The organism is Paenibacillus albicereus, from assembly GCF_012676905.1.
GTDB lineage: Bacteria > Bacillota > Bacilli > Paenibacillales > Paenibacillaceae > Paenibacillus_O > Paenibacillus_O albicereus.
In genome coordinates, this window is the sequence record NZ_CP051428.1 from 1,450,001 (window position 1) to 1,506,145 (window position 56,145).

The following is a 56,145-nucleotide window of genomic DNA, read 5'->3' on the forward strand; positions in this document are numbered from 1 at the left end:
CCGAAGGTCATGATCTCCGGCTGCCAAGAAAAGCCTCTAGCCAGGCGAAGGTGCCCGTACCGCAAACCGACACAGGTAGGCGAGCAGAGCATGCTAAGGCGCGCGGAGTAACTCTCGTTAAGGAACTCGGCAACATGACCCCGTAACTTCGGGAGAAGGGGTGCCTCGGTAGGGTGAATAGCCCGAGGGGGCCGCAGTGAAAAGGCCCAAGCGACTGTTTAGCAAAAACACAGGTCTGTGCGAAGCCGTAAGGCGAAGTATACGGGCTGACGCCTGCCCGGTGCTGGAAGGTTAAGGGGAGCGGTTAGGGGCAACCCGAAGCTGTGAACCGAAGCCCCAGTAAACGGCGGCCGTAACTATAACGGTCCTAAGGTAGCGAAATTCCTTGTCAGGTAAATTCTGACCCGCACGAATGGCGTAACGACTTGGGCGCTGTCTCAACGAGAGATCCGGTGAAATTTTACTACCTGTGAAGATGCAGGTTACCCGCGACAAGACGGAAAGACCCCATGGAGCTTTACTGCAGCTTGATATTGGACTTTGGTACGATCTGTACAGGATAGGTGGGAGCCTAGGAATCCGGAGCGCCAGCTTCGGGGGAGGCGCCGTTGGGATACCACCCTGATCGTATCGGAGTTCTAACCTGGCACCGTGAAACCGGTGCAGGGACCGTGTCAGGCGGGCAGTTTGACTGGGGCGGTCGCCTCCTAAAATGTAACGGAGGCGCCCAAAGGTTCCCTCAGAATGGTTGGAAATCATTCGCAGCGTGCAAAGGCATAAGGGAGCTTGACTGCGAGACCTACAAGTCGAGCAGGGACGAAAGTCGGGCTTAGTGATCCGGTGGTACCGAATGGAAGGGCCATCGCTCAACGGATAAAAGCTACCCTGGGGATAACAGGCTTATCTCCCCCAAGAGTCCACATCGACGGGGAGGTTTGGCACCTCGATGTCGGCTCATCGCATCCTGGGGCTGAAGTAGGTCCCAAGGGTTGGGCTGTTCGCCCATTAAAGCGGTACGCGAGCTGGGTTCAGAACGTCGTGAGACAGTTCGGTCCCTATCTGTCGTGGGCGCAGGAAATTTGAGAGGAGCTGTCCTTAGTACGAGAGGACCGGGATGGACGTACCGCTGGTGTACCAGTTGTTCCGCCAGGAGCACCGCTGGGTAGCTACGTACGGACGGGATAAGCGCTGAAAGCATCTAAGCGCGAAGCCCCCCTCAAGATGAGATTTCCCAGTATGTAAGACCCCTGGTAGACGACCAGGTTGATAGGCTCGAGGTGGAAGCGCGGCAACGTGTGCAGCTGACGAGTACTAATCGGTCGAGGGCTTATCCTATTCAAGCAAGACACAGCCGGTCAGCACGGCATTTCGTTCGATCCAGTTTTCAGGGCGCAAGTCCTGAAGCAACCCATCGCTTTATATTCCCTGATAGCTCAGTTGGTAGAGCACTCGACTGTTAATCGAGTTGTCACAGGTTCGAGTCCTGTTCGGGGAGCCATCTGGAGAGCTGTCCGAGTGGTCGAAGGAGCACGATTGGAAATCGTGTATACGTTAATCGCGTATCGAGAGTTCGAATCTCTCGCTCTCCGCCAGATATGGCCCGTTGGTCAAGGGGTTAAGACACCTCCCTTTCACGGAGGTAACAGGGGTTCGAATCCCCTACGGGTCACCATTTTTCTTTCAATGGCTTGATATTGGTTATCGTTCTAAGGTATATTAATACAAGCTGTTGCAATTGTTTTGGAAGCTTAGCTCAGCTGGGAGAGCATCTGCCTTACAAGCAGAGGGTCGGGGGTTCGATCCCCTCAGCTTCCACCATGAACTACCGCGGGGTGGAGCAGTCCGGTAGCTCGTCGGGCTCATAACCCGAAGGTCACAGGTTCAAATCCTGTCCCCGCAACCAATACGGAGCTGTGGTGTAGAGGCCTAACATGCCTGCCTGTCACGCAGGAGACCGCGGGTTCGAATCCCGTCAGCTCCGCCATTTTTTTATCAAATGTCAGGCTCGGTAGCTCAGTTGGTAGAGCAAAGGACTGAAAATCCTTGTGTCGGCGGTTCGATTCCGTCCCGAGCCACCATTTTGAAAATTGAATATGCCGCTGTAGCTCAACTGGTAGAGCAACTGACTTGTAATCAGTAGGTTGGGGGTTCAAGTCCTCTCGGCGGCACCAGCTTTTCCATGGAGGATTAGCGAAGTGGCCAAACGCAGCAGACTGTAAATCTGTTCTCTGACGAGTTCGGTGGTTCGAATCCATCATCCTCCACCAGTTTTAGGGGCATAGTTTAAAGGTAGAACAGCGGTCTCCAAAACCGTTAGTGTGGGTTCAATTCCTGCTGCCCCTGCCACCATGGCGATCGTGGCGAAGTGGTTAACGCACCGGATTGTGGTTCCGGCATTCGGGGGTTCAATTCCCCTCGATCGCCCCATCTTGTTATTGGGGATTAGCCAAGCGGTAAGGCAACGGACTTTGACTCCGTCATTCTCAGGTTCGATCCCTGAATCCCCAGCCATTTGCGGAAGTGGCTCAGCGGTAGAGCATCGCCTTGCCAAGGCGAGGGTCGCGGGTTCGATTCCCGTCTTCCGCTCCATTTGATTGAGGCGCCATAGCCAAGTGGTAAGGCAAAGCTCTGCAAAAGCTTTACCCCCAGTTCGAGTCTGGGTGGCGCCTCCATTTCTTTGCTTGACGTGTGCCCTTAGCTCAGCTGGATAGAGCATTTGACTACGAATCAAAAGGTCAGGAGTTCGAATCTCTTAGGGCACGCCACAAGCGGAATTTTTTTATTTTACGAGCAATTGCAAGTCTCAATATGCTGGTGTGGCGGAATGGCAGACGCGGCGGACTCAAAATCCGCTTCCGGAGACGGAGTGGGGGTTCGAGTCCCTTCACCAGCATCGCGTAAAAAACCCTTAGGAATATTTTCCTAAGGGTTTTTTGTGCTTTTCGTAGGATATCTTCGACAAGACCGAGAGAATTAAAATTATGAAATAAAAGTTAAATATGAAATATTAATATGAAATTTATATTCAGATGATAAGGAGCTGATGTTGAAGGAATAGGATGAGGGGGGTACTGCGATGAGGACAAGTTCAATCATTCGTACTAAAGGGGGAATGAGAATGAGAGCAAGAACCAAATTCGGGTATTCCGTTTTTATCGCGATTCTTATCGTATCGTTGCTGCAACAGGCATGGACCTTCCATGCGTATGCTGCTACTCCGGCACCGCAATATGGACGGGTCGTAGACTCCAGGCAGGTTGAGCTGGTTCCGGGAGCTACCTATGTGTGGCAGGACATCGAGGATGAACGAGGCAAACAGAAAGTCCATGCGGTATCGTTCCTCCCGGGTACGAACGGCCTCGAGCTGCGGGCGGGGCTGAAGGACGGCAACGTCTACGGCATGAAAGGGGTAACGGAAATGGCTGCCCATGCGGACCAGCCGGGGAATCGCGTCATTGCAGGGATCAACGGGGATTTTTACGAGATATCCGGATTCGCGAGGGGAGTTCCGAACGGGCTGTTTGTCGATGAAGGGCGCATCCTCAATAGCGGCATCTCTTCGTATGCTTTCGGACTGACGGCAGACGGCCTCTCGCTATATGGCATGCCGAAGCTGACGAAAACGATTGAGATCATGGGCAGCTCGCATGCTCTCACCAGCATCAATCGTCAACGCGATCTGAATCAGCTCGTCTTATACACTTCGGATTACTCCGCATCGACGCATACCTCGCCGGATGGAGACGAATATGTGCTTGCGGTGAAGGAAGGAGAGGTGAAGAGCGGTCAAAAAATGACGCTCCAGGTCGCCGAGATCAGATCGAACAAGGGCGATACGACGTTGAAGGAAGGAACGGTTGTTTTATCTGCTTCCGGTACGGCGAAAGCTGCGGTCAGCGGATTGAAGGTCGGCGACGAAATAGCCGCTTCATTCCTCTTGGACGAGCCTTGGCGGGAGGCGAAGCTGATTATCGGCGGAATGGGACCGCTCGTCAAGGATGGCGTAGTTCAGGCAGGAGTCGGCCCGGCAGGCGTACATCCTCGTACCGCGATCGGCACCAAAGCCGACGGGAGCGTCGTTCTGTTCGAGGTCGACGGGAGAGCGCCTGGGTTCAGCGAAGGCGTCGAGACCGAAGAGCTGGGCGAAATGATGAAGGATATGGGCATCGTGCAGGCGATGAATTTGGACGGAGGCGGCTCCTCGACATTCATTGCCCGCATGCCGGGCTCCTCTCGGTCGCTCATGCTGAATCGCGGCTCGGACGGCTTTGAGCGCAAGACCGGGAACGGTCTGCTGCTCGTCAGCACGGCGCCTGAATCCGGGGCAGCGGCCTCTCTAGCGATACAGCCTTCGACCGAGCGGATTTTGGCCGGCTCGTCGTTTTCTTTCACGGCGGCAGGCGTGGATCGCAACGGACATCCTGCTCCGCTGCCGGGCGAGCCGGTCTGGAGCGTCGAAGACGGGATCGGCACGATAGGCGGCGATGGAAGCTTCCGCTCCGGGACGAGCGCGGGCAGCGGCGTTATCCATGCGGTGGCCGGACAGGCAAGCGGGGCGGCTCGGATCGAGGTGGTGGACGTCATTACCAGCCTGGAGTTTTCAGACAAGGCAAGGACGTTCTCCAGCGGCGCGAGAGAAAAACTGGACGTTTGCGTATTGAGGGACGGACAAGTCATTCAGGCGGATAATCGGAGCTTGCAGTGGCGAGTCGAAGGCGATATCGGCACGATCGATGCGGACGGCGTCTTTGCGGCAACGGAAGAAACGGGCATTCATGGCAAAATCGTCGTCAGCTACAGCGGAATCGAAGCGTCGATGGACGTCAGCGTCGGCGTTCCGCCTGCTTTGCTGGAGACGTTCGAGCAGGGGCTGTCGGCTTATCAGGCATCAGGGGCTGCTTTCAACTCGGTCCACATATCGGACACGGCCGATCCGGACTTCGTTCGCAACGGACAAAAAGCGCTGAAGCTGGACTACGATTTCACCGGCAAAACGGGAACGTCCGGAGCTTATCTCAGCGCCGTATCCCAAGAAGCCCGCATCCAGATTCCAGGCTATCCCGAGAAGATCAGCATGTGGGTGTACGGCGACGGAAAGAAGCACTGGCTGCGCGGGCAAATAAGAGACGGCAACAACGCTGCGGTGGCGATCGACTTCACCGACCAGGTGGTCGGCGTCGACTGGACAGGCTGGCGCTATGTCGAGGCAGCGGTGCCGAAGGGGAAGGCGCTGCCGCTCACGATGGACATGCCGGTCCGCTATATGGAGACGAAAAATACGAATAAAACGGCAGGCACGCTCTACATCGATGAGATCAGAGCGGTCTATGGCCCCCTGGAGGAAGATCACGAGCCACCGGTGCTCAAAAAAGCTTCGCCGGCCCCGAATGAGCGGGTGACGACGGCTACGCCGATGATCGCGGTGACGGCGGAAGATGCCGGCTACGATCCGGTCCAGCACCCGGGCACGACGCAAATCGATCCGGCTTCGATCCGAGTCTATCTCGACGACCGTCAGGTCGAGCATGGCTTGTACCCTCCGAAAGGGGAGATTTCCTACAAGCCGCGGGAGCCGCTGGCCGAAGGAAGGCATAAGGTCAAGGTAGCGGTAAGGGATCTGGCCGGCAACCAGACGATCCAGACCTGGTATTTCAGCGTCAATCTGGGCTCGCCGTATTATGACTATGAGACTCCGAGCGAACTTCATCCCGGAGGGACGTACGAGGTTGAAATCCGAGCGATAAAAGCATCCAAGCTGAAGGAAGGGCATATTGCGTTCCGCTTCGATCCGAAAGCGGCGAGGAACGTGGAGGTGAGGCTGGGGGATCGGGTCACGGATCAGCAGGTGGAAACGGTGATGGATGAGGCGCAAGGCGAAATTCGCCTGAACTTCAACCAGCTGCATGAGGCGGATTTGTCGGACGAAGAACCGATCGCCTCGATCCAGTACACCGTCGACAGCGGTTATGTCGGCCCCCATACGCTGGAGGAAGCGAAGGGAGAGCTGTCGAGGCCGTTCGCCATCCGCTTCGATTCCGGCTCTGTGCAGTCGACGGAAGGAGAAGGCAAGACGATCGAGTTCGCCGGACCGGATATCGAGGCGGTCGTGCGTCCGGAGCTTTCTTTGAGCTGGAAGCCGCATGAAATCGCGCTCGGAGAACCGGCAGCATTCACTGTCCTGCGGCAAGGGGTCGGCGTGTCGGGGGCTAAGCTGCTTTTGAATGGCATCGAAGTAAGCGACGGCTCCGCAGGAGAGAGCGGCATCATCCGGAGCGCCGAAGCTGCGGCCAAGGCAGGAGCCTACACGCTGCAGGCGGTGTCGGGAACGTCGTACAGCGCGCTGCTGCGCTACACGGTGGCTGCTCCGGCAGGCTCTGCAGCCCCGCAGAACGTCAACGTTGCGGTCGGCACGGACGCATCGACGGAGCGGCTGTTCGCCTGGCAGACTTCGCCCGAGACGAGCGTCACGGTCGTCGAGCTGGCGAAGCGGGAGGCATTCGCGGGCTTCGGGAACGGCGAGGTCCAACGGATCGAAGGAACGTCGAGCCTGTATACGACGGACAACGACGGCACGCTGCGCCTTCATCGGGCGAAGTCCATCGGCCTGGAGCCGGATACCGAATATGTGTACCGGGTCGGCGACGGGAGCTCTGCCTGGAGCTCCGAAGGGTCGTTCCGCACGAGCGCGGATGATGGAGGGCGGACCCGCCTGCTGTTCTTCGGCGATTCGCAGGCAGGCGATCAGGCGGGCTTCAAGCTTTGGGGAGATACGTTGAAGCGGGCGCTGGCGGATGTTCCGGATGCCGATCTGATCCTTCATGCAGGCGACATGGTGGACAAAGGCTTTGAGCAGGAGCAGTGGAACTGGTGGTTCAGCGAAGCCGGACAAGCGCTCCGCTCGTCGACGCTCGTGCCGGTCATCGGCAACCACGAGGTCATGGGCACCAATGGAAGCGGCGATTTCCGGGCGCAATTCTATACGCCGGGCAACGGTTCCTCGGCGGCTCCGGGAACGAGCTACTCCTTCGACATCAACAACACCCATGTCGTCGTGCTCGATACCGAGCAGGCTGACGAAGGCCTGAAGGCGCAAGCGGAATGGCTTGACCGCGACCTGGCCGCATCCGAAGCGAGATGGACCATCCTCGTGTTCCATCAAGGTCCTTACGGCAGCATTTATTCAAACGAGAAGGTCCAGCAGCTGTGGGTGCCTGTCATCGATAAGCATAAGGTCGATCTCGTGCTGAATGGCCATGACCATATCTACATGAGAAGCTATCCGATGAAGGAAGGGCAGATCGCTGCGGAAGAGGCCGGCACCCGCTACGTCATCGGAGGCTCTTCCGGACCGAAGTTCTACGCGTTGACGGAGCGGTTCTGGCAGGAGAAGATCTTCGATGGAGACGAGCAGATCTATACGTCGATTGAGATCGGCGAGAAGGAGATTCAGCTGACGGCAAAGAAGCTGGACGGCAGCATCGTCGATTCGCTGCGCATCCCTGGCCGCGAGGCGGAGAAGCCGGCTTCCCTGCGGCTGACCGGCAAGCTGCAGCTCAAGCCCGGAGATACGGATACGGTCGTAACCGAAGCGGTGTATGCGTCTGGCCGTGTCGAAGCGGTGCGGGAGAACGTTGCTTATACCAGCTCGGAGCAACGGGTCGCGACGGTGGACCGCGACGGCACCGTCACCGCCCATCAGGTCGGCCGCGCGATCATCCAGGCGGAGCTCGGAGACCTCAAGGCCAGCTACGAGCTGGAAGTCACGGAAAAAGAGCCGATGCTTGCGTCGATCCGACTGCAAGGACCGAAAAAGCTGGCGCCGGGAGAAGGCGCCGCGCTGGTCACCGAGGCGGTATACAGCGACGGTTCCCGTCATCTGCTGCAGGGAGCTGCCTACGGGACGGCGGATGAGTCCGTGGCGATCGTCCAAGACGGCTATCTGAAGGCGGTCGGAGAAGGCAGGACGGTCGTGACGGCCGTCTACGGAGAGTGGAAGGACGGCTACGAGCTGGAGGTCGCGAAGCCGGCAGCTCCTTCTCCGGATCCTTCGCCGACGCCGAGTCCGACACCGGACCCTACGCCGAGTCCGACACCGGACCCTACGCCGAGTCCGACACCGGACCCTACGCCGAGTCCGACACCGGACCCTACGCCAAGTCCGACGCCTAGCATCCCGGCATCGCCGGCGCCGGACCCAGGCGGTGTCCAGCCGACGCCAGGACCGGCTCCATCTGAGGATGAGCTAGTGCTGACGGAAGAGCAGCTGAGCGGCGGCGGGCAGGATGGAGCCGTAGTCGTGAGCGTCTCGGACTGGCCGAGCCGGATTGTCGTTCCGAGTCGAGCTGTCGAGCTGCTCGATGGACGGGCGCTGCGGATTGAATCGGATCGAATCCGAGTCACCATTCCGGCGGAAACGCTGCGCAAGCTATGGAGCCGGCTCTCCGGCGATGGATCTGATGCCGCAGGCGAGAGCATCGTTCTGAAGTCCCTTCCGCAGGATGCGGAGAAGCTGCTGGCTGCAGCGTCCTCCCGCTACGGCGCAATCTTGTCCGCTACGAGCGAGCTGAGGCAGTGGTCGCTGGAGCTGGCAGGGCCGGAGGGCAGGACGATCGCGTCCTTGGAAGGGCCGATCGGGCTGGAGCTGCTCCAGGACAAGTCTGATCCGCATCGTACGGGCTTCTACCGGCTGCTTCCAGACGGCACGCTCCGCTTCGAGAAGGCTGCGGGCGGCGCCTGGGTTGCCGCTGAAATCAAGGAGGCCGGTCTTTATGGAGCGCTGTCGTTCGACCGAGCCTATGCCGACGTGCCGACCGGCCACTGGGCAAGCGATGCCATCCAGTCGCTGACGGCGAGGCTGATCGTGCAAGGCGACGGCCGCGGCGCGTTCGAGCCGGGACGCAACGTCACGCGCGCCGAGTTCGCGGCCATGCTGGTCCGGGCCCTCCGGCTGGAGGGGGCCGAGGGCGATGCCGGGTATTCGGACGTTCCGGCGGACAGCCGGCATGCCGCCGAACTCGCGCAAGCCCGCCATGCCGGCCTGGCGCAAGGTTCGGGCACGGGGCGCTTCGAGCCGGATCGTTCGATCCAGCGGCAGGAAATGGCCGCGATGCTGATTCGAGCGTACGCGCTTCGAGCCGAGCAGGCTCTCCCGGACGGGGCAGCGGGCACGGCCTTCCGCGATGCGGCACGCATGGCGGCTTGGGCCAAGCAGGCGATCGGCCAGGCGCAAGCTCTCGGCCTGATCGAGGGAGCCGGAAACGGCCGGTTCCTGCCGGACGCGAGCGGAACTCGGGCGGAAGCCGCGAGGATGATCCAGCGCCTTTTGGCCTTGCTGGAGACGGGCGCGGCGGATTAAGCCTGCTCAAATGCGGAACGGCTGGTCGAATTGCATTCAAGAGCATCGAAATGCTGAAAAGAGGGCGTCCGCGGGACGCCCTCTTTCGCGATGCCGATCGGTCCGGGACGCTACCGGACAGCAGGTGGAGGTAGCCCCCGACTTGAGTCCAGGTCAAGAAACGTTCCGAGGTCCGTTTTGGGAAAAGCGCATCTGACCTAGAATAAAGACATGAAGCAAACGACCAATGGTCCGGAAGGCGGTGACAATCAACGATGAAAAAGAACTCGACGGTAGGCTTGATCTTGATTGCGGCAGGTGTTCTGGTCGCGATGAAATTCCTGGGGCTTGGACATTTAATCAACTGGGTCGTCTCGCTGCTGTTCCCTCTGATCCTGATCGGCCTCGGCTACATCGGATGGCGCAACGGCAACAAGCTGATCGGCGGCATTCTCGCCTTTATCGGCGTCATTATCCTGCTCGGCAAGCTGTCTGGCCTGTTCCTGCTGCTGCTGGCGGTCGGCCTGATCGCTTGGGGCGTATCGAAGCTTAAAGAAGGACGTACCTACTGATCGCGCTGTCGCATAAGCGCCTGCTAAGGAGGATATAGGATGAGCATCATCAGACGAGTTCGAGACATCACGCTCGCGACCTTGAACGAGCATCTTGAAAAAGCCGAGGATCCGGTCAAGCTGATCGACCAATTCCTCTGGGCGACGCGGGAGGAGATCATTCAGTCCGAACGGCTGCACGCCCAGTACTCGGCACATGGACAGCATCTGAAAATGCAATGGCTCCAGGCGGAGCAGCAGAGGGAGAAGAGAGAGCAGCAAGCGGTGACGGCACTGAAAGCCGGCGAAGAGCAGCTGGCGCGCATCGCCCTTCACGAAAAGGCATCCGCGGAGGAGCGCTCGGCTCAGTACCGCGACCTGTACGAGCAGAGCCGGCTCAACATGGAGGATCTGGAAAAGACGCTGCAGGAGATGCGCAGCGAGTACCAGATCGTCTACGACAAACGGGAGTATTACTCGGCCCGCATGGAATCGCTCAAGCTGCAGCAGCGCATGAATTCGCGCTACAGCGCGGCAGGCGCCGGGGGCAAGCCGGAAGGCATGTTCCGCCGTCTGGACGACCGCATCAGCGGCTTGGAGCATGAGGCCCGCAGCCTGCGAGACCTCAGGCAAGGCGGCCCGGACTTCGCGGCTGCCGAGCGCGGAGCCGTCAATCCCAAGGTCGAGCTTGAGCTCGAGCAGCTCAAACGAAAGCTAGGACAAGGAGGCTGACCGACATGAAGCAACTTTACCGGTCCAGACAGAAGAAGATCATGACCGGGCTCAGCGGCGGATTGTCCGACTACTTCAACGTCGATGTCAATCTGCTCCGCATCCTCATCATCATCCTGGCGATCTGCACGAGCGGGGCCGCGATTCTGGTCTATATCCTGGCGGCGCTTGTCATTCCGAAGGAGCCTCCTTATGACTCCTACCCGCCCGGAGGTTACGGTCCATACGGCGGCTACGGCGGCCCGCAGCGTCCGGAGCAAGGCTACGGCTTCGATCCGCGCCGGCGCCAGGACGGCCCTTACGGCGGCCCTTACCGCAACCCGCCGCAATACGGTGCCGGTTCTCACGACCCGGCTTGGAAGGAAGCCTCGGAGCCTTCCGCGTCCGAGCTGGACAAAATGATGGACGATCTGGAGAAAAAGGCGCTCCGCAAGGAGCTGGACGATTTGAAAGCCAAACTCGCGAAGTACGAGAAGGGAGAATGACAACATGGGTATTTTCAAACGGATGAAGGATATTACGAAGGCGTCGATGCATGAGGTGCTGGACAAGATGGAAGATCCGGTCATCATGCTCAACCAATACCTGCGCGACATGGAGCAGGAGATCCACCAGGCGGAGGTTACCGTCGCCAAGCAGATGGCGGGCGAGCGCCGCATGCAGCAGCGCCACGAAGAAGCGCAGCGCAGCGCGGCGGACCGCGACAGCAAGGCCGAGGCGGCCCTGCGCTCGGGACAGGAGGATCTGGCCCGGACGATGCTGGAGGAGAAGCTGTACTTCGACGAGAAGACGGAGGAATTCAGCCGTCTCCACGCGGAAGCCAAAGCTCAGGCGGACGAGCTGAAGCACCAGCTGTACGGCATGAAGGATGAGTTCTACCAGCTGCGCAACAAGCGCAACGAGCTGGCGGCGCGCGCTCAGATGGCGAAGGCCAAAAAGCAGATGTCCCAGACGTCCTCGGTCGGTCATATCGATTCGGGCAGCGCCTCGCGCGGCTTCGGCCGCATGGAGGAGAAGATCCTCCGCCTGGAGGCGGAAGCCGACGTGCTCCGCACCCCGTACGGACCGGGAACGGGCGGATATCGCTCCGAAGCGAAGCCGGAGAACCAGCTCAAGGTCGAGGAGCAGCTCCGTCTGCTCAAGAACAAGCTGAATCCGACGCCAGCTGCGGATGAGGAGACGTCGAAGGATTCCTAGGAATAAAACGGGAAGGGCGCCGTATAGGCCGGCCGCTCGCCTGCAGCAGCCCCAAACCGGACAGCTGAAGCTGACGGTTCGGGGCTTTGTTCTGCTGTGGGGACTCGTGCGCTTGCGGGAGCTTGTTCCAACGCCTCGGGAAGCGTTAAAGTAGAGAAAGAGAGGGGGAGCTGAAGTGTCCGCCAAGAAGCCTCCGGAAAGAGAGCGGGAACCGAACCGCCGCAACAGAATGGAAATCCTGCTATGGCTGCTCATTTTGCTCGGATTGCTGCTGATCTTGCTGCAAGGTCTCGGGTATGTGGAATTTTTCGCGCTGCAGGGTAAAGCGGCTCTGTACGGATTGACGATCATCGCGGTCGCGATGGCGGCATCGGCGCTCAAGAGCTCGGTACAGACGAGCAGGCTGAAGGAGGCGCTGCGCAAGCTCAATCAGCAGCAGGGCGCGCGCCGCAAGACGATTACGATTCCGACGGCGAAGAAGGAAGGCGAGCTGCCGGAGGAAGAGGAGCAGGAGCGCGAGCGCGAGGAATGGCAGGAGCAGGTGAAGTTCACCGCCGTCATCGAAGAGCGCCAGCGGCTCTCGCGGGAGCTGCATGACGCGGTGAGCCAGCAGCTGTTCGCCATATCCATGACGGCTACCGCCGTCAGCCGGACGATCGAGAAGGATTGGGAGAGAGCGCGCCGGCAAGTGCAGCTGATCGAGGAGATGGCAGCGGTCGCGCAGTCCGAGATGAGGGCGCTGCTGCTGCATTTGCGGCCGGTGCATCTCGACGGCAAGGATCTCGCGCAGGCGCTGGAGAGGCTCGTCTCGGAGCTGCAGGCCAAGGTGCCGATGGAGATCAGCATCCAGGTGGACCGGACGCTGCTGTTCCATCCGAACGCGGAGGACCATCTGTTCCGGATCGCGCAGGAGGCTCTTTCCAACACGCTGCGGCATGCCAAGGCGAGCAAGATGGACATATCGCTGAGGCGGGACGGATCGCTCGCCAAGCTGAGCTTCACCGACAACGGGATTGGATTCGATCTGGAAGAGAAGAAGCAGGCCTCCTACGGTCTGCTGACGATGGAAGAGCGCATCCACGAGCTGGGCGGACGGATCGCCGTCAATACGGCTCCGGGCGAAGGCACGGCGATCGAGATGTGGGTGCCGCTCGAGGACGGAAAGGGGATAGGGGCATGAGCGGGATATTGAGCGGCGAAGACCAGGAGACACCGGCAATCCGGGTGCTGCTGGTCGACGATCATGAGATGGTGCGGATCGGCCTCGCGGCCGTGCTGGACACCGAGGACGGGATCGAGGTCGTCGGCGAGGCGGGCAACGGCAAGGAGGGAATTCGGCTGGCGCTGGCGTACAAGCCGGACGTCGTGCTGATGGATCTCGTGATGGAGGAGCTGGACGGCGTCGAGACGACTCGGCAGATCATGGAGCAGCTCCCGGATACGAGAGTCATCGTGCTGACGAGCTATCTCGACGATAGCAAGCTGTATCCCGTCATCGAGGCGGGAGCGTTCAGCTATCTGCTGAAGACGTCCCGGGCCGGCGAGATCGCGGACGCGATCCGGGCTGCGTCCCGAGGGCAGTCCGTGCTGGAGTCGCAGGTCGCGGCCAAGATGATGAACCGCTTCCGGCAGCCGAAGCCGGCCGCGCAAAAAGCTCCGCACGAGGAGCTTACGGAGCGGGAGATGGACGTGCTCAAGCTGGTCGCCCAAGGGCTGTCCAACCAGGATATCGCGGACCGGCTGTTCATCAGCATCAAGACGGTCAAGTTCCATGTGACGAACGTGCTGAACAAGCTGGGCGTCGAGGATCGCACGCAAGCCGCGATCTACGCGCACAAGCATGATTTGGAGCTCGAATAGCGGGCTCTCAGACGCTCTCGTGCAGCCTCCAGCCTTGGGGAGGCAGGAAGCTGCCCGGCGCTCCGTACTCGTTGTACTGCGTATACGGCAGCGTGAGCGCATCGGAAAGCAGCGAGCGCGCAGGCAGCTCCAGCAGTCCGGTAAGGATGCTCTCGGCGCAAGGAAGCAGTCCTTCGGCGCTGTAGAGCGCGCGGAGCACGGAGTCGGGGCGCTCGTCGAGCAGTCGGTTCAAGGTGATCGTGTCGATCTGGAGCCTGCCTTGCCCGGAAGTTCCCGAAGGGAAAAATCCGGCGGCTGCCGCGGCTGGATGAGCGGCCAAGCGGGCCAGCTCGGCTTCCACCTCGGAGCTGAGCGTCGCGCTGCAGCGGAAGCTCAGCAGCATCAGCGAGTTCCAGCCGCTCTCGAGCCGGCGCACGGCATCCCCGAGCCCGGGCACGTCCAGGACGCTTCGGCCGTTTTCCAGATGCCGGCGGCGTTCCCGCAAGCGGCGTACGGCCAGCAGCTGGGCGGCGACCGCTTCCGTCCAGGAGGCCGCCTCCGACAGCGCGCTTCTCATCTGTCCTCCTGCCTCTCCGTAAAGGAGGCTCCAGGACGGGATGCCTGCGGAGGCGGACGATTCGGGACGGACGGCGGCGGGCTGGACGGGAGAAGTCCTTTCGATCGAGCGGCGCGGGAAAATCCGATGCAACGGTTGGAGCAAGGGAAGCGTCCTCCTTCGGCATGCAGGATAAGTTGCTTTCCTTTACCCGAATCCAGCGCGATGCCAAACAGCCTGCTCCGCTCCGAAGAGAGCGAAGCAGGCTGGCCTTGCCGGGCCGCGAGGGATGCGGTGATGCCGGGCCTCCGTCAGATGAGGAGCAGCAGGAACGCCAGAGCGGCCAGGCTGACGCCGATGGCCGGACCCCAGCCGAAGCCGTAGCCGTACGGCGGATAGCCGCCCGGATGCCCGAATCCCGGAGCGGCTTCCTGGGCACCGCCGGGGCCGTAAGGATAGCCGGGGCGGAACGGAAACGCCTGGGTATGGGCTTCGGGCTCCTTGTCGGCCGCCTTGACGGCCTTGCCTTTTTTGCCCTTGTTCTTGCTTGCGGGCTTGGCGGCGGAGATGCCGGCGGACGCGAAGCGCCGGTCATGATAGTCCTCGCCGCCGTTCAGGAAAACGTGGCCGTCGCGGCAGGCCGTGAGCGTGCCGACATGGCGCGTGCCGTCCTTGAGAATCATGCAGACGGGCATGCCGCAGAATTGCTTGATGTGGTCTTCGTGAAGTGGTCGAATCGGTTCCATGCTGCCATTCATCCTTTCGGTCCGATGTGCGGGATGGGATGATGCAGTATATTCACCTACGGGCGGATGCGCATGGTCAAACACCCAATTCGGGCTATCCAAAAGGAGCGGATCGAATGCAAGCGAGGGAAGCGGACCGGAAGCGGCGGGCCAGACAAGCGTTCGGGCTGGGAGCGGCGGCGCTGCTGCTCGCGGTGCTGGCTATCGTCTCGTCGTCGCGCGAGGCGGGAGCGCCGGGATGGGGAGCGCGGGACAAGCCGGCGCGGTCGAGCCAGCTCCAGTCGGCCTCGATGGGCGATCTGGGCCGGCTATGGCAATGGGCCGAGGCGGACTTCAGCGGCGGCGCGGCGGGCGGAAGCTGGGGACTTCGCTGGCTCGTCCCGGGGCTGACCAAGGAGCAGGCGGAGCGGCTGCCGGGTGAGCTGGCAGGCGGGGATGGCAGTCTTCCTCCCCTGACGGATGAATCGGGGACGGAATCGGGCATTCTATGGAAAGCGGAGCGGACGGACGAATCGGGCCATTGGCTCCTCTCCGGATTGCACGGCGGGGACGGGGAGTCGGCGCCCGTGGAAGCCGTCATCCGGCTGCAATCGGCGGAGCTTGCCTCGAAGGCTGTGCTCGAGCAGGCGCAGGAACGGGTGCTCGGCGCGCTGCGGGCCGTCGGCGCGGACGACGCTTCCGCGCTTCTCTCGATCCAGGCAAGCGGAAGCGGGCTGCGGGGAGACAGCGCGGAGCGCATCCTGGCCGCGGCCGAGGCGCGGCGGCTGGATCGCTACGAGGATGACGTGATGATCCTGTCGACCTACGCCTCCGGCCGCTTGGACGGAGCGGTCGGGCTGGCGGAGGGAGGACGGTCGGAGCGGGCGAACCTGCAGCTGGCGGCGACCAAGCCCGGCAAGGAGGGCGGCGGCGGAACCCTTACGATCGGCGTTCCGCTGCTGACGGGCGAGGCGGGCGTTCCATGAGCCGCCGCAGCGCCTTCTCTCGACGGCTGCCGAACGTGAAGGGCCCATGAAGATTGGGTGAGATCAATAGCCGCGCCCGCACCGATATGTTACACTACATACCATATCGACCCGATCCAACCAAATTCATGACGAAAGAATGAGGAACATGAACTACTCTAACAAACAGGAACTGACAGCCGCCGAAGGCGCGGTCTACTATCTGTTCGGAGCCACTGGCGACCTGGCGCGGAGGAAGCTGTTCCCGGCGCTTTTTTCCCTATATAAAGAAGGCAAGCTGGCGGAGGACTTCGCGGTCGTCGGCCTTGCCCGCCGTCCGCGCGACAACGGGCAGTTCCGCCAGGACGTCTACGAGTCGATCCAGGAGTTCTGCCGCTACAAGGCGATCGACCAGGAGCTTTGGAGCCGGTTCGCGGATCATTTCGTCTACATGTCGCTGGACATCCACAACGTGGACGGCTTCCGCGAGCTGAACCGGCTGTCCGGCGAGCTCGACCAGAAGTTCGGCATCAACGGCAACCGCCTCTTTTATCTCGCGCTGGCGCCGGAGCTGTTCGGTCCGGTCTCGTTCAACCTGCGGGACGGCGGGCTGCTGGAGTCCGCCGGCTGGCACAAGCTCGTCATCGAAAAGCCGTTCGGCTACGATCTGGAGTCGGCGCGCGAGCTGAACGGCCAGCTGAGCCAGGTGTTCAAGGAGGAAGAGGTGTACCGGATCGACCACTATCTCGGCAAGGAGATGGTGCAGAACATCCAGGTGCTGCGCTTCGCGAACCAGCTGTTCGAGCCGCTCTGGAACAAGAACCATATCGCCAACGTCCAGATCACGCTGTCCGAGACGGTCGGCGTCGAGGAGAGGGGCGGTTATTACGATCATTCCGGAGCGCTGCGGGACATGGGCCAGAACCATATCCTGCAGATGATTACGATGATTGCGATGGAGCCGCCGGGGAGGCTCCATCCGGAGAGCCTGCGCGACGAAAAGGTCAAGGTGCTCCGTTCCCTCCGACAGCTCGGCAGCAGCGAAGAGGTGCGCGAGCGCGTCGTGCGCGGCCAATACCGCGCGGGCAGCAGCAAGGGCAAGGAGCTCCCCGGCTACCGTCAGGAGGACAAGGTCGATCCCGAGTCGTCGACGGAGACGTATTTCGCGGCCAAGGTATACGTGGATAATTTCCGCTGGGCCGGCGTGCCGTTCTACATCCGCACCGGCAAGCGCCTGCCGGTCAAAACGACGGAGGTCGTCATCGAGTTCAAGAACGTGCCGGACAACGTGCTGTTCGCCAAGCGGCATGAACTCGGCCCGAACCTGCTCGTCATCCGCGTCAATCCGATGGAGGGCATCTACCTCAAGATCAACGCCAAGCGCCCGGGCTCCGACAACGAGGTGCAGCCGGTCGCGATGGAGTTCTGCCAAAGCTGCCAGATCGGCATCAACACCCCGGAAGCCTACGAGCTGCTTCTCTACGATGCCGCCCGCGGGGACTCCACCTACTTCACCCGCTGGGACGAAGTGGCGGCTGCCTGGACGTTCGTGGACCGCATCGCGGCCGCCTGGCGGGAAAACGACGGCGATCTCCGCTCCTATGCGGCCGGCTCCTGGGGGCCGGAGGAAGCGGATCGCCTGCTGCAGCAGGACGGCTTCTTCTGGTGGCCCGTCAACGGCCAAGCCGAGGACAACGTCGTCTGGATCAGCGGCGGCGGCAGCTGATCGGCTGATTTCCCATCCATTCACCCTTCCAATCCTGTTCGGGCATCCGGACAGGATTGGAGGCGTTTAAGACCTGCATTTTGCGATCGCGAAAGGAGACTCCTATGTTCAAGGTCTACGACATCTCCATGACGGTGCAGCCCGGCATGGCCGTATGGGGCAACGCTCCCGCCAAGCAGCCGGAGCTGCGTACGCTGAATCCGCATCCTCCGGACAAGAACGGCGTGTACGAGACCGAGCTGCGGCTCGGCGTCCACACCGGCACGCATCTCGACGCCCCGCTGCACATGCTGGCGGACGGCGATACGATCGAGACGATCAGCCTGCAGGAGCTGGTCGGCAGCGCGCGGGTCGTCGACTTGACGCATGTGCGGGACGGCATCGGGCGCGCCGACCTGGAGCCGCTCGGCCTCGTCCGCGGCGACTGGGTGCTGTTCAAGACGATCAACTCCGAGACCGATACGTTCGAGGACGATTTTATCTACTTGCGCGAAGATGGCGCTCGGTATTTAATTGAAGTAGGGGTTCGAGGCATCGGCACGGATGCGCTCGGCATCGAGCGCTCGCAGCCGGAATATCCGACGCATCGGCTGCTGTTCCGCAACCGCATCCTGATCGTGGAGGGCCTCCGGCTCAAGGAAGTCGCCGCCGGAACCTACTTCATGGTCATCGCTCCGCTCAAGCTGAGCGGGATCGAGGCCGCGCCCGCGCGGGCGCTGCTGATCGGTTCATGACAAAGGAGAACAAGCCGATGCCGCTGCCGATCTGAGTTCTTCGGCGATCCGCCCACGGAGAACGACGCATAGTCGGAGCCTGACGATAAATTGTACGAAGCAAGGAGAAGTCCATGACGAAGCAACTGAACGAAGAGATTCAACACGAAGTCGACAAGAGGCGCACGTTCGCCATCATTTCCCACCCCGATGCCGGCAAGACGACGCTGACCGAAAAGCTGCTGCTGTTCGGCGGCGCGATCCGTGAAGCCGGGTCCGTCAAGGCCCGCAAAGCGAGCAAGCATGCGACCTCCGACTGGATGGAGATCGAGAAGCAGCGCGGCATCTCGGTCACGTCCTCGGTGATGCAGTTCGACTACAACGGGCATCGCGTCAACATCCTGGATACGCCGGGCCACCAGGACTTCAGCGAGGACACGTACCGCACGCTGACGGCCGCGGACAGCGCGGTCATGCTGATCGACGTCGCCAAGGGCGTCGAGGCGCAGACGATCAAGCTGTTCCAAGTCTGCCGCCGGCGCGGCATTCCGATCTTCACGTTCATCAACAAGCTCGACCGCGAAGGCCAGAGCCCGTTCGACCTGATGGAGGAGCTCGAGCGCGTGCTCGGCATCCGCAGCGTGCCGATGAACTGGCCGATCGGCATGGGCCGCGAGCTGTGCGGCGTCTATGACCGCATGAAAAACCAGGTCGAGCTGTTCCAAGGCAACGACCACTCGACGATCGAGGTGCGCAAGGTCGGCGACTTCCGCGATCCGGTCATCCGCGAGATGGCGGGCGACTATCTGGCCGACCAGCTGGAGCAGGATCTGGAGCTGCTCGATGTCGCGGGCGATCCGTTCGACTTCGAAAAGGTGCGGGCCGGCGAGCTGACGCCGGTATTCTTCGGCAGCGCGGTGAACAACTTCGGCGTGCAGACGTTCCTCGAGAACTTCCTGCAGCTCGCCCCCAAGCCGGCGTCGCGCAACAGCACGAGCGGACCGGTGGAGCCGACGAACGAGAAGTTCAGCGGATACGTGTTCAAGATCCAGGCCAACATGAATCCGGCGCACCGCGACCGGATCGCCTTCCTGCGCATCGTCTCCGGCCGCTTCGAGCGCGGCATGAGCGTCAAGCATGTGCGCATGGGCAAGGACATCAAGCTCGCCCAGCCGCAGCAGTTCCTCGCCCAGGACCGAGACATCGTCGAGGCCGCCTATCCGGGCGACATCATCGGCCTGTTCGATCCCGGCATCTTCCGGATCGGCGATTCGCTGGCGATGTCCAAGGATCTGGAGTTCGACGAGCTGCCGACGTTCTCGCCGGAAATTTTCGCCAAGGTATCCATCAAGAACGCGCTCAAGAAGAAGCAGTACGAGAAAGGCCTCGACCAGCTGACCGAAGAAGGCACGATCCAGGTGTTCACGACGGCAGGCGGCTTCGAGGACACGATTCTCGGCGTCGTCGGGCAGCTGCAGTTCGAGGTGTTCGAATACCGCATGAAAGGCGAATATGGCGTCGACGTCATCCTGCAGCGGATGACGTTCCAGTTCGCCCGCTGGATCGTCGACGATAACATCGATCCGTCCAAGTACCGCATCAACTCGACGCTCGTGAAGGACAAGAAGGGCAACTATGTCGCTCTCTTCGAGAACGAGTACGCGATGCGCACGGCCATGGACAAAAATCCGACCTCGAAATTTCTCGAGACCGCTCCTTGATGGAGCGGTTTTTTTCTTTTGCAGCGTGTCGCGATTTCGCATTGACAGCTGAAAGCGCTTCGCGTTAGAATGAACGCGCGTACATTTTGGGTCTATGAATCAGCAAGCAACGGAAAGATGGGTTGGCGATGAGAAAGCAAGTAGCAGACAAGGCGGGCGTCTCCGAGGCGACGGTATCGAGGGTATTCAGCGGCTCGGAGGCGGTGAAGCCGAAAACCCGCGACCGGGTGCTGCAGGCGGCGAGCGAGCTGGGCTACGTGCCGAGCGAGCTGGCGCGGCAGTTCGCCAAGCGCCGCAGCGGCAACATCGGCGTCGTGCTGCCGTACCTGCCGAAGGTGCAGCTGTTCTCGACGTACTACTTCTCGGAAATTCTCGGCGGCATCAGTGAGGCGGCTCGGGAGCATGGGGCCGATCTGCTGCTGCTGCAGCGAAGTCCGGACGAGCGGCGGGAGTACGAGCTGCTGTTCCGGCAGCGCAAGGTCGGCGGCCTGATCGTGCTCGGCGCCCGCGACGGCGAGGAGGAGCGGGAGGCGCTGCTGGAGCTGGAGCGGAACGGACATCCCTATGCGCTCGTCAACCAGCGGATGGATGGGCTCGAGCGGCGGACGGTGGAAGCGGATCACCTTGAAGGGAGCCGGCTGGCGACGGCGCATCTGCTGGAGCAGGGCTGGAGCCGTCCGGCGTTCATCGGCGGGCCGCCGGACTACTCCAACAGCCGGGATCGGCTGCTCGGCTACCGCGATGCGATGAGCGCTGTCGGCGCGGATCGGATCGAGCCGCTCGTCGGCAACTACAGCCGCAAGAGCGGGCTGGAGATGGCCGCCGCTGCGGCACGGCTCATCCGCGGCGGAGAAGCGGACGCGCTGGCGGCGGCGAACGATCGCATGGCGATCGGCCTGCTGCAGGGGCTGCGGCAGCTCGGGCTGGAAGCCGGCCGGGACTATGGCCTGGCCGGCTACGACGATTCCGACGGCGCGCGGCTGACGCAGCCGGCGCTGACGAGCGTTTCGGCGAGCTTTGACGAGATGGGGCGGCTGGCGGCGCAACTGGCCCTCGGCGAGCTGAAGCGGCCGCCCGGCAAGCTGCCCCCGCGCCTCGTCGAGCGGGAGTCGAGCAGGAGGCGGGGCGTCTAGCAGGAACGAGGCGAGGCGGAGGCTGTCGCAAGCAGGGGGAGACGGACCAATTCAAGCGAAACGGGGAGAGGCAGATGGCGCAAGCGGAAAAGAAGAACATGCTTCGGATCGGCATGATCGGCTACAAGTTCATGGGCAAGGCGCACAGCAACGCCTATCGGGCGCTGCCGATGTTTTTCGGCGGCGCTCCGCTGCAGCCGGAGATGGCCGTGCTATGCGGGCGGGACGCCTCGGCGGCGGAGACGGCGCGCGCCCAGCTCGGCTGGCGCGAGCTGGAGACGGATTGGCGCAAGCTGGTCGAGCGCGACGATCTCGATCTGATCGACATCAACGCGCCGAGCGACGCGCATCTGGAGATCGCGGTCGCGGCGGCGAAGGCGGGCAAGCATCTGTTCTGCGAGAAGCCGCTGGCGCTCACGCTGGCGGATGCCCGCACGATGCTGGAGGCGGCCGAGCAAGCCGGAGTCAAGCATATGACCGGCTTCAACTACCGCTTCTCGCCGGCGGTGAAGCTGGCGAAAAAGCTGGTCGATGAGGGCCGGCTCGGCCGCATCTATCATTTTCGCGCGTGGTTCCTGCAGGACTGGATCGTCGATCCGGACTTCCCGCTCGTCTGGCGGCTGCAGAAGGAGATCGCCGGCTCGGGCTCGCACGGCGATCTCGGCGCGCATCTGATCGACCTGGCCCGCCATCTGGTCGGCGAATTCGACGAGGTGGTCGGCATGAGCGAGACGTTCGTCAAGGAGCGTCCGCTGCCGACGGAAATGTCCGGCCTGAGCGCGAGAGGCAGCGCGGCCGAGGACGCGCCGCGCGGCCCGGTCACGGTCGACGACGCGACGCTGTTCCTGGCCCGCTTCGCCGGCGGGGCGCTCGGCAGCTTCGAGGCGACGCGCTTCGCGCCGGGCCATCGCAGCACGAACTCGTTCGAGATCAACGGCAGCAAGGGCAGCGTCCGCTTCGATTTCGAGCGGATGAACGAGCTGGAGGTGTACTTCGCCGACGATGCGGAGGACGTGCAGGGCTTCCGGCGGGTGCTGTGCACCGACGCGGCCCACGCCTATGCGGACGCCTGGTGGCCGGCCGGGCATACGATCGGGTTCGAGCATACATTCACGCATGAGATGCTGGAGCTGCTGACGGCGGTCGCGGAAGACCGCCAGCCGAGTCCGAGCTTCGTGGACGGCGTCAAGTGCCAGGAGGTGCTCGAGGCGGTGGAGCGCTCCGTCGAGGAGCGGCGCTGGGTGAAGCTGACGGAGCTGACGGAGGGCTGAGCAAGCCGGGGGAGGAAGGGCATTGTCCGCAGGAGGGAAGGCGGCGGATGTCGAGGAGCTGGATACGCTTGAAATGAGGGAGAGGGGCTGGCTACAGGTGAAACAGGCATTGATCGTGCAAGGCGGCTGGGACGGACATCAGCCGAAGGAGGTATCGGAGCTGCTCGCCGGCGTGCTGCGGGCGGAAGGCTTCGACGTGACGGAATCGGATACGCTCGACAGCTTCAAGGATGCGGAGCGGATGGCGTCGCTCGATCTGATCGTGCCGCTCTGGACGATGGGCACGATCGAGCAGGAGCAGCTGAGGCCGCTCCTCGACACGGTGCAGGCCGGCTGCGGGCTGGCCGGCTGCCATGGCGGGATGTCCGACGCGTTCCGCCAGGAGGTCGACTATCAGTACATGGTCGGCGGCCAGTGGGTCGCGCATCCGGGCAACGACGGCGTGCGCTACGACGTCGAGATGGTCGAGGCGGACGATCCGCTGACGGCCGGAATCGGCACGATCGAGGTCGCTTCCGAGAAGTACTACATGCATGTCGATCCGGCGATTCGCGTCCATGCGATCACCCGGTTCGGCGAGACGGAGATGCCGGTCGTCTGGACGAAGGGCTGGGGCGAGGGACGCGTCTATCACTGCACGCTCGGCCATCAGGCGGACATCGTCGAGATGCCGCAAGTGCTCGAGCTGATGAGGCGGGGCATGCTGTGGGCGGCGGAGGGCAGGCAGGCCGCCCGCGAAGCTGCGGCAGCAGCGGCGGAGCAGGAGGAGGCGCGATGAGCGGGACGATGCGCAAGGCGAAGGTCGGCATCATCGGCTGCGGCAACATCAGCCGCATCTACTGCAAGAACCTGCAGGCTTTCGAGGAGACGGAGCTCGTGTTCTGCGCCGACCTCGATCCGGCCCGGGCGGCAGAGCGCGCGGCGGAGTTCGGCGTGCCGAAGTCCGGCACGGCGGAGGAGCTGCTCGCCGACCCGGAAGTGGAGATCGTCGTCAACCTGACGATCCCCGCGTCGCATGCGAAGGTGAGCCTGATGGCGCTGGAGGCGGGCAAGCATGTGTACGCGGAGAAGCCGATCACGGTGACGCGCGAGGAAGCGCTCGCGCTGCAGGAGGCGTCCCGCCGTAGCGGCAAGCGCATTGCCGGCGCGCCGGAGACGTTCCTGGGCGGCGCGATCCAGACATGCCGCCGGCTGATCGACGAAGGCGCGATCGGCCGGCCGGTCGCCGCCTCCGCGTTCATGCTGAGCGGAGGCCATGAGGGCTGGCATCCCGATCCGGAGTTTTATTACAAGCCGGGCGGGGGCCCGATGTTCGACATGGGGCCGTACTACCTGACCGCGCTCGTGACGCTGCTCGGGCCGATCGCGTCCGTGACCGGCTCGGCCGTGACGACTCACGCGGAGCGGCGGATCGGCAGCGAGCCGAAGAAGGGCACGGTCATCCACGTCGAGGTGCCGACTCACCTGGCCGGCGTGCTCGATTTTGAAAGCGGGCCGGTCGCGACGCTCGTCACCAGCTTTGACACGCCGGGCGGCACGACCGTGCCGCCGATCGAGATCTACGGCACCGAAGGCACGCTGCTCGTGCCGGACCCGAACAACTTCGGCGGAGACGTCAAGCTGCGCCGAATCGGGCAGTCCGGCTTCGAGAGCATCCCGCTGACGCATGGCTATACGGACAACAACCGGGGCGTCGGCGTGGCCGACATGGCTCGGGCCATCCGCGAAAATCGCCCGCATCGGGCGAGCGGGGACATGGCCGCGCATGTGCTGGAGGCGATGCACGGCATCCACGACGCCGCTGCGTCCGGCATGCGCTACCGGATGCGCAGCCGCTGCGAGCGGCCGGAGCCGATGCCGGCGCTGCAGCCGGAGGACGGCGCGGCGGCGAATTGAAGGGACGGCAAGGCTGCCGTAAAGGCCGGATGAGGCGACCGCCTCATCCGGCTTTTCGCATGCCCGGCTTTTCACGTCCTGGCGAGGAAGCGGTCTTGGGGGCATGGCGGATTCCGCCGGCCAGAATTCCGCCGAGCCCGATCGGCGCCCGCCTCTCGGCAAGAGCTCGCATGCCTAGAGCAGTCTGCAGCAAGGTGGATCAGAGGCTTCGCTCAATCCGAACCGTCCAGCTCCTCGAGCTGGAACGCGGTGCGGAAGCGCAGGCTGTCCGCAGGAGCGCGCAAGGAGCGTCCGCAGAGCTGCTCGATCTTGGCCATGCGGTACAAGACCGTATTGCGATGGACATACAGCGCCTTGGCGGTATCGGCGATGCGCCCCTGGTGCTCATAGTAGGCGCGCAGCGTCCGCCGCAGCTCCTCGCTCTCCTCGGCCGTGTCCAGCGCCCCGAACGTCTCCGCGACGAAGCGGCGCCGCTCCGGCAGCGGGAGCATCCGCAGCAGCTCGGGCAACTCCTGCACGTGGCTGAACTGAAGGAAGCGGCGCTTGCCGACGAGCAGGCCGGATTTCCAGGCATTCCCGGCTTCCTGAAACGAACGGGAGAGCGACGACAGGCGATCGGATGGATTGCCGATGCCGCAGCTGAGGCCGATCCCGAGCGCCTCGCCGGCTTGCAGGACGACCCGCTGCAGCGGCATGCCGAGCAGCCGCTCGAGCCCGCTCGGGCCGCCCTGCAGGCAGGGCTCGATCATGGCGAGCCCGTCCTGCTTGGCGAACAGCAGTCCGCCGAGCCCGGCCGACCGGGCCGCTTTCTTGACCGCTTCGTACAGCTCGTCCCGCTCGCGCCGATCCATGCGCTGCGGACTCGACCCGCCGCCGGCCTCCTGGCCGGCGGGCGGGTCTTTTTTGATGACGGCGCACACGTAGGGCCGATCCGGCTCCAGGCCGTAGCGGCGCCCCCGGCGCGCAATCTCCGATTCCTGCGCGATCAGGCCGTCGACGACGTCGGACAGGAAATCATGCTTGAAGCGCCGCGAGCGCTCGCGTACGGCCAGCGTCTTGAGCAGCTCGAAGCTGGCGACGTTGGCCGCCTGCTCCAGCGTCTGGTACGCCATTTCGTCGGGGGCTCCGGATTCGCAGGCGGCCAGAAGCCCGCCCTGGAGCTGCGTGGTGTGGATCGGCGCGGCAAGCACGCCGGACCAGCGGCAGCTCGGAACGTCGTCGAGCGGCAAATAGACCGGGCGCAGCGAGGAGCGGCCGAAGCTCTCGCGCAGGCGCCGGAAAATGGCGCCCGTCAGCGGATGCTCGATGCCGGGCGGATCCGTCTCGGACGCGAGGCGGGAGGAAAACGCCTCCTCCGGCACGATGCCGGAGGAGGCGACCGGCTCGCCCTCCGCGCCGAGCAGAAGCACGGGCAGGCCGATCAGGCGACCGACGGCCTCGATGAGATCCTGAAGGCTGCGGCCTTCCATGACGAGCTCGGTCAGCTGACGGTGCGCGAGCAGCGCATACCGCATCTCCTCCGTGCGGACCTGGAGGATGCGGGCCATGAGCTGCTGCACCGCATCGGCCAGCGAGCAGTCCAGGCCGAGCTCCAGCAGCGGCAGCCGGTGCCGGTCCGCCGCTTCGATCAGCTCCGGCGGAATCCGGTCGAAATAGCGCTTGGTCTTGATGCCGAGCCCCGCGCAGCCGAGGCGGCCCATCTCCTCGACGAGACGGACGAGCACCTCCGGCTGATCCTTGACGGCGTAGGCGGTCGTCAGCAGCAGCTCGCTCGGCTTCAGGAAGTCGAAGATATCCGGCGAGTCCATCATGTTCACGCTCGACACCAGCCGGTCCAAGCCTTCCTTGCCGGCGACGAGCCGGGAGCTGCCGAGCATCGGCGCATGAATCAAGTCCCCGATCCGCATAGGCGGGTTTCTCCTTTCCTGAGCCAATTTAGAACGGCTCGCTTGGATGATGACCGTTTATTATGTAAGAAAATCTGACTTAACTAGAAAGGCGTTTGGTGGAAATGAACAAAACAGGCGATGATTTTGATTCAGTATAACCAATGACAACCAAGACGGCAATCCAGTACGCTTAGCTCAAGTCATATCGAGTCAGGAAAGTTGACATAAAACGAGGTGGGGCATATGAGTACGATCTTGATCCGGGAAGGCTTCGTACTGACGATGAACGATGAACGCGAGCTGCTGGAGCCGGGATATGTGCTGGTCGAAGGCGACCGGATCGCGGAGGTGGGCAGCTGGCCGCCGGTGGAAGGGGAAGAGCGGCTGCTCGCGCGCGCCGACCGGATCGTAGAAGCGCGGGGGATGGCGGTCATCCCGGGCCTCATCAACAGCCACACGCATCTGTTCCAGACGTTCCTGCGCGGCGTATCGGACGAGTACCGGCTGTTCGACTGGCTGCGGCAGGTCATCTGGCCGGGCTCGCTGGCCATGGAGGAGGAGGATTTCTACCTGGCGGCGATGATCGGCTGCGTCGAGAACCTGAAGTCCGGCGCGACGACGGTGATGGACCATCATTACATCCACACGTTCGAAGGCAACACGGACGGGGTGCTGCGGGCGATGCGCGAGAGCGGTATCCGCGGCTATCTGGCCCGAGGCGGCGTCGACCTGAGCTACGAGGAACGGCTGCGCGAGGACGAAGAGACGATCTTCCGCCGCACGGACGAGGCTCTGGACCGCTGGGACGGCGAGGCGGGAGGCCGGCTGCGGATCGCGCTGGGACCGCTCAACCTGTACGGCTGCTCGCGGGAATTCCTCGAGCGGGCCGCCCGCTTCAGCCGCGAGCGCGGCCTCATCGCCCACATCCATGTCGCGGAGACGAGCGGCCAGATCGAGAACACGCTGGAGCGCTTCGGGCTGCGCAACCTGGAGCTGGTCGAGGCCGTCGGGCTGCTGGGGCCGTCCACGCAGGTCGTGCACGGCATCTGGCTCAGCGACCGGGAGCTGGAGCTCATCCGGGATGCGGGCGCCTCGGTCATCCATTGTCCGGTATCGAACATGTATCTCGCCTCCGGGGTGGCGCGCGTGCCGGAGATGCTGGAGTCCGGCATCAACGTCGCGCTCGGCACGGACGGCCCGGGCAGCAACAACTGCCAGGACAATCTGGAGGTGCTCAAGTTCGCCGCCTGCCTGCACAAGCTCGACCGGATGGACTCGACCTTGCTGCCGCCCATGCAGGTGCTGGAGCTCGGCACGCGCGGCGGAGCCAAGGCGCTCGGCCGCGACGGCGATCTCGGACAGCTCGCGCCCGGCATGAAGGCAGACATCGCTGTCGTCGACCTGCAGAAAGCGCATATCGCGCCCTTGCACCGCGTCTCTTCTGCGCTCGTGTACAACGCCAACGGCAACGACGTGCATACGGTGCTCGTCGACGGACAGATCGTCGTCAACGGCGGCGCCTGCACGCTCGTGGACGAAGCGGAGATCATCCGCCGCGCCCAGAGCCGCGTCGATCGCTTGCGGAGCCGGCTGGCCGCGGCCTACCCGGCGTATGCCCAGCGGAGCTGAGGGCGGCGGGTCGGCGCCAAACCAACCGAAAGGAGGCACGATCCATGGAGGCTGACGGATCGGTTCGCGAGAAAACGGTCAAGCTGCTCGTCGAAGCGCTGTTCCATGCCTTGGCGCTCACAGGAGCGCTGGCGGCCGGCGCCGCAGTCATGGCGGCGGCGGGCATCTCTCCCTGGGCCGCCTATCCCGCCCTGTGGGACGGGGCGGCCGGCAGCCTGGACAGCTTCAAGGAAACGCTCGTCAAGGCGACGCCGCTGCTGCTGACCGGACTGGCCTACAGCTTCGCCTACCGCTGCGGCCTGTTCAACATCGGCGCCGAAGGCCAGCTCTACGCCGGAGCGCTCGCCGGAACGGCCGCGGCGCTGCTGCTGCCGCCGCTGCCGGGCTGGCTGCACCTGCCGCTCGCATTGCTGTGCGGCATGGCAGGCGGGGCGCTGTGGGGCGGCATCGCCGGAGCGCTCAAGGCCGGACGGGGGGCCAGCGAGATCATCAGCACGATCATGCTCAATTATGTCGGCTTGTATCTCGTGAGCTACATGGTGACGGGTCCGCTGCGGGATGCGGGCGGCTCGCTGCCGCAGTCGGCGGCGATCCCGCTCGCGGCGGAGCTGCCCAAGCTGCTCGGCTCACGGCTGCATGCCGGCGCGCTGATCGCGCTCGCGGCGGCAATCGTCGCGTATCTCGTGCTTCACCGCTCCACATGGGGCTACGAGATTCGTTCCGCAGGTTCCAACCGGCGCGCCGCCGAGGTCGCCGGCATGCCGGTGAAGCGCAACACGGTGCTCGTGCTGATGGCGAGCGGCGCCTTCGCCGGGCTGGCCGGCTGGATGGAGATCGGAGGCGTGCAGAACCGGCTGCTGCAGAACTTCTCGCCGGGCTTCGGCTATGACGGCATCGCCGTGGCGCTGCTCGGAGGCGCGCATCCGCTCGGGAATATCCTGTCGGCGCTGCTGTTCGGCGGACTGCGCAGCGGCGCGAACGCCATGCAGCGCGCGACAGGCGCTTCGACCTCGCTCGTGTACGTCATCCAGGCGGTGCTCATCATCCTGATGCTCTGCAACCGCTACTGGCTGAACGGCGTGAAGCGGATGATCGTCGCGAGACTGCTCGGCGGACGGGAGGCGGGCCGAGCCGGACCCGCAGCCGCCATCGAGACGACGAAGCTGGGAGGGGAAGGAGCATGAGCGCAGACGCATGGATCCACTACGCCGAAGCGGCGATCCGGCTGTCCGCGATCGTGCTGCTGGCGGCGCTCGGCGTGCTGTTCATGGCTCGCAGCGGCATCCTCAACATCGGCATGGAAGGCATGATGCTGATCGGCGCGCTGGCGGCCGTGCTCGGCTCGGCCGCCGGCGGCAGCGCCTGGACGGGACTGGCGGCGGCGGCCGCTGCCGGCTGCCTGATCGGCCTGCTGTTCGCCTTTCTCGTCGTCACGACCGGAGCCGACCAGGTCATCATCGGCACGGCGCTCAATCTGCTCGGCCTCGGCGTGACGACGGTATTCGGACGCTCGCTGCTCGGCATGGGCACCGAGGCGCGGCAGGCCGTCAGCCTGCAGCCGCTGCCGATCCCGCTGCTGAGCGACCTGCCGGTCGTCGGACCGATGCTGTTCCAGCACAACCTGCTCACCTATCTCGCCTTCGCCCTGCTTCCCGTCGTCAGCCTCGTCCTGTACCGGACCGGCTGGGGCCTGAGCGTACGGGCGGTCGGCGAGCATCCGCTCGCGGCCGACACCCTCGGCGTGCGCGTGCACCGGATCCGCTACCAATGCTGCGCGATCGGAGGCGTGCTGGCCGGACTGGCGGGAGGCGCGCTGTCGATCGGGCTCCTCAACCAGTTCACGGAGAACATGGTGGCGGGCCGCGGATTCATCGCCTTGTCGGCCGTCATCTTCGGCCGCTGGACGCCGGGCGGCACGGCGGCGGGATCGCTGCTGTTCGGAGCCGCCGACGCCCTCCAGCTGCGCTTCCAGACGCTCGGCATCGAGATTCCGTACCAGTTCCTGCTGCTGTTCCCGTATGTGCTGACGATGCTGGCGCTCGCCTGGTTCTCCGGCCGGACGCGGGCGCCGGCGGCGACAGCCAAGCCGTACAAAAGCGCCGCCAACCGTGTCTGAGACCGAAGCCAAGAGGTAGAAGGGAGGAGGATCGCCATGCGGATAAGCGCAGGGGAAGAGATCGTGCTCGCCACGCGCGGGCTGACGAAGCGCTTCGGCTCGTTCACGGCGAACGACGGATTGGACTTGGACTTTCGGCGCGGAGAGATCCATGCCATCCTCGGCGAGAACGGGGCGGGCAAAAGCACGCTGATGAACATGCTCTCCGGCCTGATCGAGCCCGACGGGGGAGAGATTCGGCTGAACGGAGCGTCCGTCCGCTTCGGCTCGCCGCGAGCGGCGATGAGAGCGGGCATCGGCATGGTGCATCAGCACTTCATGCTCGTGCCGGCGCTGACGGCAGCGGAGAATGTCCTGATCGGGCTGAAGCAGGGGCGCGGACCGCTGCTGCGCAAGCGGCAGGCCTGCCGCGACATCGCGGAGCTGTCGGAGCGGTACGGCCTGCGGATCGACCCTGCGCGCAAGGTGCAGGAGCTGTCCGTCGGCCAGCAGCAGCGGGTGGAGATCGTCAAGACGCTGTATCGCGGAGCCGAGTTCATCATCCTCGACGAGCCGACGGCCGTGCTGACGCCGCTCGAGACGGAGGAGCTGATGGCGATCCTGCGCGGCTTGCGGGAGCAGGGCAAGACGATCGTCTTCATCAGCCACAAGCTGCAGGAGGTGATGGGCGTCTGCGACCGCGTGAGCGTGCTGCGGGCAGGGCGGCTCGTCGCGAGCCGGGACGTCTCCGCCACGAGCGCGGCGGAGCTGGCCTCGCTCATGGTCGGACGCGAGCTGAAGCCGGTATTGCCGCGAACGGCGGCGCGCGAGGGCAAGGTCCGGCTGGCGATGAGGGACGTGCATGCGGAGGCGCCGGGGGGCCAGAGCCTGCGCGGAGTTTCGCTGGAGCTGCGCGAAGGGGAGATTCTCGGCATCGCCGGCGTCGACGGCAACGGCCAGCGGGAGCTGTGCGAGGTGCTGCTCGGCCTGCTGCGGCGGACGGGCGGCCAGGTGGAGCTCGGAGGAGCCAGCCTGGAGCGGCCGAATCCGCGCCGGATGGCGGAGCTCGGGGTCGGCTATATTCCGGAGGACCGGCATCGGGAGGGGCTGTGCCTCGATCTGACGATCGGCGAGAGCCTGATCGCCAAATCTTATCGGAGCCGTCCGTTCAGCCGCTTCGGGCTGCTGCGGCCGAGGAAGGTGCGGGAAGCCGCCGAGCAGGCGGTGCACTCGTTCCGAGTGCGTACGCCCGGCCTGGCTGCGCCGGTGCGCGCGCTCTCCGGGGGCAACCAGCAGAAGGTCGTGCTGGCGAGAGAGCTCATGCTGGAGCCGAGCCTGCTGCTGGCGATGCAGCCGACGCGCGGCATGGACGTCGGAGCCGCGGAGCAGGTGCACGCGCGGCTGCTCGCCGAGCGCGAGCGCGGCTGCGCCGTGCTGCTCCTGTCGACGGAGCTGGAGGAGGTGCGGGCGCTTTCCGACCGCATCGCCGTCCTGTTCAAGGGCAGGCTGGTCGGCGTCATGGCGCGCGGAGAGTTCGAGGCCGAGCGGATCGGCCTGTGGATGGCGGGGCTGGACGGGTGACGGATGGCGCTCGCGCGGCAGGTTCGGATTTATTTCTTTTGACAACGAGGGGGCGATGGGAATGGACAAGAGGAAGATGGCGCATCGAACGATCAGCGGCTCGGGAGCGGCGGGAGGGCTGCGGCTGGCCGCGCTGCTGCTGGCGCTCGCTCTGGCGCTGGCGGGCTGCGGAGGCGGGGAGACGGCGAAAACGGGCGCATCGGCGCCGGAGGGCAACGACCCGGGCCGCTTGAAGGTCGCGCTGCTCGTTCCGGGAGCGGTGAACGACAACGGCTGGAACAGCGTCGCCTACAGCGGCTTGATGAAGATCAAGGACGAGCTTGGAGCGGAAACGCAGGTTTCGGAGAAGGTCGGTCAATCCGACATGGCCGAGTTCCTGCGCGGCTATGCGCAGGACGGCTTCGACGTCGTCATCGGGCATGGCTTCGAGTTCGCGGAGCCGATGATGGACATCGCCAAGGACTTTCCGGATACGTGGTTCCTCGTGACGAGCTCCACCGCGGCGCAGGAGCCGAACGTCGCGTCGATCAGCATCAACAACCGCGAGCAGGGCTATCTGATGGGCACGGCCGCGGCGCTGCTGTCGCAGTCGGGCAAGGTCGCCGCCATCGGCGGCATGGACATCCCGCCGATCACCAATTCCGTGGCGGGCTTCAAGGAAGGCGCGGAGGCCGCCGTGCCGGGCATCGAGGTGTTGACGGCGATGACGGGAAGCGGCGAGGATATCGCCAAGGCGAAGGAGACGGCGATCTCCATGATCGAGAAAGGCGCCGACGTCGTCATGACGAACGCGAATGCGGCCGGCAACGGAGGCATCGAGGCGGCGAAGCAGGAGGGCGTGCTGGCGATCGGCTCCAACGTGGATCTGAACCCGATCGCGCCGGATACGATCGCGGTCAGCGTCATCCAGGACTATCCGGCGGCGATGCTGTCCGTCGTCAAGGAGGTTCAGGAAGGCCGCATGAAGGCGGAGCCCAAGCTGCTCGGCGTGAAGGAAGGGGCGGTATATCTCAGTCCCTACCATGGCTTCGAGGCCAAGATTCCGCAGGAAGCGAAGGACCGGATCGAAGCGGTCGTCGCCTCGCTGCAAGACGGTTCCCTGCAGGTCAAGAACAGCGATTAGGAGGCGGAAGAAGATGAGCATGACGATTCCGAGCTACACCGATACGGTTCCACTCAAGGACGGCGTGCTGGAGCATGAATGGCATCCGGTCTGCTCGTCGGCGGAGCTGAAGGACAAGCCGCTGTCCGCCATCGTGCTCGGCGAGCGCGTCGCCGTCTATCGGACGTCGCGGGGCGTGCATGCGCTGCGCGACCTGTGCGTGCATCGCGGCGCGATGCTGTCCAAGGGCTGGGTGGAGGACGATCGCAACCTCGTCTGTCCGTATCACGGCTGGAAGTACGATACCGAAGGCAGCTGCGTGTGCATCCCGGCTCAAGGCAAGGACGACCGCATCCCGCCCCGCGCCAAGGCGGTCAAGTATCGAACGCAGGAGAAGTACGGCATCGTCTGGGCGTGCATCGGCGAGCCGCGCGCCGAGCTGCCCGACCTGGAGGAATTCGAGCGACCGGAGTATCGCCCGCTCGTCTGCGGTCCGTACCGGGTGAACGCCGCCGGCACCCGGGTCATCGAGAACTTCACCGACTTCGCGCATCTGATGTACGTGCATGGGGGACTGCTCGGCCATCCCGACTATTCCGAGCTGCCGGACTTCGAGGTGCATCGCGAGGAGGGGCGCGTCTATACAGGGGACGTGCCGATCTTTCAGCCGATCGCCCATTCGGGATCGGAGCATGCGGAGGGCACGACGTACGTCTACGTCAAGGAAGTGTTCCGTCCCTTAGCCGCCCGGCTGTCCAAGCGGGATGCCGCCACCGGCCAGACGCTGTGGATCATGCTGACGGTGCTGCCGATCTCGGAGAAGGAATGCCTCGTCTACATGCCGGTGTCGCGCAATTATGCCTTCGACGTCGCGGATCAGGCCTTCATCGACTTTCAAGATACCGTATTCGATCAGGACAAGTGGATCATCGAGACGCAGAAGCCGGAGCTGCTCCCGCTCGACCTCCAGGCCGAGCTGAACCACAAGGCCGACAAGCTTTCGGTCGCTTATCGCAAATGGCTCGCCGGCATGGGCGTCCGCACCTGCATGGCGTAGCCTAGATCCAGCTTGCGGAATCCAAATGGCCCCGCAACCGCAGACAGCCCTGCTTCCGGCGCATACGGCGGAAGCAGGGCTGCTTGGCGCGGATCCCAGGCGTCAGCCTTTGTGCAGATGCCCGTGCAGCTTGCCGACCAGCGACTGCTGCTCGGCGGCCGGGCTGTCCTTCCAGATCATCTCGAACAGCACACCGAGGCCCGGAAGGGCCTTTTCATCGCTGTCGATCGAATCCCGGATGATCTCGCCGAGCTCGCTTTCGGACTTGTCCTGCACGATCTGCGTGATCGCCTCTCGCAGGTTGAATTGGCTCATCGCTTGCTCATTCCCCCTTGATGTCGGATCTCGGTTAGAATGCCCGCCGCCCGCCTCCCCCATTCGGAAAACGCCTGCCGTATGCTATAATGGATGCCATCAGAGCGGATTGGAAAGGCGGAGGGGTAAGGCATGCGCAAAAAGCAGTTTGCCGTCATCGGCATGGGCCGCTTCGGCTCGAGCGTCGCCCAGGCGCTGTCGGAAATGGGCTTCGAGGTGCTCGCCATCGACAGCGACGAGGAACGCATCCAGGACATGGCGCCGATCGTCACCCATGCGGTGTCGGCCGATACGACCGACGAGGAGGCGCTGCGCGCCATCGGCATCCGCAACTTCGACGTCGTCGTCGTCGCCATCGGGGAAGACATCCAGGCGAGCATCCTGACAACGCTCATCCTCAAGGATCTCGGCGTGCCGAAGCTGATCGTCAAGGCGCAGAACGAGCTGCACGGCAAGGTGCTCGGCAAGATCGGCGCGGACCGCGTCATCTATCCCGAGCGGGACATGGGGCTCCGGGTCGCCCATCACCTGATCTCGCCGAGCGTGCTGGACTTCATCGAGCTGACGCCCGAGCACGGCATCATCGAGTTCGAGGCCCCGGGCGCGATGATCGGCCGCACGATCAAGCAGCTGGACATCCGGGCCAAGTACCAATGCAACGTGCTGGGCATCAAGGCCGGCGGCCACATGGACATCACCCCGATGCCGGACCAGGTCATCCGCTCCGGGGACGTGCTCGTCATCGTCGGCGCCAACAAGGACCTGCTGCGGCTCGAGGTCGAGTTCGACGTGCAGCGCGAGGTGAAGAGCCGGTGACCGACGCGGCGATGACGATCGCCTCGACCTCCAACCCGAAGGTCAAGGCATGGGCTTCCCTGCAGGAAAAGAAGCACCGCGACCGGCTTGGGCAGTTCCTCGCCGAAGGACCGCATATGATTGCCGAGGCGCTCGCCTGCGGAGCGGCCGTGCGCGCCGTCGTCTACGACGAGCAGCGGGGCTTGCCGCCGGAGCTGGAGGCGCCGCTGCGCCAGCGCGGAGCCGGAATCGAGCTCGTCGCCGCCTCGCGCGCGGTGCTCGCCAAGTGCGCCGGCACCGACTCGCCGCCGCCGGCATTCGCCGTCGTCGACAAGCCGGCGGCGGACCGCTCGGCGCTCTGGCGCGAGCGCGGACTCGTCGTCGTGCTCGACGGCGTGCGCGACCCGGGCAACGCCGGCACGATCATCCGCAGCGCGGACGCGGCCGGAGCGGATGCGGTCGTGCTGGGCAAGGGCTGCGTCGACCTGTTCAACCCCAAGGTCGTGCGCTCGACGATGGGCTCGCTGTTCCATTTGCCCGTCATCGAGGGCGATCTGGCCGAGCTGCTGCCCGAGGCGCGGTCGCGCGGGATGAAGCTTGCGGGCACGAGCCTGCAGGCGGCTCGCGGATTGTACGAATGCGATCTGACGGAGCCGACCTGGCTGCTGCTCGGTAGCGAGGCCGACGGGCTGTCGGCGCTGTCGCTGGGGCAGATGGACTACGGCGTCCTCATCCCGATGAAGGGACGCAGCGAATCGCTCAACGTGGCGATGGCCGCGACGATCGTGCTGTACGAGGCGATGCGGCAGCGGGAGTTTTAGCCGACAAAAAAGACGGGAAGAAATGAAGCGAATCGCGCGCTCATTTCTGCCCGTCTTTTTCTTTTGCCGAAAATGGGGAGCAAAGGAAAGGTTAAAAGCATCCGAAGGAGTTTGGACGCCGATTAAACGCTTTCCAATCGGTTCATACTGATAGCAGCAAGGAAAAAGATAGACTCAAAAAACAGAAGCCAGACGTTAAGGAATATGCTATCATGAGTCATGCAAACGTTTGTACAACATGTAAAAAGGGTGATAAATACGATGACTCCCAACATCCGCTGGTGGAAGGAAGCCACCGCCTACCAGATCTATCCGCGGTCCTTCATGGACAGCAACGGCGACGGAATCGGCGACATTCCCGGCATCATCTCGAAGCTCGACTACCTCAAGGGACTCGGCGTCGGCCTGATCTGGATCTGCCCGACCTACAAGTCTCCCAACGACGACAACGGCTACGACATCTCGGACTACCAGGACATCATGGAAGAGTTTGGCACGATGGCGGACTTCGACCGGCTGCTGGAGGAGACGCATGCCCGCGGCATGAAGCTCATCCTCGACCTCGTCATTAACCACACGTCCGACGAGCATCCATGGTTCATCGAATCCCGCAGCTCCAAGGACAACGCCAAGCGCGACTACTACATCTGGCGCGATCCGCGTCCCGAGACCGGCGCGGAGCCGAACAACTGGGAGAGCATCTTCGGCGGGCCGGCCTGGGAGTTCGACGACAAGACCGGCCAGTACTTCATGCACATCTTCTCGCGCCGCCAGCCCGACCTCAACTGGGAGAACGACGCGGTGCGCCGCGAGCTGTACGACATGGTCAACTGGTGGCTGGACAAAGGCATCGACGGCTTCCGCGTCGACGCGATCTCGCATATCAAGAAGGTCGAAGGCTTCCCGGACCTCCCGAACCCGCAAGGGCTGCCGTTCGTGCCGAGCTTCGACGGACACATGAACCGCGAAGGCATCCACCGCTTCCTCGCCGAGCTCAAGGAAGAGACGCTCGCGAAGCATCCCGAGGCGGTGACCGTCGGCGAAGCCAACGGCGTGACCGCCGACGACGCGGAAGCCTGGGTCGACGAGCGCAAAGGCGCGTTCAACATGATTTTCCAGTTCGAGCATCTCGGCCTCTGGAACCGCAGCCCGGAGGGGGGCCTTGACCTCGGCTCGCTCAAGGAGACGCTGACGCGCTGGCAAAAAGGGCTGGAAGGCAGCGGCTGGAACGCTCTGTTCCTGGAGAACCACGACCAGCCCCGCTCCGTGTCCACCTGGGGCGACGACGGCGTCTATTGGAAGCAGTCGGCCAAGACGCTGGCGACGATGTACTTCCTCATGCAGGGCACGCCGTTCATCTACCAGGGGCAGGAGATCGGCATGACGAACGTGCAGTTCCCTTCCATCGAGGACTACAACGACGTCGCCATCAAGAACCTGTACCGCTATGAGACGATGAACGGAAAGAGCCACGAGGACGTCATGCGCGTCATCTGGAAAACGGGGCGAGACAACTCGCGCACGCCGATGCAGTGGAGCGCGGACGAGCATGCCGGCTTCACGACGGGCGAGCCGTGGCTCAAGCTGAACCCGAACTTCTCGCATATCAACGTGCAGCAGGCGATCGACGATCCGGACTCCATCTACCATCACTACAAGCGGCTGATCCGCCTGCGGGCGGAGCATGAAGCGCTCGTCTACGGCACGTACGACCTCATCCTGGGCGACCACCCGCAGGTCTACGCCTACACGAGGACGCTGGGCGCGGAAAAGCTGCTCGTGCTCTGCAACCTGAGCTCGGCGGAAGCCCAGGCGGAGCTGGCCGGCGAGCTGGCCGGCCGCCGCACCGAGCTGCTGCTCGCGAGCGAGCTGGCCGACGCCGAGGCGCCGATCGCGCAGCTGTCGCTGAAGCCGTACGAGTCGCGCGTCTACCGCCTCGCGCCCGTCGCGGGCTCCGGCTCTGCGGCGCCATCCGTGCAGGACGGCAGCTCGGAGACGATCGGCACGATCTGATTTTGCATAAGAAAGAGCCCTTCAGGGCCGCCTCGGATGATTATTCCGAAGCGGTTTCGGAAGGGCTTTTTTATCGGCAAGTCGTCAGGCCTAGCGTGTTGGCGCCTCGTCCCGGCTCGTACCGGTCACCGCCAGCCCGGCATCTCGTCGAGCGTCAGCACGTTGGACGCGCCATAGATGCCGGGCAGCGTGCTGCGGTTCTCCTCGATGAAGTCGGGCCAGAGCATCGCGTAGATCCACTTGTTCTGGCTGGCGAGCAGCGAAGCGGACGGCATGAACTGGCATTCGCCGATCGCGATCGGCTTGCCTCCCGACGCTTGCAGCATCGTATTGTAGTTGGTTTGCGTATAGCCGGTGTTGTACACGTCCAGGGAGGCGATGTCGAAGTAGCTGCTGCCCGGATTGTAGGCGGAGATTTCCGTGCTCAGGTTGGAGAAGTCCTGCACGTTCCACACCCAGATGAGGTTCTCCAGCCCTTTGGTGCGCGTCAAATAGTCGTAGGTGATCTGGTACAGCTTGGCGGTGCCGTTCGGGCCTTTGTGGCAGGACCACCAAAAGACGCATTGGTTCATCTCATGCAGCGGACGGAACAGGACGACGACGTTGTTGTTCTCCAGATCCTGCAAGTAAGTCGCGATCGTGTCGAGGCGGCTGATCCAGCTGTTGTACAGAGCCGTGCCCGGCGTGGTGAGCTGGGTGAACTGCGCCGACGTCAGCTTGGCGGGATTAGCGCCGCCGATCTCGTCCCAGCTGCAATATTCGTCTCGGGTCGGCGCGCAGGGGTGATACATGAGCGTCACGAGCGCGCCTTTGTTGAACTGGTTCTTCGCTTCCTGAATCATGTTCCAGCGATTGTCGAGCGCGAGGCTGCCGAAGCCGAAGTCGCCTCCCCATAACGACGGCGTGCGGCCGGCGATTCCTGCCACCTTGTCGCTGTCGCTGCGCGGCGTATTGTTGAACTTGTTCTCGATGCCGACGATCGTCTTGCCGCCGAGATTGTTCAGGTAGCTCAGCATCCGCTGCTTGACGGCGCCGACGGTCGTGCCGCCGCCATTGCCGTCGTCGCCGTAGATTTCGAACTCGTACAACGAGTAGCCGTAGGCCGTGGCCCGTTGGAAGGCGTACATCTTGACGTAGCGCGCGGTGGCCGTGAAGCTGATGTCGTTCACGCCGCCGACGCCGTTATAGTTGGAGTAGACCGTCGTCCAGGCGGAATTGTCGTTGGACGTCTGGATTTGGAAGCCTTTCGCATAAGCGGCCTCCCAGCGCAGCTTCACGCCGGTGAGCGGGCGGGCGGAGCCGAGGTCGACGATGATGTACTGCTGGTCGCTGTACGCCGATGCCCAGCGGGTGTTGCCGTTGGCGTCCACCGCGTAGGCGCCGGCGTAGGCGGAGCTTTCCGCGCTGGAGACGGTGACGGGACGGTTGTAGGCGAGGTTGACGATCGCCGCCTCGGTCTTGGCGGGGCGGCCGAGCAGGATGAGCAGCGAGAGCAGCACCGCCGCGAGAGCGGCGAGCAGGATGGAGCGGGGACGGGGCAGCGTCAGATGGTTCATCATGGGCCTCCTTGGGCAAAGGGATGGGGGATGCGTACCGAGCGTTTCGGTGATGCGGCCGGCGCGGGCGGCGCCGAGGCGGGCATCGCCTCCTTCGGCTGGAAATGAATTCGCTTTCAACACCCATTATAGATATTTATAAATAAAATTCAATAAGTTTATTAAAGTTTAATTAGGCGGCCGAGCCATTGACGAGGGCAACTGTTACCATTAAAATAACAGTACGGCGGAAAAGGGAGGGAGCGTGCGGATGAACAGCGAATTTACGATTGCGGTCCACAGCTTGGTCTATTTGGCCAGCCGGCCCGATCGGATGGCGACGAGCGATTCCATCGCCCGCAACGTGAACACCCATCCGTCGCGGATCCGCAAAGTGATGAGCTTGCTTCGCAAGCAGGGATATATCGGAACCAAGGAAGGCATCGGCGGCGGCTACCTGCTGGAGCGCCTGCCGGAGCAGACGACGCTGGCCGAGATTTACCGGGCGACGTCGTTCGGCTCGATCAAGCCGGGCTGGTGCTCCGGCGGCGAGCAAGGCGACTGCTTGATCGCCTGTCGCATGGCCGCGGTGATGGATGAAATCTTCACGGACACGGAGGCCAAGCTGCTCCAGCATCTGGAGGGCATGACGATCCGAGACGTGCTGCAGCGCGTGAAGGCGGAGGAGACGACGACCTGACGCGACTATAGGCAGGGAGGAATGGCAGATGAGCATGGAAACGGGCATGGAAGCGATTCGGGTCGGAGACTGGGTAAGCGGAGTCACCGTCATGGACGAGAGGTTCATCGGGTACGTGGATGCGGCGGACCCGGTCGGATTCTTTCGGGTCGTCGTGACGCAGAGCGACCGCGAGCGGATCGTCGGCAAGCGCGTCGGCGCGCGCGCCTCCAAGGTGCGCAAGCTGTCCGACCATGGCCAGCAGGCCGGCGCCGGCGAGCTGCGGACGCTGATCGAGCTTTCCCTCCTGACGAGGGACGAGAACTGGTTCCGGGAGCTGACGGAGCGCGCCAGGACCGTGGATGCGGAGCCGGGCCGGAGCGGGAGTGACGGGTTTCCGGTCAACCGCATCTCGTCGATCCTATGAGCTGAACCAGCCGCCGGGACGGGCTCGTCCCTTTTTCAGACCGGTCTGCCGCCCCTGGCAGGCCGGTTTTTTGCGTCTTCTGACGAGCCTGCCGTCCGCATACGATGAGTAGGGAAGCAAGTACATCCGGGGGGGGATGCGCATGGCGAGATGGGGAAAAAGGCGTGCCGCATGGCGGCTGCCGGCGCTGCCGATGCGGCCGGTCCGCAGGATGAGGCTGTCCCGGTCCTCCTCCACTCCGGGCAGCAGGAGCGCGGGACGGCTGCTTCCGTCGCGGCCGCGCCGCGCGGCTCCATGGGCCGGAGATCCTGCGCGGCCGCGCCAGCGCCGGCGTCGGCGCCGCCGCTGGGTGCTGCTGACGGTCGCGCTGCTGCTGGGACTCGGGACGGTCAACGGCTACTTTTACCTCGAGCGCAAGCTGCAGCCGCCGCTCATGCGGATCGCCCAGCTCAAGGTGAAGCAGATCATGACGGAGGCGATCAACAAAGCGATTACCGATCAGGTCGCCTCAGACGCCAAGCTCGAAAGCCTGATCGACTGGAAGATGGACGCCTCCGGCAAGGTCAGCGGCTTCATGATGAATTACAACGAGCATATGAAGATCACGGCGCAGACGATCCAGACGGTGCAGCATACGCTGCAGGAAAGCGAGAACTTCCGCGAGGGCGTGCCGATCGGGCAAGCGTTGGACAGCGCGCTGCTCGCCTCCTTCGGCCCGCGCGTGCCGATCCGGTTCGAGCCGATCGGCGACGCCAAGGTCGAGCTGAGCACGAGGCAGAAGGATGCCGGCATCAACATGATTCTGGTCGAGGTCTACATGCGCATCCATACGGAGCTGTCGGTCGTCATTCCGTTCAACGCGGCGTCGCAGACGGTCGATACGGAAATTCCGATCTCCTACCTGATGGTCGTCGGCGACGTGCCGATGTACTACTACGACGGCAAAGGCAAGCCGATCGGCGACAGCGCGGCCGCGGCGCCCGCGCTTACGCTCCCTCCGCCTTCGGGAGAAGGAGCCGCCGGAGCCGACCCGGGCGGGAGCGGCGCGAACGGGACGGAACGCGAACAAGGAGAGGGCCCGTGAGGGTCCTCTCCTTGTTCGTCGGCGCATCGTGGCATGACGTGACGGCAACGGCATAGGCACGCGCCTTCTAGCGGCGGCTTTTCGCCTTCTTCGCCTTGTACTCCGCCTTTTCCCACTGACGAAGCAGCGGGTACGGATCGAAGGCCCATTCGATCATGCCGCGATCCCGGTAGATGCCGTAATGGAGATGGGGCGGAAACTTGCCGGATGTGCCGGGCTTGCCGTACCCGGAGCTGCCGACCCAGCCGATCGTGCGGCCGGGCTCGACCGTCATGCCGCTGCGCAGCGATTTGTCGAAGCCGGACAGATGGGCGTAGTAATGGTATCGGTTGTCCGCATCGCGGATGCCGATGCGCCAGCCGCCGTACGCGTTCCAGCCCATGTTCTCGATGACGCCGAAGCAGGTGCTGCGCACCGGCAGGCCGTAGCCGGCAAAAATATCGGTTCCCTCATGCGTCCGGTGTCCGCCCCATCCGCGCGCCGTCCCCCAGGTGCTGCGATAGGAATAGTCCGTTCCGACCGGCACGGGAAAAGCGCTGCCGTCCAGATCGAGCCTGCCGAATGTCCGATAGAGCAAGGAGAACTGATTGATGCGCTGAACGGCGCGCTGGTTGTGATAGAACTCCCAGACGCCGATCGAAAAGTCGTCCGGCGAGCTGCCGAAGCGCGCCACGGCCGAAGCCTGGGCATAAAGCAGGTCGATGTCGCTGCTCCGATCGGCCTTGCCGTCGCCGTCGCCGTCGCGGCCGATGCCGCCGAAAAACCGGATCGATGCCGGGTCGCGGTCGTCGGAGTCGGGATTGGTCATGCCGCTCCACTGCTCCGTCGAAACGTACAGGCCCGCCCAGGAGCCGAGCTTGGGCCTCGTTTTCGGCCGGGCTTTGCGAAGCGTGCGCTCGTATTGATCCAGCGCGGCGACCTGCTCCCAGTCCAGGCCGGTCAAGAGGGCCATCTGGCCGTAGGCGGCGCGGCGCTGCTCCGGAGCCCCGGCCTCCTTCGCGTCTGCGGGAGCCGCATGCGCCGACGGCCCGAGCCAGGTGCCGGCCAGCATCGCGGCGAACGCCAGAGCCATCCATTTCTTCATTGCTAATGTCCACCTCCGCCGGAAACTTGGGCTCGCTCCCGTAGGTTCTGCGTTCCGATCGGTTTTTATCCGACGGGATCGAAGGAACGCCATCCTCGACTTTTCATCCGGAGTCCTTGTCGCTATACTGAGAAGCGGGAAGGGATCGCAAGGCGGCGGAGCGGAATCGGTTCGCCTGCACCGGGACGATAGCGGGTCCTAACGCCTGCCCTCCTCGATTTTCATGAAATCGTACGAGCCGCATGCTATACTAGAGGTCAGGTTTTACGCCTTTTTTCAACTGAACGACAGAAAGCGAAAGCAGGGGATACGATGAGCACCAGAGCTCCCAAACCGAAACTGCCGAAGCCGGAATGGCTCAAGATCAAGCTTCAGACCGATGGCCATTATGCCGAGCTCAAGGATATGATGCGTTCCAAGACGCTGCACACCGTATGCGAGGAGGCGCGCTGCCCCAACATTTACGAATGCTGGGCCAACCGCACCGCGACATTCATGATTCTAGGCGACATCTGCACGCGCGCGTGCCGATTCTGCGCCGTCAAGACCGGCCTGCCGACCGAGCTGGACCTGCAGGAGCCGGAACGGGTGGCGGAGGCGGCCGAGCAGATGGGCCTGCGCCACTGCGTCGTTACTTCCGTCGCGCGCGACGATCTCAAGGATGGAGGAGCCTCGATCTTCGCCGCGACGATCAAGGCGATCCGGGCCCGGCTGCCGCTTTGCAGCGTGGAGGTGCTCATTCCCGACTTCCTCGGCAACGAGGAGTCGCTCCGGATCGTGATGGACGCGAAGCCCGACATTCTCAACCATAACATCGAGACGGTCGAGCGGCTGTCCGACCGGGTGCGCGCCAAGGCGAAGTACAAGCGCTCGATCGAGCTGCTGCGGCGGGCCAAGGAGATGGCTCCCTCCATCCCGACCAAGTCGAGCATCATGCTCGGCGTCGGCGAGGAATACGAGGAGATCATCGCCTCGATGGACGACCTGCGCGCGGTCGACGTCAACATCTTGACGCTCGGCCAGTACTTGCAGCCGTCTCCGAACCATCTGGCGGTGGCGCGCTACGTCCATCCGGACGAGTTCAAGCAGCTGAAGGAAGACGGGCTCGCCCGGGGCTTCAGCCACGTGGAGTCCGGTCCGATGGTGCGCAGCTCGTACCATGCGCATGAGCAGGTCAAATCTGCAGCAGGAGCGGCATCGGGAGCATGACCGGCCGCCCGGGCCGCTAGGAGGGCTACCGGTGATCTTTGTCGGAACGAAGAAGTACGAGCTGATTCATGAGCATAAGACCGCCTGGAACGCCGAGGTGTTCCGGGACCGCTACAGCGACGTGCTGGAGCGCTACGACTATATCGTCGGAGATTGGGGCTACAGCCAGCTCCGTCTCAAGGGCTTCTACCGCGATGGCCATCCGAAGGCGAGTCGGGACACGTCCTATTCCAGCCTCATGGAATATATCAACGAATACTGCAACTTCGGCTGCGCCTACTTCGTGATGGAGCTCAAGGAGCCGGCGTCCGCCGATCCCGATGCTCCGCCGGAGCAGCCGGCGGCCGGCGACATCGTCATCGTGCCGGGCGTGCGCCGCTTCGAGGAGGACAGCTACAGCCGTCCGCCTGCCGCTGACCGGCGCCGCGGAGCAGACCGCTCGACCGGGGCCAAGCGCGGATCGGCAAGCGAAGCGGCGTCAGCCGAGGGCGAGACGGAAGCGGCGGCGGCCGGCGAGCGCCGCCAGCCGCAGGGCGGCCGGTCCGGCGGCGGCAAGCGCCAGGGCAGCGGACCGCCCCATGGCGGCAAGCGCCGCGAGCATGCCTCCGGCGGCGACAGCCGGCGAGGCGACCGGCGCGAGCATGTCTCCGCCGGGACCGATCGGCGCGAGCAGGCGCCGGCTGGCGGCGCGGAGCGCCGCGAGCGGCGGGAGCGCCGCGACCAAGGCGGCAGCGCGCCGGAGCGTCAGCGCGAGCAGGGCGGAGAACGCGCGCGCGAGGCGCAGGGCGAGAAGCCGCCGCAAGGCTCGGGCGGCGGACGCCGAGGCGGCTCGCATCGGCGCGGACACCGCAGCGGCGGCTCCAGCGGCGAGCATGCGCCGCAGCAGCAGCCCGGCGAAGCGCGCCAAGGCGAACCGCGCCAAGGCGAACCGCGCCACGGCGGAGAGCGCTCCGGCGGAGACCGATCGCAGGGCGGCGGCCGCCGCAAGCCGCAGACAGGCGGCAGCCAGGCTCCAGCCGGCCCGGGGTCGGGCGGAGCGCCCGGCAGCTAGCGCAGAGCGGCATCGCAACCAGGAACAGCAAAAAAGGGACGAAGACGAGCGAAGGCTCGTTTTCGTCCCTTTTTGCCGGGCTCGGCTCGTCCTGCCCGGTGCAGGCACAGCCCAAGGATGCGGTCCGTCAGCCCGGGAAGCGCGAATCCGGCTGAGGCTGGCCCTCGTTCGTGTCGATGAACGCGTCCCGTACGCGGTTCCAGAACGGAAACGGCCGGTAGCGCGCGAAGCTGACTCGGGATTCCGCGACGCTGCAGCGGATCGAGCGGATGTCCGAGCGCTGGATGTTGAGGTGGTCGATCGTCAGCAGCAGGCGCTGGTCCTTTTTGGAGAGCAGGTCGCAGTGATGATGCTGCGGCAGGATGACCGACGTGCCGAGCGTCCGGTAGACGCGGTTGTTGATCGAAGCGATCTCCGCCAGCTGCAGCGACGGAATCGACGGATGGATGACGGCGCCGTTCAGGCTCTTGTTGTAGGCGGTGCTGCCGGTCGGCGTGGAGATGACCATGCCGTCTCCCCGGAACATCTCGAACGGCTCGTCGTTGATGTTGACCTGCACGACGAGCGTGCCGTCCACGCCTTTGAGCGTGAATTCGTTGAGCGCCAGATAACCGGTCGTTCCCTCCGGCGTGTCGAGCTCGATCTGGGCGAGCGGGTAATGGACCAGCTTGGGCTGCTGCTCGGCCATCATGCGCACGAGCTCCTCCAGCTCGTCCGCCTGCCAGTCGGCGTAAAAACCGAGGTGGCCCGTATGGACGCCGACGAAGGCCACCTCCTCGATCCGCTCCAGATAGGTATGGAAGGCATGAAGCAGAGTGCCGTCTCCGCCGATGGAGATGACCATGTCCGGTTTCTTGTCGTTGCGGATGAATCCGCGTCCGGCCGCCAGCCGGTGAAACCGTTCCGTCAGCTCGTTGGACAGCCGGTCGCCTCGGCTCAATACCACATAATTCAACAACGCAGGCGCTCCTTCCGATCAATCAGGATATCCAAATGATAGCGGAAATTGCCGTTGAACACAATGAGGCCGGCTTCGAAAAGGCGCGGTTCATGCAGGCCCGAGCCAGCCCCAGAGAACGTATACCATCGCGGCGGCGATCAGTCCGTGCAGGAACCGGGCAAGCAGGAAGGGGCGGTAGCGCATCCCGGTATGGCTGACGAGGCTGGCGATCTGCGCATGCACGGACAGCCCGGCCCAGCTCAGCACCCAGGCGGCGAGGGCCGTGCGGTGCACAAGGTCGAGGCTGGCTTCGGAGGACGCCTTGGCTCCGAGCGTCACTTCGAAGAGGCCGCTGATGACGGGGGCGGCAGAGGAGGCGGAGCCTCCGAAAGCCTCGAATAGGAGGCCGAGGGCCGCCTCGAGCAAGCCGATCAGCGACGTCTCGCGCAGCAGCTCCATGAGGACGGAAAAAACGACGACAAGGCCGCCGACGACGATCATGAGCCGCAGCCCTGACTGGACGGCATCCCGCACGAGCACGCTGAACGGCCGTCCGTCCAGCAGCCTCGCGTCGTGCATCGCTTTCAGCGCGGAGGCGAGGCCGCCCCGCTTGCGGACGGTTGGAGAGCGTCGGAGCGGAGGCTCCGGAGCAGCAGCCTCCGCTTCGCCGCGACCGTGCCAGCGCATGAGGAATCCGATGGCGAGGCTGCTCCCGTAATGCGCGGCGGCCAGCACGGGCGCGATCCCGGGCTGGTGGAAGAAGCCGACCGATACGGCTCCGATGAGGAAGATCGGATCGGAAGTCGTCGTGATCGCGACGAGCCTTTCTCCCTCGACCCGGGTGATGAGCTTCTGGTCCCAAAGCTGGGACGCCAGGCGCGCGCCGACGGGATAGCCGGACAGGTAGCCCATCGCCAGCACGAACCCCCCGCTTCCCGGTATGCGGAACGCCGGCCGCATGACGGGATCGAGCAGCTTGCCGGCAAAGTGCACGATGCCGAGTCCGAGCATGAGCTCTGACAGGACGAAGAACGGAAATAGGGCGGGGAACAGCACCTCCCACCAGATCGACAGGCCGCGCAGCGACGAGGCCAGCACGGAAGCGGGATAAAAGGCCATGAGCGCCATGAGCAGGGCGGCGCAGAGGGCGGTCAAGGCAGACGGATGTAGCAGCTTGCGGCTCATGGGCGGGCGCTCCTTCCGGATCGGATGGTGAAGGAATAGCTGGAACCATTGTATGAGACAAGCGGGGGAATCAGAAGGACGAACCATTGTCAGAAAAATCAAAAAGATTTAGAAAACGCTTGCAAAAAGGGCTGGCTTTCCGTTTTCTTTATGGTACAATAGCATTACTCTAAACGGCTTGGAGTGATGGAGAATGAGTGTTGTCGCAGGCATTCTGGTTTGCGCTTTTGTGTATGTGATTCGCGAGTCCCTCATGGCTCCCGGTGAAGAAGATTACGAAAGCTGAAGCTTGTTCCCACCACTTATCCGAATGCCCGCGATGCGGGCATTTTTTCATGGGCATGCGCTTTCATAGCCCGTTGGAGTAGTTCTTTCATCATAGACCGCAAGGCCTAATAAATGGAGGTTCCTTTACCGATGAATAAACCGAGCAGTCCGTACGAGCTTATGGGCGGAGCGGAGGCGATCGCCAGGCTCGTCCATGCCTTTTATCCAAAAGTCGTTCAGAACGAGCGGCTTGCTCCGCTGTTTCAAAACGACTTGGCGCCGGTTATGGAGAAGCAAATCCAGTTTTTGACGCAGTTCTTTGGAGGCCCGCCGCTGTTCTCCGAGCAGCACGGCCATCCGATGATGAGAGCCCGGCACCTGCCGTTCCGCATCACGCCCGATCACGCGGCCGCGTGGCTCGGCTGCATGGATGCGGCGGCGAGGGAGATCGGCATGCCGGACGATCTGAGAAGCTTCGTCATCGACCGCTTGTCCGGCCCCGCCTACCATTTCGTGAACAGCGACGGGCAGGATGATCCATCCTAGGAGCCCGATACCCTGATAGAGGAGATGATTCGCGCATGGAGCCGCTGTATGAATCGGTCGTATCCTGTCCCTGCTGCGAATCCGAGTATCCGACCCCCCGCGTCCGGTCCAGCTTCAAGCGGGCGGTTTCGTCCGATACCGACTTCTGCTGCTACTACAAGCATGAGGTCAATGCCGACTATTACGTCGTGCGCGTCTGTCCGAGCTGCGGCTACGCGACGACGGAGAACGGCGCCCGCGAGCTGAGGGGCGACCAGAAGCAAGCCTACTTCGACCAGGTCGGACCTTCCTGGAAGCCGGGGAGCTTCCGCGGAGAGAGGACGAGGGAGCAGGCGCTGCTCTGCTACAAGCTGGCGCTGCTGAGCGCTCAGGCGATTGGCGAGAAGGAGCGGCTGATCGCCGGGCTGCTCCACCATATCGCCTGGCTGCATCGCTACGGCGGCGAGGAAGAGCAGGAGCGCCGCTTCCTGCGCCACGCGCTGGAGGCCTACCAGTCCGTCTTCGAGCATGAGCATGTGGAGAACGACGCCAAGCTGATGTACCTGATCGGCGAGCTGCACCGGCGCCTGGACGAGCCGCGAGAAGCGGTGCGGTGGTTCTCCCGCGTCGTGCAGGATCCGTCCATCATGGATGCGGCAATGATCCAGGCGAGCCGCCGCCAGTGGCAGCTCATCCGCGAGCAGCCTTCCGGCTCTATCCCCGGGTGGTTCGCGCCTGGCGTCGAAGATGACGGAGCGGAAGCCATCCCTTCCTGAATTCAAAAAAAGCGTTCCCGCGAGAGGCTTCTCGGCAGGGAACGCTTTTTTTTGGTCGGCGCGGCGGAGCGCCGGCTACAGGCTGCGTACCGGAACGTCCATCAGCAGGTAGTCCTTGTCGGCATCGAGCACCGTGACCCGGCTATGGCAGCATGGAAACACAAGCAGCTTCTTTGCTCCTTCCGCGATCGTCTTCAGGTCGGACGGTCGCAGCGGGAGCAGCACGTTGTCGCGGCCGCAGAACGGGCAAGCGGCCAGAACGTCCTTCATCTGGACGTCATAAGGCCAGGATCGTTCGAACGGGATCATCGGCCTTCTTCCTCTCCCGTTCCGGGCTTGCCTTCTGGCGTCTCGGGGCGGGAAGCGGAGCTCGGCTCTCCCTGGCTGCCGGCTATTTCGGAGCCGGCCAGCTCGGCCATCTTTTGGAGCAGAATATGGCGGGGCATATGCATGAGATGCTCCAGCGGCACGCCAAGCTGCTTGGCGAGCTTGACGGCCGTGTCGGCGGATATGGGCAGCGGTCTGGACATGTCGGTTCCTCCTTGCCGGAATAGCGCCGCCGTCTCTCCGGTAGCGGAGGGCGAGCGGCGCGAGCTATAATGGTAGCATACACGGCCGGACAAGCCCGCGCAATGCGCGGCGCCGCTGCCCTTCGATCGAGCGGGCAGAGGGCGTGGCCGGAAGGAGAGGATTCGATACGATGCCAACATCCGTCTATCCGCTGAACTGGAATTTGGAGGTATTTTACCCGGGAGGGTCCTCGTCGCCCGCGCTGAAGCAGGAACTGGAAGGAATTTCGGACGACGTCGCCCGTCTGAACGGCGAGCTTGTCGCCGCGTCGGGCTCGGAGGGAGTGCCCGGAGCGAGCGGGGAGCAGCTGGGACGCTGGACCGAGGCCGCCCAGTCGATCGCCGCGCGGCTCGGCCAGGTGGACAGCTTTGTCGGCTGCCTGCTCGCCGCCAACGTCCACGACAAGGAAGCGGCCGCGCTCAACGGACGCATCCAGTCGCTGGAGGCGGAATACACGATCGCCTTCACCCGCTTCGACGATCTGATGAGCCGTACGCCGGACTCGATCTGGGAGAGCTGGGTCCAGACTTCGCCGGTGCGATTCTTCCTGAATGAGCGGCGCCAGAACGCCCGCGAGAAGCTTCGCCCCGAGCTGGAAGCGTTTGCGGCCGATCTGGCGGTCGACGGCTACCATGCCTGGGGCAACCTGTACAACACGATCGTGTCCCGCGCGAAGTTCAAGGCGAAGGACAAGGACGGCAAGGAAGAGCTCCTTTCCGCCGGACAGATGTTCAACCGGCTGAGCGATGCGGACCGCGACGTCCGGGTCGAAGCGTTCGCCGAATGGGAGCGCGAATGGTCCGAGCATGCGCAGCTGTGCGCCGATGCGTTGAACCATATTGCCGGCTTCCGCCTGAAGCTGTACGACAAGCGCGGCTGGGGCGACGTGCTCAAGGAGCCGCTCAAGATGAACCGCATGACGCATGCGACGCTCCATGCGATGTGGGCGGCGATCGAAGAAGGCAAGAAGGACCTGCTGCGCTACTTCGAACGCAAGGCGAAGCTGCTTGGCGTCGAGCGGCTGGACTGGCATGACGTCACGGCCCCGCTCGAGTCGAGCACGGCCAAGATCGCCTACGACGACGCCTGCCGCCTGATCGAGGAGCAGTTCGCGCGCTTCGATCCGAAGCTCGCCGAGTTCGCCGCGATGGCGCTCAAGGACGGCTGGGTCGAAGCCGAGGACCGTCCCGGCAAGCGTCCCGGCGGCTTTTGCGCCTCGTTCCCGGTCAAGGGAGAGACACGCATCTTCATGACGTATTCCGGCACGGTGGACAATGTCAGCACGCTGGCGCATGAGCTCGGACACTCCTACCATTCCTACGTCATGGAGGATCTTCCTTCCTTCTCCAAGCAGTATGCGATGAACGTCGCCGAGACGGCCTCGACCTTCGCGGAGATCATCGTCGCCCAGTCCCAGCTTGAGCTGGCCAAGACGAAGCAGGAGAAGATCGCGCTGCTGGAGCTGAAGATCCAGAACGCGGTCGCGTTCTTCATGAACATCCACGCCCGCCTGCTGTTCGAGCTCAGCTTCTACGAGGAGCGCCGCGCCGGCGAGGTATCGGTCAAGCGCCTGAACGAGCTGATGGAAGCGGCGCAGCGCGAAGCCTATGGAGACGCCATCGGAGAGGCGCATCCGCATTTCTGGGCGGCCAAGCTGCATTTCTTCTTCACCGGCACGCCTTTCTACAACTTCCCGTACACGTTCGGCTACCTGTTCAGCGCCGGCCTGTACGCCCGCGCCAAGGAGGCCGGTCCCGGCTTCGCCGAGCAGTACGTCAGCCTGCTGCGCGATACGGGCAGCATGACGGTCGAGGAGCTTGCGCTCAAGCATCTGGGCACGAACCTGCAGCAGGAGGAATTCTGGCGCAGCGCGGTGGCGCTGACCGGCGAAGACATCCGTCAATTCCTGGAGCTGACGGAATAAGCCGGGCGGCTGCAGAAGCCTGAAGGTTCGATGAAGCTTGGCCGAAGCGCATGAAGATTCCATAAAGAGGGTTGAAACCGCTCCGTACGAAGCGTATCCTGTTCGTCAGGAAGGGCTTCAAGAGATTCTATTTCCTAGGAAATGAAGGAGGAAGCGAGCCGATGAAATTCTTTCTGGATACCGCCAATGTCGAGGAAATCAAGCGCGTCGCCAAGCTGGGCCTGGTGGACGGGGTGACGACGAACCCGACGCTCGTCGCCAAGGAAGGCCGCGTCTTCAAGGAAGTCGTACAGGAAATTTGCCGGATCGTGCCGGGTCCCGTAAGCGCGGAGGTGACGGGCTCGACCAGCGAGGACATGCTCAAGGAAGCGCTTGAGATCGCCGAGTGGGCGCCGAACGTCGTCATCAAGGTGCCTCTCACCGAGGATGGCCTGTACGTCACCCATGCGCTCGCGCAAAAGGGCATCAAGACGAACGTCACCCTCGTCTTCTCCGTCGCCCAGGGCCTGATGGCTGCGAAAGCCGGCGCGACGTTCATCAGTCCGTTCGTCGGCCGGCTGGACGACATCGGCATGACCGGCATGGACCTGGTGCGGGACCTGTCCGCTATCATCAAGATCTACGGTTTCCAGACGGAGATCATCGTCGCCAGCATCCGCAGCCTGGAGCATGTCAAGGAAGCGGCTCTTGCCGGCGCGCACATCGCCACGATCCCGGGCTCGCTCCTGCCGACGCTCTGGAAGCACCCGCTTACGGACATCGGCATCGAGCGCTTCACGGCGGATTGGAACAAGATGCAGGCCGCTTTGGCCAAGGGCTGATCTACGTTTGGATGCAAGGCGTTATGCCGATATGGATTTAACGATCGTTTTTTGAATGGGGCCGTCCTCCCTTCCAGAAGGCTTGACCGGCTGAATCGGAGCATGCTATAGTCGTCTCAATTCAATCGAATGACCTTGCGGAAGCACCGCGAACGAGCAGATTCACTGCTTGTTTGCGGTGCTTTTTTGCGTCCAGGGAGGGATCGGCCTGATGGCCAGGCTTGAGATTGTCGTCGCGGCGGCAGAATCGGAATATATGCGAAGGCTGGCGGCTGGCGTGAGGGACTCGCCGTTCGGCAGCCGATGGAGATTGACGGCATGCACGACGGGGGATTCGCTGCGACAGTATTTAAAAGGAGGCTATGCGGTCCATCTGGTGCTGGCGCAGCCGTCGCTCCTGGAGCAGGCGGGAGAGCTGCCCGCCGGCATTCCGGCGGCGGCCTTCGTGCGGCGCCGCGGCGAAGGCGGCGGATTGCCCGAGCTGCTCCAGTATCAGCCGGTGCCGGAGCTGCTGGCCGGCATCGAGGCGCTGCTTGCCGGCAGCGGCGATAAGCGGCTCCGCGCAGGGGGAGAGGGGGCTGCCGTAGTCGCCGTATGCGACCCTGTCGGCGGAGCGGGCAAGTCGACGTGCTCGCTCTGGCTGGCCCGCCTGGCGGGAGAGCGCGGGCTTCGCGCGCTGTATCTCAACCTCGAGCGCTTCGATGCTTCCGGATTGCAGCTGCGAGAACCGGGCGAGGCTTCAGGAGAGGGGGTCGAAGCGCTGCTATATGCGCTCAAGGCGGACAAGCCGGATTTTCCGGCCCGGCTGACGAGCGTGCGCCGCTACAGCCGGCGGATGGGAACCGACTATATCGGCGAGGCTCCGAGTCCGGAAGAACGGCAGGCGATGACCGGCGACGATGCCGCTCGTCTGCTGGAGGCGCTGGCCGGCAGCGGCTTGTACGATCTGATCGTGGCGGATATGGACAGCGTGCTGGACGATGCGGCGGCGGCCGTGCTGGAGCGTTGCGACGCCGTCGTCTGGCTCGCCGAGCCTTCGGCCGTCGCCAGGCGCAAGACTCGGCTGGCGTTCGAGGCCGCCAGGCTGACGCATCCTGCCGCGGCGGCGGCAGCGCGCAGCCGCATGCTCTTCGTCCGGAGCCGCGTCCGGCCTCACGCCGAGGAGGATCGCGTTGCAGAATGCGCCGCGGACCGTTCTCTGCCGGCTTTTGCGGCGGAGCTCCCTTACGATCCCGGCATCGGCCGCATCGAATCGGCCGCTCCCGCCTATATCCAGGCAGCAGGGGATTTGCTGGACCGGCTCGGCTGTGGGACGAAGCGGAGCGTGGGCCTATGAGCGGACAGATGGCGGCAAGGCCGGACCGCGATGGGACGGCACGCCTGAGAGAGCAGATACGGGCCGCGATCGATGCCGGCGGAGAGATCGGCGACGATGAGCTGATGCGGACGGTGGAGCAGGCAGTCGACCGCTGGGAAGGCAGCGCCCGCCTCGTCTCGAGCGAACGGCTGCGGCTCGTGAGGCAGCTTTTCCATTCGTTTCGCGGACTCGATGTGCTGGAGCCGCTGCTCCAGGACGACTCCATTACGGAGATCATGATCAACGGGCATCGGCAGCTGTTCGCGGAGCGCGCAGGCCGCGTCGAGCCGCTTCGAGAACAATTCGAGAGCCGAGAGCGGCTGGAGGATCTCATCCAGGCGATCGTGGCGCAGGTCAACCGCGTCGTCAACGAATCCTCGCCGATCGTCGATGCCCGCCTCGCCGACGGCTCGCGGGTCCATATCGTCCTGCCGCCCGCATCTTTGTCGGGACCGGTCGTGACGATCCGCAAATTTCCGAAGCAGCCCTTGCTGATGGACGGGCTCATCGCCTGCGGCTGCCTGACGGACGAAGCGGCGGCCTTCCTGCAGAGGCTTGTGCGCGCAGGCTTCAATATCTTCGTCAGCGGGGGCACGGGCAGCGGCAAGACGACCTTCCTCAACGCGCTGTCCCGCTCGATCCCCGAGGAGGAGCGGGTCGTGACGATCGAGGATTCCGCCGAGCTGCAGCTGCAGGCGCCGAACCTGGTCCGGCTGGAGACCCGCAACGCCAACACCGAGGGCAAAGGAGCGCTGCCGATGCGCCAGCTCATCCGAGCTTCGCTGAGGATGCGTCCCAACCGGATCATCGTCGGCGAGGTGCGGGGCGAGGAGGCGGCGGACATGCTGGCCGCGATGAATACCGGGCATGACGGCAGCATGAGCTCAGGCCACGCCAACAGCGCCAAGGACATGCTCGGCCGGCTCGAGACGATGGTGCTTGCGGCGGCGGAGCTTCCCGTAGCCGCCATTCGTCAGCAGATCCTCTCGGCGGTCGATATCATCGTGCATCTGTCGAGGATGCGCGATCATACGCGCAAGGTGCTGGAGATTTGCCAGCTGGCGGGCATCGAGGGAGGGGAAATCCGGCTGGAGCCGCTGTTTCGCTTCGAGCCGGGGCCCGACGGAGCGGCGCGGCTTCGGCGCACGGAGGCCGCTTTGCGCCGAAGCGACAAGTGGGAGCGCAGCGGAGGCGGCGCCCCCCGCTCCGCAGCGGGCGGCTCTTCCGGCAAGGAGGGTCTCGAAGATGGCGATTGAACGGGCGGCACGCGGGTTGGAGCGCGGGCTGGAGCGCCTCGGATGGCCGGCAGGCGGAGGGCGGAAGCAGCCGGCTTCCGCCGGAGCTGGAGCCGACTACAGCCGGTACGAGCTGAGCCGCCGCCAGTTCTGGGTGGCGTTCGCCGTTGGAGCCGCTCTCGTCTTTGCGGCGGCATACCTGTTCTATTTGAATGCTGCCGTCGCCCTGCTGGCTTCCCTGGTCGGCATCAAGGCGCCTTCGCTTTATCGGGAGCATGCGCGAGCCAAGAGGCAGGACAGGCTTCGGATCCACTTCAAGGAGATGCTCTTCTCGCTCTCTTCCTCGCTTGCTGCCGGCCGTTCGGTCGAAAACGCCCTCTTCGCTTCGATCGGAGACCTCAGGCTGATTTATACGGGGGCTAGCACGGACTTGCTGCTGGAGCTCGAGCGCATCCGCCGCCGCTGCGCCAACGGGGAGACGCTGGAGTCGGGACTGCTCGACTTTGCCGTCCGCTCCGGCGTCGAGGAAATCATGCAGTTCTCGGACGTATTCACGACGTGCAAGCGCACGGGCGGCGATCTGGTGGAGATCGTGCGCCGCACCTCCCAGCTGATCGGCGAGCGGATCGAGGTCAACCAGGAAATTCAGGTGCTGATCGCCCAAAAGAAATTCGAGTCGAGAATCATGCTGGGCGTGCCGTTCGCTTTTCTCGGCTTCCTTCATGTCGCCGCGCCGGACTACATGGCGCCGCTTTATGCCGGCGCAGCGGGATATGGGCTGCTTACCGCCGCGCTGCTGCTGTTCGCCGCCTGCGGCTGGCTGATGCTTAAAATCATGGACATTCGGCTGTGAGGAGGTGGAGCGGATGGGATATGGATGGGGGTTCCTCGTCATGGCGATGGCCTGGATCGCGATGGCGACGGTCACGCTCGGCTGGCGCAGAGGTTGGAGCGAAGCTTGGTCCGGCGTCAGGACGAGGGACCGAGACCGGATCGGCCGTTTGCTCGGCGGCGAAGCGTTGCTGCGGCTAGCCGCCCGCAGCGGCATGCCGCAGGCGGTCGAAGACAGGCTTGCGGCGCTTCATGCGCTGCTCGTCCCGCTTCAAGGAGAGCGTTGGACGACGTCGGATACGAGGCGGCTGGCCGCATCGGCCGTTGCCGGAGGCTATGCGGCGGCAGCGGGAGGATGGCTCGTCGCCGCGGCGGCGGGCGAGCCGCTCATCGCCTGGCTCGGCCTCTTCGCCGGCTTGCTGCTGCCGGCGGGTAAGCTCCGCGACATCAAGGTCAAGGCGCAGCGCCGCAAGCAGGAGCTGCTGCTCGGGCTGCCTGATCTGCTGGGCAAGCTGACGCTGCTCGTCGGTGCGGGAGAAACGGTGCAGAGAGCGCTTGCGCGCTGCGCCGAGCGGCCGCTGCGGGGCGGGGCGGATGATCCGCTGCATGCGGAGCTGGCGAGGACGGTCCAGCTGCTGGCGAGCGGCCACCCGTTCAGCGCCGCGCTCGAATCGTTCAGCCGCCGCTGCGCCGTGCAGGAGGCTTCCGTATTCGCGACCGTGCTGCTGTTGAATTACCGCCGGGGAGGCGACCAGCTGTCCCTCGCGCTGAAAGAGATTTCCATTCCCCTCTGGGACAAGCGCCGCAGCGCGGCCCGAGCCCGAGGCGAGGAGGCCTCTTCCCGGCTCGTATTCCCGCTTGTCGGCATCTTTTTCATCCTGATGATAGTCGTCGGAGCGCCGGCCGTCCTGATGATGGGCGGTTAGAAAGTCAATCATTCACTTACGGAGGAATCGACAATGAAACGAAACGTATGGCTGAATCGGAAA

The 56,145-nt window shown here is 63.9% G+C and carries 48 protein-coding genes, 16 tRNA genes and 1 rRNA gene (2 of these 65 only partly in view); 55 read left to right on the forward strand and 10 right to left on the reverse strand.

Annotated elements, in window-relative coordinates:
* The 24 genes from HGI30_RS06365 to HGI30_RS06480 all read left to right on the forward strand — a co-directional run.
* Window positions 1–1,335, forward strand: a 23S ribosomal RNA gene (locus HGI30_RS06365); it begins 1,595 nt to the left of the window's first position.
* A gap of 87 nt (window positions 1,336–1,422) precedes the next feature.
* Window positions 1,423–1,498: transfer RNA gene (locus HGI30_RS06370), tRNA-Asn, on the forward strand.
* Between the two features lie 3 nt (window positions 1,499–1,501).
* Window positions 1,502–1,592 (forward strand) — tRNA-Ser (locus tag HGI30_RS06375).
* 5 nt (window positions 1,593–1,597) lie between these two features.
* Window positions 1,598–1,672: transfer RNA gene (locus tag HGI30_RS06380), tRNA-Glu, on the forward strand.
* Between the two features lie 70 nt (window positions 1,673–1,742).
* Window positions 1,743–1,818: transfer RNA gene (locus HGI30_RS06385), tRNA-Val, on the forward strand.
* 8 nt (window positions 1,819–1,826) lie between these two features.
* A tRNA-Met gene (locus HGI30_RS06390) sits at window positions 1,827–1,903 on the forward strand.
* A 4-nt stretch (window positions 1,904–1,907) separates the two neighbouring features.
* Window positions 1,908–1,984, forward strand: a tRNA-Asp gene (locus HGI30_RS06395).
* Between the two features lie 18 nt (window positions 1,985–2,002).
* A tRNA-Phe gene (locus tag HGI30_RS06400) sits at window positions 2,003–2,078 on the forward strand.
* A 17-nt stretch (window positions 2,079–2,095) separates the two neighbouring features.
* Window positions 2,096–2,171, forward strand: a tRNA-Thr gene (locus HGI30_RS06405).
* A 10-nt stretch (window positions 2,172–2,181) separates the two neighbouring features.
* Window positions 2,182–2,267 (forward strand) — tRNA-Tyr (locus HGI30_RS06410).
* A 5-nt stretch (window positions 2,268–2,272) separates the two neighbouring features.
* Window positions 2,273–2,346, forward strand: a tRNA-Trp gene (locus HGI30_RS06415).
* Between the two features lie 5 nt (window positions 2,347–2,351).
* A tRNA-His gene (locus tag HGI30_RS06420) sits at window positions 2,352–2,427 on the forward strand.
* 9 nt (window positions 2,428–2,436) lie between these two features.
* Window positions 2,437–2,511, forward strand: a tRNA-Gln gene (locus HGI30_RS06425).
* A 3-nt stretch (window positions 2,512–2,514) separates the two neighbouring features.
* Window positions 2,515–2,589 (forward strand) — tRNA-Gly (locus tag HGI30_RS06430).
* Window positions 2,590–2,598: 9 nt separating this feature from the next.
* A tRNA-Cys gene (locus HGI30_RS06435) sits at window positions 2,599–2,672 on the forward strand.
* A 16-nt stretch (window positions 2,673–2,688) separates the two neighbouring features.
* Window positions 2,689–2,765, forward strand: a tRNA-Arg gene (locus tag HGI30_RS06440).
* Window positions 2,766–2,810: 45 nt separating this feature from the next.
* Window positions 2,811–2,893: transfer RNA gene (locus HGI30_RS06445), tRNA-Leu, on the forward strand.
* A 390-nt stretch (window positions 2,894–3,283) separates the two neighbouring features.
* Window positions 3,284–9,355 (forward strand): phosphodiester glycosidase family protein, encoded by a 6,072-nt coding sequence (locus HGI30_RS06450; protein ID WP_168906873.1) that lies wholly within the window; start codon window positions 3,284–3,286, stop codon window positions 9,353–9,355.
* A 254-nt stretch (window positions 9,356–9,609) separates the two neighbouring features.
* Window positions 9,610–9,906 carry a LiaF transmembrane domain-containing protein gene (locus tag HGI30_RS06455; RefSeq protein WP_168906874.1) on the forward strand — a complete coding sequence of 99 codons (297 nt, stop codon included), beginning with the start codon at window positions 9,610–9,612 and terminating at the stop codon, window positions 9,904–9,906.
* 39 nt (window positions 9,907–9,945) lie between these two features.
* Entirely contained in the window at window positions 9,946–10,617 is a 672-nt protein-coding gene (locus tag HGI30_RS06460; RefSeq protein ID WP_168906875.1) for a PspA/IM30 family protein, read from the forward strand.
* Window positions 10,618–10,622: 5 nt separating this feature from the next.
* Entirely contained in the window at window positions 10,623–11,102 is a 480-nt protein-coding gene (locus HGI30_RS06465; RefSeq protein ID WP_168906876.1) for a PspC domain-containing protein, read from the forward strand.
* 4 nt (window positions 11,103–11,106) lie between these two features.
* Entirely contained in the window at window positions 11,107–11,814 is a 708-nt protein-coding gene (locus HGI30_RS06470; RefSeq protein ID WP_168906877.1) for a PspA/IM30 family protein, read from the forward strand.
* A gap of 175 nt (window positions 11,815–11,989) precedes the next feature.
* Window positions 11,990–12,994 carry a sensor histidine kinase gene (locus tag HGI30_RS06475; RefSeq protein WP_235680343.1) on the forward strand — a complete coding sequence of 335 codons (1,005 nt, stop codon included), beginning with the start codon at window positions 11,990–11,992 and terminating at the stop codon, window positions 12,992–12,994.
* Window positions 12,991–13,674, forward strand: a complete 684-nt coding sequence (locus HGI30_RS06480) for a response regulator (RefSeq protein ID WP_168906878.1) — start codon at window positions 12,991–12,993, stop codon at window positions 13,672–13,674. Before HGI30_RS06475 ends, HGI30_RS06480 begins: the two co-directional genes overlap by 4 nt.
* Before the next feature lie 7 nt (window positions 13,675–13,681).
* On the opposite strand, the gene HGI30_RS06485 is transcribed toward HGI30_RS06480, so the two are convergent.
* Together HGI30_RS06485 and HGI30_RS06490 are read right to left on the reverse strand one after the other, a co-directional pair.
* The gene (locus HGI30_RS06485; protein WP_168906879.1) at window positions 13,682–14,374 is read right to left on the reverse strand and encodes a hypothetical protein; all 693 of its coding nucleotides are present in this window, start codon (window positions 14,372–14,374) and stop codon (window positions 13,682–13,684) included.
* Between the two features lie 146 nt (window positions 14,375–14,520).
* On the reverse strand, window positions 14,521–14,955 hold the full coding sequence (locus tag HGI30_RS06490) for a hypothetical protein (protein WP_168906880.1): 435 nt from the start codon (window positions 14,953–14,955) through the stop codon (window positions 14,521–14,523).
* Between the two features lie 116 nt (window positions 14,956–15,071).
* Here HGI30_RS06490 and HGI30_RS06495 point away from each other — a divergent pair, with 116 nt between their 5' ends.
* The 8 genes from HGI30_RS06495 to HGI30_RS06530 all read left to right on the forward strand — a co-directional run bounded on the left by HGI30_RS06495 (window position 15,072) and on the right by HGI30_RS06530 (window position 24,359).
* On the forward strand, window positions 15,072–15,920 hold the full coding sequence (locus tag HGI30_RS06495; RefSeq protein ID WP_168906881.1) for a hypothetical protein: 849 nt from the start codon (window positions 15,072–15,074) through the stop codon (window positions 15,918–15,920).
* Window positions 15,921–16,068: 148 nt separating this feature from the next.
* Window positions 16,069–17,625, forward strand: a complete 1,557-nt coding sequence (gene zwf / locus HGI30_RS06500) for a glucose-6-phosphate dehydrogenase (RefSeq protein ID WP_168906882.1) — start codon at window positions 16,069–16,071, stop codon at window positions 17,623–17,625.
* A 104-nt stretch (window positions 17,626–17,729) separates the two neighbouring features.
* Window positions 17,730–18,359 carry a cyclase family protein gene (locus HGI30_RS06505; RefSeq protein WP_168906883.1) on the forward strand — a complete coding sequence of 210 codons (630 nt, stop codon included), beginning with the start codon at window positions 17,730–17,732 and terminating at the stop codon, window positions 18,357–18,359.
* A gap of 113 nt (window positions 18,360–18,472) precedes the next feature.
* Complete coding sequence (locus tag HGI30_RS06510; RefSeq protein ID WP_168906884.1) at window positions 18,473–20,059, forward strand: peptide chain release factor 3; 1,587 nt, start codon at window positions 18,473–18,475, stop codon at window positions 20,057–20,059.
* 128 nt (window positions 20,060–20,187) lie between these two features.
* Window positions 20,188–21,192 carry a LacI family DNA-binding transcriptional regulator gene (locus HGI30_RS06515; protein ID WP_206110031.1) on the forward strand — a complete coding sequence of 335 codons (1,005 nt, stop codon included), beginning with the start codon at window positions 20,188–20,190 and terminating at the stop codon, window positions 21,190–21,192.
* A gap of 74 nt (window positions 21,193–21,266) precedes the next feature.
* Complete coding sequence (locus tag HGI30_RS06520; RefSeq protein ID WP_168906886.1) at window positions 21,267–22,463, forward strand: Gfo/Idh/MocA family protein; 1,197 nt, start codon at window positions 21,267–21,269, stop codon at window positions 22,461–22,463.
* Between the two features lie 97 nt (window positions 22,464–22,560).
* Entirely contained in the window at window positions 22,561–23,241 is a 681-nt protein-coding gene (locus HGI30_RS06525) for a ThuA domain-containing protein (RefSeq protein WP_168906887.1), read from the forward strand.
* A gap of 8 nt (window positions 23,242–23,249) precedes the next feature.
* On the forward strand, window positions 23,250–24,359 hold the full coding sequence (locus tag HGI30_RS06530) for a Gfo/Idh/MocA family protein (protein ID WP_168909761.1): 1,110 nt from the start codon (window positions 23,250–23,252) through the stop codon (window positions 24,357–24,359).
* A 212-nt stretch (window positions 24,360–24,571) separates the two neighbouring features.
* Here HGI30_RS06530 and HGI30_RS06535 read toward each other — a convergent pair whose 3' ends face one another.
* Window positions 24,572–26,266 (reverse strand): PucR family transcriptional regulator, encoded by a 1,695-nt coding sequence (locus tag HGI30_RS06535; RefSeq protein WP_168906888.1) that lies wholly within the window; start codon window positions 26,264–26,266, stop codon window positions 24,572–24,574.
* A gap of 225 nt (window positions 26,267–26,491) precedes the next feature.
* On the opposite strand from HGI30_RS06535, the gene HGI30_RS06540 reads away from it, so the two are divergent.
* From HGI30_RS06540 to HGI30_RS06565, 6 genes are all read left to right on the forward strand, one after another.
* A complete protein-coding gene (locus HGI30_RS06540; protein WP_235680344.1) occupies window positions 26,492–27,877 on the forward strand; it encodes an amidohydrolase family protein in 1,386 nt (461 codons plus the stop codon).
* A 44-nt stretch (window positions 27,878–27,921) separates the two neighbouring features.
* The gene (locus HGI30_RS06545; RefSeq protein ID WP_168906889.1) at window positions 27,922–29,061 is read left to right on the forward strand and encodes an ABC transporter permease; all 1,140 of its coding nucleotides are present in this window, start codon (window positions 27,922–27,924) and stop codon (window positions 29,059–29,061) included.
* A complete protein-coding gene (locus HGI30_RS06550) occupies window positions 29,058–29,993 on the forward strand; it encodes an ABC transporter permease (RefSeq protein WP_168906890.1) in 936 nt (311 codons plus the stop codon). Before HGI30_RS06545 ends, HGI30_RS06550 begins: the two co-directional genes overlap by 4 nt.
* A gap of 36 nt (window positions 29,994–30,029) precedes the next feature.
* Complete coding sequence (locus HGI30_RS06555; protein WP_168906891.1) at window positions 30,030–31,553, forward strand: ABC transporter ATP-binding protein; 1,524 nt, start codon at window positions 30,030–30,032, stop codon at window positions 31,551–31,553.
* 61 nt (window positions 31,554–31,614) lie between these two features.
* Complete coding sequence (locus HGI30_RS06560; protein ID WP_235680345.1) at window positions 31,615–32,676, forward strand: BMP family protein; 1,062 nt, start codon at window positions 31,615–31,617, stop codon at window positions 32,674–32,676.
* A gap of 13 nt (window positions 32,677–32,689) precedes the next feature.
* Complete coding sequence (locus HGI30_RS06565) at window positions 32,690–33,712, forward strand: aromatic ring-hydroxylating dioxygenase subunit alpha (protein WP_235680346.1); 1,023 nt, start codon at window positions 32,690–32,692, stop codon at window positions 33,710–33,712.
* 102 nt (window positions 33,713–33,814) lie between these two features.
* Here the strand turns inward: HGI30_RS06565 and sspI are convergent, their stop codons facing one another.
* Window positions 33,815–34,027, reverse strand: coding sequence for a small acid-soluble spore protein SspI (sspI, locus tag HGI30_RS06570; protein WP_168906892.1), 213 nt, complete (start codon window positions 34,025–34,027; stop codon window positions 33,815–33,817).
* Window positions 34,028–34,159: 132 nt separating this feature from the next.
* Between sspI and HGI30_RS06575 the strand changes: the two genes are divergently transcribed.
* The 3 genes from HGI30_RS06575 (at window position 34,160) to HGI30_RS06585 (ending at window position 37,656) form a co-directional block, all read left to right on the forward strand.
* Window positions 34,160–34,843 carry a potassium channel family protein gene (locus HGI30_RS06575; protein ID WP_168906893.1) on the forward strand — a complete coding sequence of 228 codons (684 nt, stop codon included), beginning with the start codon at window positions 34,160–34,162 and terminating at the stop codon, window positions 34,841–34,843.
* 11 nt (window positions 34,844–34,854) lie between these two features.
* A complete protein-coding gene (locus HGI30_RS06580) occupies window positions 34,855–35,643 on the forward strand; it encodes a TrmH family RNA methyltransferase (RefSeq protein WP_168909765.1) in 789 nt (262 codons plus the stop codon).
* Between the two features lie 261 nt (window positions 35,644–35,904).
* Window positions 35,905–37,656: a glycoside hydrolase family 13 protein gene (locus HGI30_RS06585; protein ID WP_168906894.1), complete on the forward strand. Its 1,752-nt coding sequence runs from the start codon at window positions 35,905–35,907 to the stop codon at window positions 37,654–37,656.
* Between the two features lie 125 nt (window positions 37,657–37,781).
* On the opposite strand, the gene HGI30_RS06590 is transcribed toward HGI30_RS06585, so the two are convergent.
* Window positions 37,782–39,215 carry a glycosyl hydrolase gene (locus HGI30_RS06590; RefSeq protein ID WP_168906895.1) on the reverse strand — a complete coding sequence of 478 codons (1,434 nt, stop codon included), beginning with the start codon at window positions 39,213–39,215 and terminating at the stop codon, window positions 37,782–37,784.
* 247 nt (window positions 39,216–39,462) lie between these two features.
* On the opposite strand from HGI30_RS06590, the gene HGI30_RS06595 reads away from it, so the two are divergent.
* The 3 genes from HGI30_RS06595 to yunB all read left to right on the forward strand — a co-directional run bounded on the left by HGI30_RS06595 (window position 39,463) and on the right by yunB (window position 41,381).
* The gene (locus HGI30_RS06595) at window positions 39,463–39,891 is read left to right on the forward strand and encodes an RrF2 family transcriptional regulator (RefSeq protein WP_168906896.1); all 429 of its coding nucleotides are present in this window, start codon (window positions 39,463–39,465) and stop codon (window positions 39,889–39,891) included.
* Between the two features lie 28 nt (window positions 39,892–39,919).
* Window positions 39,920–40,297 carry a hypothetical protein gene (locus HGI30_RS06600; protein WP_168906897.1) on the forward strand — a complete coding sequence of 126 codons (378 nt, stop codon included), beginning with the start codon at window positions 39,920–39,922 and terminating at the stop codon, window positions 40,295–40,297.
* A gap of 142 nt (window positions 40,298–40,439) precedes the next feature.
* Window positions 40,440–41,381 carry a sporulation protein YunB gene (gene yunB / locus HGI30_RS06605; RefSeq protein ID WP_235680347.1) on the forward strand — a complete coding sequence of 314 codons (942 nt, stop codon included), beginning with the start codon at window positions 40,440–40,442 and terminating at the stop codon, window positions 41,379–41,381.
* Window positions 41,382–41,448: 67 nt separating this feature from the next.
* Here yunB and HGI30_RS06610 read toward each other — a convergent pair whose 3' ends face one another.
* Window positions 41,449–42,465 carry a M23 family metallopeptidase gene (locus HGI30_RS06610; protein WP_168906898.1) on the reverse strand — a complete coding sequence of 339 codons (1,017 nt, stop codon included), beginning with the start codon at window positions 42,463–42,465 and terminating at the stop codon, window positions 41,449–41,451.
* Window positions 42,466–42,777: 312 nt separating this feature from the next.
* On the opposite strand from HGI30_RS06610, the gene lipA reads away from it, so the two are divergent.
* The gene (gene lipA / locus HGI30_RS06615) at window positions 42,778–43,674 is read left to right on the forward strand and encodes a lipoyl synthase (RefSeq protein ID WP_168906899.1); all 897 of its coding nucleotides are present in this window, start codon (window positions 42,778–42,780) and stop codon (window positions 43,672–43,674) included.
* A 31-nt stretch (window positions 43,675–43,705) separates the two neighbouring features.
* Window positions 43,706–44,725 carry a YutD family protein gene (locus HGI30_RS06620; RefSeq protein WP_235680348.1) on the forward strand — a complete coding sequence of 340 codons (1,020 nt, stop codon included), beginning with the start codon at window positions 43,706–43,708 and terminating at the stop codon, window positions 44,723–44,725.
* 127 nt (window positions 44,726–44,852) lie between these two features.
* Here HGI30_RS06620 and HGI30_RS06625 read toward each other — a convergent pair whose 3' ends face one another.
* A complete protein-coding gene (locus HGI30_RS06625; RefSeq protein ID WP_168906901.1) occupies window positions 44,853–45,680 on the reverse strand; it encodes an NAD kinase in 828 nt (275 codons plus the stop codon).
* A gap of 93 nt (window positions 45,681–45,773) precedes the next feature.
* Entirely contained in the window at window positions 45,774–46,850 is a 1,077-nt protein-coding gene (ylbJ, locus tag HGI30_RS06630) for a sporulation integral membrane protein YlbJ (RefSeq protein WP_168906902.1), read from the reverse strand.
* 417 nt (window positions 46,851–47,267) lie between these two features.
* Here ylbJ and HGI30_RS06635 point away from each other — a divergent pair, with 417 nt between their 5' ends.
* A complete protein-coding gene (locus HGI30_RS06635) occupies window positions 47,268–47,663 on the forward strand; it encodes a globin domain-containing protein (protein ID WP_168906903.1) in 396 nt (131 codons plus the stop codon).
* Between the two features lie 35 nt (window positions 47,664–47,698).
* Complete coding sequence (locus HGI30_RS06640) at window positions 47,699–48,418, forward strand: DUF2225 domain-containing protein (protein WP_168906904.1); 720 nt, start codon at window positions 47,699–47,701, stop codon at window positions 48,416–48,418.
* A 75-nt stretch (window positions 48,419–48,493) separates the two neighbouring features.
* Here the strand turns inward: HGI30_RS06640 and HGI30_RS06645 are convergent, their stop codons facing one another.
* Window positions 48,494–48,727: a hypothetical protein gene (locus HGI30_RS06645; protein WP_168906905.1), complete on the reverse strand. Its 234-nt coding sequence runs from the start codon at window positions 48,725–48,727 to the stop codon at window positions 48,494–48,496.
* Window positions 48,724–48,948: a YycC family protein gene (locus tag HGI30_RS06650; protein WP_168906906.1), complete on the reverse strand. Its 225-nt coding sequence runs from the start codon at window positions 48,946–48,948 to the stop codon at window positions 48,724–48,726. The genes HGI30_RS06645 and HGI30_RS06650 overlap by 4 nt, the downstream gene beginning before the upstream one ends.
* Before the next feature lie 170 nt (window positions 48,949–49,118).
* Here HGI30_RS06650 and HGI30_RS06655 point away from each other — a divergent pair, with 170 nt between their 5' ends.
* The 7 genes from HGI30_RS06655 to HGI30_RS06685 form a co-directional block, all read left to right on the forward strand.
* Window positions 49,119–50,912: a M3 family oligoendopeptidase gene (locus HGI30_RS06655; protein WP_168906907.1), complete on the forward strand. Its 1,794-nt coding sequence runs from the start codon at window positions 49,119–49,121 to the stop codon at window positions 50,910–50,912.
* Window positions 50,913–51,073: 161 nt separating this feature from the next.
* A complete protein-coding gene (gene fsa, locus HGI30_RS06660; protein ID WP_168906908.1) occupies window positions 51,074–51,733 on the forward strand; it encodes a fructose-6-phosphate aldolase in 660 nt (219 codons plus the stop codon).
* Between the two features lie 211 nt (window positions 51,734–51,944).
* Window positions 51,945–53,069, forward strand: coding sequence for a P-loop NTPase family protein (locus HGI30_RS06665; protein WP_168906909.1), 1,125 nt, complete (start codon window positions 51,945–51,947; stop codon window positions 53,067–53,069).
* A complete protein-coding gene (locus tag HGI30_RS06670) occupies window positions 53,066–54,346 on the forward strand; it encodes a TadA family conjugal transfer-associated ATPase (protein WP_407945012.1) in 1,281 nt (426 codons plus the stop codon). The genes HGI30_RS06665 and HGI30_RS06670 overlap by 4 nt, the downstream gene beginning before the upstream one ends.
* The gene (locus HGI30_RS06675) at window positions 54,336–55,178 is read left to right on the forward strand and encodes a type II secretion system F family protein (protein ID WP_168906910.1); all 843 of its coding nucleotides are present in this window, start codon (window positions 54,336–54,338) and stop codon (window positions 55,176–55,178) included. The genes HGI30_RS06670 and HGI30_RS06675 overlap by 11 nt, the downstream gene beginning before the upstream one ends.
* Before the next feature lie 13 nt (window positions 55,179–55,191).
* Window positions 55,192–56,082 (forward strand): type II secretion system F family protein, encoded by an 891-nt coding sequence (locus HGI30_RS06680; protein ID WP_168906911.1) that lies wholly within the window; start codon window positions 55,192–55,194, stop codon window positions 56,080–56,082.
* Window positions 56,083–56,115: 33 nt separating this feature from the next.
* Window positions 56,116–56,145 carry the 5' end (the start) of a Flp1 family type IVb pilin gene (locus HGI30_RS06685; RefSeq protein ID WP_168906912.1) on the forward strand. It continues 183 nt past the right edge of the window, so the window shows 30 of its 213 coding nt (coding positions 1–30); its start codon is at window positions 56,116–56,118; its stop codon lies beyond the right edge, outside the window.

Coding starts and splice junctions, on each gene's coding strand:
- HGI30_RS06455 (WP_168906874.1), top strand. CDS start 9,610: ATGAAAAAGAACTCGACGGTAGGCTTGATCTTGATTGCGGCAGGTGTT.
- HGI30_RS06460 (WP_168906875.1), top strand. CDS start 9,946: ATGAGCATCATCAGACGAGTTCGAGACATCACGCTCGCGACCTTGAAC.
- HGI30_RS06465 (WP_168906876.1), top strand. CDS start 10,623: ATGAAGCAACTTTACCGGTCCAGACAGAAGAAGATCATGACCGGGCTC.
- HGI30_RS06470 (WP_168906877.1), top strand. CDS start 11,107: ATGGGTATTTTCAAACGGATGAAGGATATTACGAAGGCGTCGATGCAT.
- HGI30_RS06480 (WP_168906878.1), top strand. CDS start 12,991: ATGAGCGGGATATTGAGCGGCGAAGACCAGGAGACACCGGCAATCCGG.
- HGI30_RS06490 (WP_168906880.1), bottom strand. CDS start 14,955: ATGGAACCGATTCGACCACTTCACGAAGACCACATCAAGCAATTCTGC.
- HGI30_RS06495 (WP_168906881.1), top strand. CDS start 15,072: ATGCAAGCGAGGGAAGCGGACCGGAAGCGGCGGGCCAGACAAGCGTTC.
- zwf (WP_168906882.1), top strand. CDS start 16,069: ATGAACTACTCTAACAAACAGGAACTGACAGCCGCCGAAGGCGCGGTC.
- HGI30_RS06505 (WP_168906883.1), top strand. CDS start 17,730: ATGTTCAAGGTCTACGACATCTCCATGACGGTGCAGCCCGGCATGGCC.
- HGI30_RS06510 (WP_168906884.1), top strand. CDS start 18,473: ATGACGAAGCAACTGAACGAAGAGATTCAACACGAAGTCGACAAGAGG.
- HGI30_RS06515 (WP_206110031.1), top strand. CDS start 20,188: ATGAGAAAGCAAGTAGCAGACAAGGCGGGCGTCTCCGAGGCGACGGTA.
- HGI30_RS06520 (WP_168906886.1), top strand. CDS start 21,267: ATGGCGCAAGCGGAAAAGAAGAACATGCTTCGGATCGGCATGATCGGC.
- HGI30_RS06530 (WP_168909761.1), top strand. CDS start 23,250: ATGCGCAAGGCGAAGGTCGGCATCATCGGCTGCGGCAACATCAGCCGC.
- HGI30_RS06535 (WP_168906888.1), bottom strand. CDS start 26,266: ATGCGGATCGGGGACTTGATTCATGCGCCGATGCTCGGCAGCTCCCGG.
- HGI30_RS06540 (WP_235680344.1), top strand. CDS start 26,492: ATGAGTACGATCTTGATCCGGGAAGGCTTCGTACTGACGATGAACGAT.
- HGI30_RS06545 (WP_168906889.1), top strand. CDS start 27,922: ATGGAGGCTGACGGATCGGTTCGCGAGAAAACGGTCAAGCTGCTCGTC.
- HGI30_RS06550 (WP_168906890.1), top strand. CDS start 29,058: ATGAGCGCAGACGCATGGATCCACTACGCCGAAGCGGCGATCCGGCTG.
- HGI30_RS06555 (WP_168906891.1), top strand. CDS start 30,030: ATGCGGATAAGCGCAGGGGAAGAGATCGTGCTCGCCACGCGCGGGCTG.
- HGI30_RS06560 (WP_235680345.1), top strand. CDS start 31,615: ATGGACAAGAGGAAGATGGCGCATCGAACGATCAGCGGCTCGGGAGCG.
- HGI30_RS06565 (WP_235680346.1), top strand. CDS start 32,690: ATGAGCATGACGATTCCGAGCTACACCGATACGGTTCCACTCAAGGAC.
- sspI (WP_168906892.1), bottom strand. CDS start 34,027: ATGAGCCAATTCAACCTGCGAGAGGCGATCACGCAGATCGTGCAGGAC.
- HGI30_RS06575 (WP_168906893.1), top strand. CDS start 34,160: ATGCGCAAAAAGCAGTTTGCCGTCATCGGCATGGGCCGCTTCGGCTCG.
- HGI30_RS06580 (WP_168909765.1), top strand. CDS start 34,855: ATGACGATCGCCTCGACCTCCAACCCGAAGGTCAAGGCATGGGCTTCC.
- HGI30_RS06585 (WP_168906894.1), top strand. CDS start 35,905: ATGACTCCCAACATCCGCTGGTGGAAGGAAGCCACCGCCTACCAGATC.
- HGI30_RS06590 (WP_168906895.1), bottom strand. CDS start 39,215: ATGATGAACCATCTGACGCTGCCCCGTCCCCGCTCCATCCTGCTCGCC.
- HGI30_RS06595 (WP_168906896.1), top strand. CDS start 39,463: ATGAACAGCGAATTTACGATTGCGGTCCACAGCTTGGTCTATTTGGCC.
- HGI30_RS06600 (WP_168906897.1), top strand. CDS start 39,920: ATGAGCATGGAAACGGGCATGGAAGCGATTCGGGTCGGAGACTGGGTA.
- yunB (WP_235680347.1), top strand. CDS start 40,440: ATGGCGAGATGGGGAAAAAGGCGTGCCGCATGGCGGCTGCCGGCGCTG.
- HGI30_RS06610 (WP_168906898.1), bottom strand. CDS start 42,465: ATGAAGAAATGGATGGCTCTGGCGTTCGCCGCGATGCTGGCCGGCACC.
- lipA (WP_168906899.1), top strand. CDS start 42,778: ATGAGCACCAGAGCTCCCAAACCGAAACTGCCGAAGCCGGAATGGCTC.
- ylbJ (WP_168906902.1), bottom strand. CDS start 46,850: ATGAGCCGCAAGCTGCTACATCCGTCTGCCTTGACCGCCCTCTGCGCC.
- HGI30_RS06635 (WP_168906903.1), top strand. CDS start 47,268: ATGAATAAACCGAGCAGTCCGTACGAGCTTATGGGCGGAGCGGAGGCG.
- HGI30_RS06640 (WP_168906904.1), top strand. CDS start 47,699: ATGGAGCCGCTGTATGAATCGGTCGTATCCTGTCCCTGCTGCGAATCC.
- HGI30_RS06645 (WP_168906905.1), bottom strand. CDS start 48,727: ATGATCCCGTTCGAACGATCCTGGCCTTATGACGTCCAGATGAAGGAC.
- HGI30_RS06650 (WP_168906906.1), bottom strand. CDS start 48,948: ATGTCCAGACCGCTGCCCATATCCGCCGACACGGCCGTCAAGCTCGCC.
- HGI30_RS06655 (WP_168906907.1), top strand. CDS start 49,119: ATGCCAACATCCGTCTATCCGCTGAACTGGAATTTGGAGGTATTTTAC.
- fsa (WP_168906908.1), top strand. CDS start 51,074: ATGAAATTCTTTCTGGATACCGCCAATGTCGAGGAAATCAAGCGCGTC.
- HGI30_RS06665 (WP_168906909.1), top strand. CDS start 51,945: ATGGCCAGGCTTGAGATTGTCGTCGCGGCGGCAGAATCGGAATATATG.
- HGI30_RS06670 (WP_407945012.1), top strand. CDS start 53,066: ATGAGCGGACAGATGGCGGCAAGGCCGGACCGCGATGGGACGGCACGC.
- HGI30_RS06675 (WP_168906910.1), top strand. CDS start 54,336: ATGGCGATTGAACGGGCGGCACGCGGGTTGGAGCGCGGGCTGGAGCGC.
- HGI30_RS06680 (WP_168906911.1), top strand. CDS start 55,192: ATGGGATATGGATGGGGGTTCCTCGTCATGGCGATGGCCTGGATCGCG.